We start from the raw sequence: 57296 nt of genomic DNA, 5'->3' as shown, positions 1-57296 counted from the left end.
GCATCACCGAGGTCCAGCTCGGCCCCGTGCTGTGGCGGCGGCGGTGTTCCTTCCCTTTCGCGGGCCGCCGCTGGGACCAGGACGAGTGGTACTACCTGGCCCGCACCAGCCAGACCGCGACCGAGGCCGTGGGGCTGACCGAGCTGGAGCGGCGCAGTGTCGCCGGAGCGCGCTGGTGGACGTGTCAGGAACTGACCCGGGCACATGAGACGGTGTATCCGACCAGACTCGCCGAGCTGCTGCGCAGGCTGCTCGACGAAGGTCCCCCGTCCGGTCCGGTGACCCTTGACACGGAAATCGTCTAGAGGTTCGCAGGACTGGAGCACAATGGGGGGATCGCACGGCTGAAGGGGAACATGCCATGAGCGCCGAGGACCTCGAGAAGTACGAGACCGAGATGGAGCTCAAGCTCTACCGGGAGTACCGCGATGTCGTCGGTCTGTTCAAATTCGTGATCGAGACTGAGCGGCGCTTCTATCTCACCAACGACTACGAGATGCAGGTGCACTCGGTCCAGGGCGAGGTGTTCTTCGAGGTCTCCATGGCCGACGCCTGGGTGTGGGACATGTACCGCCCGGCGCGTTTCGTGAAGCAGGTACGCGTGTTGACGTTCAAGGACGTGAACATCGAAGAGCTCAACAAGAGTGACCTGGAGCTCCCGGGCGGGTGACGGGCCGCCGGCGGTCGGTCGTGGTCCGCTGGTGGGTCGGGCGATCACCCAGATGGGTGACGAGGTTGTCCACAGCCGGGTGACTGTCCACCAAGATCCAACAGTGCGGTGAGCCGTCTTCATCGTTGGCGCCGGAGGTGGTGCCGACATGAACGCACGCAGTGCGATGGGCAGGTACGGCGAGACGCTCGCCGCCCGCAGGCTGGCCGAGGCGGGGATGGCGGTCCTGGAGCGCAACTGGCGCTGCGGCAGGACCGGCGAGATCGACATCGTGGCCCGTGACGGGGACGTCCTGGTCCTCTGCGAGGTGAAGACCCGCAGGGACGGCCGCTTCGAGCATCCGATGGCCGCGGTGACTCCCGAGAAGGCACGGCGGCTGCGCGATCTCGCCGAGCGCTGGATCCAGACCCACGGGGGAGCTCCGCCCGGAGGCGTCCGCATCGACCTGATCGGCGTGCTCCTGCCGCAGCGGGGCGCGCCCGTGGTGGAGCACGCCCGGGGGGTGGCGTGATGGGGTTCGCGCGTACGTGCTCGGTGGCGCTGGTCGGCGTCGAGGGCGTGGTCGTCGAGGTCCAGGCCGACCTGGAACCGGGCGTGGCGGCATTCACGCTGGTGGGACTGCCCGACAAGAGCCTGACGGAGAGCCGGGACCGGGTGCGGGCCGCGGTGGTGAACTCGGGTGCGGAGTGGCCGCAGAAGAAGCTCACGGTCGGGCTCAGTCCTGCGTCGGTGCCCAAGAGCGGCAGCGGATTCGACCTCGCCGTCGCCGCCGCCGTGCTCGGCGCCTCCGAGCGGATCGACCCCCGGGTGCTCGCCGACATCGTGATGATCGGGGAGCTGGGCCTGGACGGGCGGGTGAGGCCGGTGCGGGGCATCCTGCCGGCGGTGCTCGCCGCGGCGGACGCCGGCTATGAACAGGTGGTCGTGCCGGAGTGCGCCGCCGCCGAGGCGTCCCTGGTACCCGGCGTCTCGGTGCTGGGCGTGCGCAGCCTGCGCCAGCTGATCGCCGTCCTCGCCGACGAGCCCGTGCCGGAGGAGGAATCCGACGAGCAGGGCCGCCCCGACCCGCTGCTGGCGGGCCTGCGCGTGCCCGGCACGGGTGCCGCCACCGGGATGCACAGCATGGGGGCGGCGCAGCACGACCAGGGCCACGACCTCGCCGACGTCGTGGGCCAGACCTCGGCGCGCACGGCTGTGGAGGTGGCCGCGGCCGGCGGTCACCATCTGTTCCTGGAGGGGCCGCCGGGCGCGGGAAAGACGATGCTCGCCGAACGGCTGCCCGCCATTCTGCCCCGGCTCGGCCGCGCGGAGTCGCTCGAGGTCACCGCCGTGCACTCGGTGGCGGGTCTGCTCCCACCGGGCAAACCGCTGATCGACGTCGCCCCCTACTGCGCCCCGCACCACTCCGCCACGATGCAGGCCCTCGTCGGCGGCGGTCCCGGCATCGCGCGGCCCGGGGCCGTCTCGCTCGCGCACCGCGGTGTCCTCTTCCTGGACGAGACCCCCGAGTTCAGCAGTCACGCCCTGGACGCCCTGCGCCAGCCGCTGGAGGCCGGGCACGTCGTCATCGCGCGCAGCGCGGGTGTCGTGCGGTTCCCGGCCAAGTTCCTGATGGTGCTCGCCGCCAACCCCTGTCCGTGCGGACGCTTCTCGCAGCGGGACGACCTGTGCGAGTGCCCGCCCTCGGCGATCCGCCGCTACCAGGCCAGGTTGTCCGGCCCGCTGCTCGACCGGGTCGACCTCCGGGTCGAGGTGGACCGCGTCACACGCAGCGAGCTGGCCGCGGGGGCCGTCCGGGGGGAGACCACGGCGACGGTCGCCGACCGGGTGCGAGCGGCACGGGAGCGTGCCGCGACCCGCCTCGCCGGCACACCCTGGCGCTCCAACAGCGAGGTGCCGGGGCGCGAGCTGCGCAGCCGCTGGTACGCGGCGCCCGGCGCGCTGGACGAGGCGGAACGCAGCCTCGAACGGGGCGTCCTCACGGCCCGTGGCCTCGACCGTGTCCTGCGCGTCGCCTGGACCGTCGCGGACCTCGTGGGTCACGACCGTCCGGACGCGACGGACGTCGCCCTGGCGCTCCAACTGCGCACCGGGGTGCCTCGGGGCGTCCCCATGGCCATCGGGGCGGCGTCATGACCGGGGGCGAGGACGCGTCCCGGGACGGTGGCGTGACCAGGGACGTGGATGCCCTTGGAGACGGTGAGCCGGTGGGAGGCGGCGGCGCGGTCGGGGGCGGTGAGGCGTTCGGGTTCGGGGATGCGGTCAGGGGCGGTGAGGCTTTCGAGTTCGGAGGCGCTGTCGGAGGTGGTGAGGCGTTCAGATCCGGCGACGCGGTCAGGGATGGTGAGGCGTTCAGCTCTGGCGGTGCCGCCAGGGATGGTGAGGCGTTCAGGTCTGGCGGTGCCGCCAGGGATGGTGAGGCCTTCAGGTCCGGCGGTGCCGCCAGGGATGGTGAGGCGTTCCGGTCTGGCGGTGCCGGCGGGGACGGTCAGGCGTTCAGGTCCGGCGGTGCCGCCGGTGAGGACCTCAGGTCCGGCGATGCGGCCAGGGCCGGTGATGCATTCGGGTTCTGGGATGCCGCGGGAAACGGTGGGGTGTCCGGCTCTGGTGCGCTCAAGGCCGGTGATGTGTCCCGGGGCGGTGACGCGAGCAGGGGCGGCGGCGCGTCCTGGGACGTGGACGACGAACTGCTCGGCCGGGTCTTCCTCACCCGGGTCATCGAGCCCGGCGACGAGGTCGGCGGGCGGTGGGTGCGCGAGCGCGGGGTCCGGGACGTGGTGCGGCGGCTGCGGGAGGGTGGGCGCGCCCTGCCGGGCGTGAGCGAGCAGCGGTGGGCCGGGCTGCGGGCCCGTGCCGGCCGGGCCGAGCCGCACAGGGACCTCGCCGTCGCACGGGCGGCAGGCGTGCGCTTCGTGGCCCCGGGCGGGAGCGAGTGGCCGGGACAGCTCGACGACCTGGGGGACGCCCGGCCGCTGGGACTGTGGGTGCGCGGCCGGCCCAGCCTGCGGATGTGGGCGCTGAGGTCCGTGGCCTTGGTGGGCGCCCGCGCCTGCACCGAGTACGGCGCCCACATGGCGGCCACACTCGCCGCCGGCCTCGCCGAGAGCGGCTGGGTGGTGGTGTCCGGCGGAGCTTACGGCGTCGACGGCGCCGCGCACCGGGGCGCCCTGGGCGCGGGCGGTGCCACGGCCGCCGTCCTCGCCTGCGGCGTCGACCGGCCCTATCCGCGCGGACACACCGAGCTGATCAACAGGATCGCGGCCCAGGGGCTGGTCGTCGGGGAACTGCCGCCCGGCGACCATCCGACGCCGAGCAGATTCATCCTGCGCAACCGGGTGATCGCCGCGCTCACCCGGGGCACGGTGGTCGTCGAGGCCGCCCATCGCAGCGGCTCGCTGGCCACGGCGCGGGCGGCGCAGCGCCTGGGCCGGCACGCGATGGGCGTGCCCGGTCCGGCCACCAGCGCACTGTCGGCGGGCGTGCACGAACTGCTGCGCGACGACGCCGTGCTCGTCACCGACGCCACCGAGATCGTCGAGCTGGTGGGCGACATGGGAGAGCTGGCCCCGGACCGGCGCGGCCCGGTGCTGCCCACCGACCTGCTGGAACCCCGCACCCGGCACGTCCTGGCCGCGCTCCCGGCACGAGGAGCCGCGACGGCGGCCGAGGTCGCACGCCACGCCCAGACCACACCGGACGACGCGATCGCGAGGCTGTACGAGCTTCGCGCACTTGGTTACGTCGAACGACACGGCGACGGCTGGAAGTTGACACGCCAGGCGCTGATCTCGATCCGCGGCGGCCCGAGCCCGTGCTGACGGTGCGTGTTCGGCCGTCCGGGGGAACCCCGACGCCCTTGGGAATTCCCGCAGTTGGAGTATTCGAGTGATCACTCAGAGCGATCGCGATCCCCCTTGCGGAGCATCCAGCGGAACGTATCTGCGTACGACGCCCCCTCCGCTCTTCGCGCACCGCGACAGCCCAGTCACGCTACGCTCACGAGGACCCCCACGCAGACAGGCACGAACAAGACAGCAGACCGGCGGCCTCACCCAGGCATCCCACAACACGGCAGAACGGCACTAGGCGACGAATGCCCCAGCACACCTCCGGGTCCGACCGGGCGGCGATCCCCCCAGCCGCCCGCGACGGTGGCAGCGTGCGACCGCCCGCCCCCTCGACGCTCGACGAGCTGTGGCGGTCGTACAAGGCGACGGGGGACGAGCGGCTGCGGGAACAGTTGATCCTGCACTACTCGCCCCTCGTGAAGTACGTGGCGGGCCGGGTGAGCGTGGGGCTGCCGCCCAACGTCGAGCAGGCCGACTTCGTCTCCTCGGGGGTGTTCGGGCTGATCGACGCGATCGAGAAGTTCGACGTCGACCGGGAGATCAAGTTCGAGACGTACGCGATCACCCGGATCCGGGGGGCGATGATCGACGAGCTGCGCGCCCTTGACTGGATCCCGCGGTCGGTGCGGCAGAAGGCGCGGAACGTGGAGCGGGCCTACGCCACGCTGGAGGCGCGGCTGCGGCGCACTCCCTCGGAGAGCGAGGTGGCCGCGGAGATGGGCATCGCGGTGGAGGATCTCCACGCGGTCTTCAGCCAGTTGTCGCTGGCCAATGTGGTGGCACTGGAGGAGCTGCTGCACGTCGGGGGTGAGGGCGGGGACCGGCTGAGCCTCATGGACACGCTGGAGGACACGGCGGCCGACAACCCGGTGGAGGTCGCCGAGGACCGGGAACTGCGCCGGTTCCTGGCCCGGGCGATCAACACGCTGCCCGACCGGGAGAAGACCGTCGTCACGCTGTACTACTACGAGGGACTCACGCTCGCCGAGATCGGGAACGTGCTGGGCGTGACCGAGAGCCGGGTCAGCCAGATCCACACCAAGTCCGTGCTGCAGCTGCGGGCCAAGCTGGCCGGTTTCGGCCGCTGACCCCGCGGTGTCGTGGGGTGAGTGACTCCCGTCCGCGGTGGCGCGTCCGTAAAGTGGTGGCGTGCCAAGGATTCGAGCGGCCTCTGTGGCCGAGCACCGGTCGATGCAGCGTGCCGCCCTGCTGGACGCGGCACGCTCCCTGCTGTCCGAAGGCGGGACGGAGGCGCTGACCTTCCCCGCCCTCGCCGAGCGGACGGGGCTCGCCCGGTCGTCCGTCTACGAGTACTTCCGGTCGCGGGCGGCGGTCGTCGAGGAGCTGTGCGCGGTCGACTTCCCGGTCTGGGCGGCCGAGGTCGAGGCGGCGATGGCCGCGGTCGACGGGCCGGAGGCCAAGATCGAGGCGTACGTGCGCAAGCAGCTGGAGCTGGTCGGGGACCGGCGCCACCGTGCCGTCGTGGCCATTTCCGCCAGTGAGCTGGACGCCGGGGCCCGGGAGAAGATCCGGGCGGCGCACGGCGGGCTGGTCGCGATGATCGTGGAGGCGCTGGGGGAGCTGGGGCACGGACAGCCGCGGCTCGCGGCGATGCTGCTGCAGGGCGTGGTGGACGCGGCCGTGCGGCGGATCGAGCTGGGGGCGGCGGAGGAGCCGGACGCCGTCACGGAGGCGGCGGTGTCCATGGCGCTGCGGGGTGTGCGGGGCTGATACGCGGGGTCCTGGAGAAATCCTCGACGCTCGTGGTGCGCGGGCCGGCGTCGTCCCGGGGCCCTGGCTGCGGGAGGGGCACTCCCCGTACCGGCAGCAGTCTCGACGGACCCCCGTCGAGCAGCCACGGCGGGAGCAGCGACAGCGGGTTCAGGTAGACGTCCCCTCTCAGCAGGCCCCAGTGCAGGCATGCCGTGCAGTGGGAGCCCCGCGGTTCCACCGTGCCGAGCACCTCGCCCGCCGTGACCTGCTGCCCCTTCCGTACCGACGCCTCGACCGGCTCGTACGTCGTCCGCAGGGGCGGATCGCCCGTCCCCGTCAGTTCCACCGAGACGACCCCCTTGCCGGCCACCCGGCCGGCGAACCTCACCCTCCCGGCGGCCACCGTCCGCACCGGTGTGCCGGGCGGTGCCGCGAGGTCCACGCCGCGGTGGCCCGGGCCGTACGGCGTCGCCGGCGGCTCCCAGCCCCGCAGGACCGCGGGCCGGGTGCCGACCGGCCAGCCGCGGGCCACGGCCGTCTCCGCCGGTCCCGGAGCCGGACGGCCCTCGCCGGCCGCCGCGGTCGTCGCGGCAACCGCGGCCGGTCCGGACGCGCGGCCCGGCACCGCCGGGAACAGGGCCGGCAGCAACGCCACCCACACGCACCAACGCACGCATCGCCTCACTCGCATGCGAGAACCGTTGCGCACACGGGCCCACCGGGGCCGGGACCTGTGGACCGCTGCCCGGTTGTGGACAGTGGCGTCACCCGGTGCTCCGCGGGTCCCGTACACTTCTGATGGCGATCCGGGTCACCGGGTCGACTTCGCACGCCCCGACATCGGAGCCGGCAGCAGTCGGTCTCCCGGTGTCAGCGCCCCTCGGTCCCTCGTGGCACGGCGCAACGCGGGCGTCAGGCGCGGGAGCCGTCCGGCTTCCGCGGCACAACCGAGAAACTCAAGGAGATACGGCCATGGCCGTCGTCACGATGCGGGAGCTGCTGGAGAGCGGCGTCCACTTCGGTCACCAGACCCGTCGCTGGAACCCGAAGATGAAGCGCTTCATCTTCACCGAGCGCAACGGCATCTACATCATCGACCTGCTCCAGTCGCTGTCGTACATCGACCGCGCCTACGAGTTCGTCAAGGAGACCGTCGCCCACGGCGGCACGGTCATGTTCGTCGGCACCAAGAAGCAGGCGCAGGAGGCCATCGCCGAGCAGGCCACCCGCGTCGGCATGCCCTACGTCAACCAGCGCTGGCTGGGCGGCATGCTCACCAACTTCTCGACCGTCTACAAGCGTCTGCAGCGCCTCAAGGAGCTCGAGCAGATCGACTTTGAGGACGTGGCCGCCTCCGGCCTCACCAAGAAGGAGCTGCTGGTCCTCTCCCGCGAGAAGGCGAAGCTGGAGAAGACCCTCGGCGGTATCCGCGAGATGCAGAAGGTGCCCAGCGCCGTCTGGATCGTGGACACCAAGAAGGAGCACATCGCGGTCGGCGAGGCCCGGAAGCTCAACATCCCGGTCGTCGCCATCCTCGACACCAACTGCGACCCCGACGAGGTCGACTACAAGATCCCGGGCAACGACGACGCGATCCGCTCCGTCACCCTGCTCACCCGCGTGATCGCCGACGCCGTCGCCGAGGGCCTCATCGCCCGCTCCGGTGTCGCCACCGAGGGCAAGGGCGAGAAGGCCGCGGGCGAGCCGCTGGCCGAGTGGGAGCGCGACCTGCTCGAGGGCGAGAAGAAGGCGGACGCCGAGGGTGCCGCCGAGAAGCCGGCCGAGGCCGCTGCCGAGGCCCCCGCTGCCGAGGCCCCCGCCGCCGAGGCCCCGGCCGCCGAGGCCGAGCAGGCCTGACCTTTCCCGTCGGCGTCGACGGCGGGAGCGGTACGGCTTCCACCAGCGCCTTCAGGCGCGGTGAAGTCCGCTCCCGCCGTTCACCCGTTGGTCAGCGACGGGCCACGGACCTACAGCTTCATATAGGCCGCGGACCCCGCAGATCTCCGATCTTCCAGACTTCGAGAAAGACTCACAGACTCATGGCGAACTACACCGCCGCCGACGTCAAGAAGCTCCGCGAGCTCACCGGCGCCGGCATGATGGACTGCAAGAAGGCGCTGGACGAGGCCGAGGGCAACGTCGAGAAGGCCGTCGAGGCGCTCCGCATCAAGGGCCAGAAGGGCGTCGCCAAGCGCGAGGGCCGCTCGGCCGAGAACGGTGCCGTCGTCTCGATCATCGCCGACGACAACTCCTCCGGTGTCCTCGTCGAGCTGAAGTGCGAGACGGACTTCGTCGCCAAGGGCGACAAGTTCCAGGCCGTGGCCAAGACCATCGCCGAGCACGTCGCCAAGGCCTCCCCGGCCGACCTCGAGGCGCTGCTCGCCTCCGAGATCGAGCCCGGCAAGACCGTCCAGGCGTACGTCGACGAGGCCAACGCCAACCTCGGCGAGAAGATCGTCCTGGACCGCTTCGCGCAGTTCTCCGACGGCTACGTGACGGCGTACATGCACCGCACGATGCCCGACCTGCCCCCGCAGATCGGTGTCCTCGTCGAGCTCGACAAGCCGAACGCCGAGGTCGCCAAGGGCGTCGCGCAGCACATCGCCGCCTTCGCGCCGAAGTACCTCTCCAAGGACGACGTCCCGGCCGACATCGTCGAGGCCGAGCGCCGCATCGCCGAGGAGACCACCCGCGCCGAGGGCAAGCCCGAGGCCGCCCTGCCGAAGATCGTCGAGGGCCGCCTCAACGGCTTCTTCAAGGACGCCACGCTGCTCGGCCAGCCCTACGCGCTCGACAACAAGAAGTCCGTCCAGAAGGTTCTGGACGAGGCGGGTGTCACCCTGAAGCGCTTCACGCGCATCAAGGTCGGCATCTGAGTCCGTACCGCGACGGACGTACGACCCCGGTAGGGTCGACAGCAGTCGTCTGCGCCGTTCGCGTACGCCGATCCGCACGCGCGCGTGGCGGAGGACGACAGCAGATCTGACGAGGAGGCCATTGCCGCGTATGGGATGCGAAACACGCCCCCACCGGCAATGGCCTTCTTCGTGTGTGTGACCCACGTAAAAGAGGCGAGATCTCCATGACCACCAAGGCCGAGAAGAGCGACGACGGCAAAGTACGCGGCCGGTTTCTGCTGAAGCTGTCCGGAGAGGCCTTCTCCGGCGGCGGGGGCCTGGGCGTCGACCCCGACGTGGTGCACGCCATCGCGCGCGAGATCGCGGCCGTCGTCCGGGACGGCGCGCAGATCGCCATCGTCATCGGTGGCGGCAACTTCTTCCGCGGCGCGGAACTCCAGGTGCGCGGCATGGACCGCGCCCGCTCGGACTACATGGGCATGCTCGGCACCGTGATGAACTGCCTCGCCCTCCAGGACTTCCTGGAGAAGGAGGGCGTCGACTGCCGCGTGCAGACCGCCATCACCATGGGGCAGGTCGCCGAGCCCTACATCCCGCTGCGTGCCGTGCGCCACCTGGAGAAGGGCCGTGTGGTCATCTTCGGCGCCGGTATGGGCATGCCGTACTTCTCCACCGACACCACCGCCGCACAGCGCGCCCTGGAGATCGACGCCGAGGCGCTGCTCATGGGCAAGAACGGCGTGGACGGGGTCTACGACTCCGACCCGAAGACCAACCCGGACGCCGTGAAGTTCGACGCGCTCGGATACGGGGAGGTCATCACCCGGGACCTGAAGGTCGCCGACGCCACGGCCGTCACGCTCTGCCGCGACAACAGCCTTCCGATCGTGGTCTTCGAGCTCCTCAAGGAGGGCAATATCGCCCGTGCCGTCAAGGGTGAGAAGATCGGCACGCTTGTGGGTGACCAAGGCAGCCGGGACTGACCGGAGCACCAACCCGTCCGGCGACGCGGCACGCCACCTGTCCGCGGCACCTGTAAGGGGGACGGACGGGACGGGGCCGGACCGGGGGATGGACAATGTCCTGCCGGTCGGGAACCGTGCAGGAAGAAGACGCGACGCAGCCGGCCGCCGCCCCGACAGGGAACCGCAGCCGGGCCTACTCAAGACACGCAGGAGCAAGTGGTGATCGAAGAGACCCTCCTCGAGGCCGAGGAGAAGATGGAGAAGGCCGTCGTGGTCGCCAAGGAGGACTTCGCCGCGATCCGCACCGGCCGTGCGCACCCGGCGATGTTCAACAAGATCGTGGCCGACTACTACGGCGCAGCGACGCCGATCAACCAGCTGGCCTCGTTCTCGGTACCCGAGCCGCGCATGGCCGTGGTGACGCCGTTCGACAAGAGCGCCCTGCGCAACATCGAGCAGGCGATCCGCGACTCCGACCTGGGCGTGAACCCCAGCAACGACGGCAACATCATCCGGGTGGTGTTCCCCGAGCTGACCGAGGAGCGCCGCCGCGAGTACATCAAGGTCGCCAAGGGCAAGGGTGAGGACGCCAAGGTCTCCATCCGCTCCGTGCGCCGCAAGGCCAAGGACGCCATCGACAAGCTGATCAAGGACGGCGAGGTCGGCGAGGACGAGGGCCGCCGTGCGGAGAAGGAGCTCGACGACACCACCGCGAAGTACGTCGCCCAGGTGGACGAGCTCCTGAAGCACAAGGAAGCGGAGCTGCTCGAGGTCTGATGAACGACTCTTCCTGGGGAGCGCCGCCACAAGCCGGGTACTGGGGGCCGTCCGACCAGGGACCTGCCCGGGGCGCCGCCCCGGCGGGTCCCGCGTACGATGCGCACAGCGCGCAGCACACTCGCCCCATGCCCATCGTGCCCGACGTACCCGAACACGGCGGAGACCAGGATGACGACCGTGGGGCCGCTCGGCTGAGCGGCCCCTTGTTCCGCGACGAGAACCCGTCGGCGCAGTCGTATGCGGCGGCGCCGCAGAATCCGGAGCCCATGTCCCACGCCCCCCAGCCGGCGCCCCGGCCGCAGAAGAAGAGCGCGGGGCGTGACCTGGGTGCCGCGATAGGCGTCGGTCTCGGGCTCGGCGTGGTCATCGTCGCGTCGCTGTTCGTCGTCAAGGCCGTGTTCGTCGGCGTGATCGCGGTCGCCGTCGTGGTGGGCCTGTGGGAACTGACCAAGCGGCTGGAGGAGCGCAAGGGCATCAAGGCGCCCCTCGTCCCGCTCGCGCTGGGCGGCGCGGCGATGGTGGTGGCCGGCTACGTCCGGGGAGCCGAGGGCGCCTGGGTCGCCATGGCCCTCACGGCGTTGGCGGTTCTCGTATGGCGGATGACGGAACCGCCGGAGGGTTATCTCAAGGACGTCACCGCGGGCGTGTTCGCGGCGTTCTACGTGCCGTTCCTGGCCACGTTCGTCGCGATGATGCTGACGGCTCAGGACGGCCCGTGGCGTGTCCTGACGTTCCTGTTGCTGACCGTCGTCAGCGACACGGGCGCGTACGCGGTCGGCTGGCGCTTCGGCCGGAAGAAGCTCGCCCCGCGCATCAGCCCCGGCAAGACCCGTGAGGGTCTGCTCGGAGCGGTGACGTTCGCGATGGCCGCGGGCGCGCTGTGCATGCAGTTCCTGATCGACGACGGCTCCTGGTGGCAGGGCCTGCTGCTGGGCCTCGCGGTCGCGGCCAGCGCCACGCTGGGCGACCTCGGTGAATCCATGATCAAGCGGGACCTGGGCATCAAGGACATGGGCACGCTGCTCCCGGGGCACGGGGGCATCATGGACCGGCTGGACTCGCTGCTGCCGACGGCTCCGGTGGTGTGGCTGCTCCTGGTGATCTTCGTCGGATCGGGTTGACAGGCGTCAGGTACTCTGGAAGGGCCCGTGGCGATGGCTGCGGGCCCTTTCGTGTATCCCCGCCGGTGCGGGGGTGATCCAGTGAGGTCTCCTGGCTTCGGCATGGTCCCGCCGATCTCCCCGCCGAGGCGGGGCGCCATAGGCCCGTCGTTCTGAGGAGTTGCCCGACCGTGGCCCGTCCAGTTCCCGGTGAGCTCACCTTCGTCGCGCCCCGCGGAGCGAAGAAGCCGCCGAGGCACCTCGCCGACCTCACGCCCGCCGAGCGCAAGGAGGCCGTCGCCGCGATCGGCGAGAAGCCGTTCCGCGCCAAGCAGCTCTCGCAGCACTACTTCGCGCGGTACGCGCACGACCCCGAGCAGTGGACCGACATCCCGGCCGGCTCCCGTCAGGCGCTGCAGGAGGCACTGCTCCCCGAGCTGATGACGGTCGTCCGGCATCTGTCGACCGACCAGGGCACCACCCGCAAGACCCTGTGGAAGCTGTTCGACGGCACGCTCGTCGAGTCGGTGCTGATGCGCTACCGGGACCGGGTCACGATGTGCATCAGCTCGCAGGCGGGCTGCGGCATGAACTGCCCATTCTGTGCCACCGGGCAGGCCGGTCTGGACCGGAACCTGTCCACCGCGGAGATCGTGCACCAGATCGTCGACGGCATGCGCGCGCTGCGCGACGGCGAGGTCCCCGGTGGCCCCGCACGGCTCAGCAACATCGTCTTCATGGGCATGGGCGAGCCGCTCGCCAACTACAACCGCGTCGTCGGCGCCATCCGCCGGCTCACCGATCCCGAGCCCGACGGGCTGGGGCTGTCCCAGCGCGGCATCACGGTCTCCACGGTCGGCCTGGTCCCGGCCATCCACCGGTTCGCCGACGAGGGCTTCAAGTGCCGCCTCGCCATCTCGCTGCACGCGCCGGACGACGAGCTGCGCGACACCCTCGTCCCCGTCAACACGCGGTGGAAGGTGCGCGAGGTGCTGGACGCCGGCTTCGAGTACGCGGCCAAGTCGGGCCGGCGGCTGTCCATCGAGTACGCGCTGATCCGGGACATCAACGACCAGGCCTGGCGGGGCGACCGGCTCGGACGGCTCCTCAAGGGCAGGCCGGTGCACGTCAACCTGATCCCGCTCAACCCGACGCCCGGCTCGAAGTGGACCGCCTCGCGCCCCGAGGACGAGAAGGCGTTCGTCGAGGCGATCGCGGCCCACGGTGTGCCGGTGACGATCCGGGACACCCGTGGCCAGGAGATCGACGGGGCGTGTGGTCAGCTCGCCGCGAGCGAGAGGTAACCTGACCGGCGTACATCTTCATATTCCGACAGGGGAGCGCCACAGCGCTGAGAGTGCGGCACCGGCCGCAGACCCTCCGAACCTGGCCCAGGTCATTCTGGGTAGGGAGATCGGTCATCACTCGAGCTGTTGCGCCCTGCCCGGGACCCTCGCCAGGGGTTTCGGGCAGGGCCGCGTCTTCTCCTGGTCACCCAGGAGGAATTCAGTGAGCATCACCAAGAAGGCCACCGTCCTGGCCGTCGGGCTCGGCCTGGTCACGTTGTCCGCGTGCGGATCGTCGTCCGACGACGGCCGGGGTTCCGGCGACTCCAAGACCGTCACCCTCGTCAGCCACGACTCGTGGGCCGCGTCGAAGGACGTCATCGCCGCCTTCGAGAAGAGCTCCGGCTACAAGGTCAAGGTCCTGGAGGACGGCGACGCCGGCCAGGCCGTCAACAAGGCCGTCCTCACCAAGGACAACCCGCAGGGCGACGTCTTCTTCGGCGTCGACAACACGCTGCTGTCCCGGGCGCTCGACAACGGGCTGTTCCAGCCGTACGAGGCCAAGGGGCTGGACCGGATCGACGCGCGGTACCGGGTCGACGGGGACGAACACCGGGTCACGCCCGTCGACTACGGCGACATCTGCGTCAACTACGACAAGGCGTACTTCAGCGAGCACAAGCTGACGCCGCCGGACTCCTTCGACGACCTCACCGAGCCCGAGTACAAGAACCTCCTCGTCACCGAGAACGCCGCCACCTCCTCGCCCGGCCTCGGCTTCCTGCTCGGGACCGCCGCGAAGTACGGCGACGAAGGCTGGCAGGACTACTGGAAGAAGCTCAAGGACAACGGCGTGAAGGTCGTCGACGGCTGGGAGCAGGCGTACAACGAGGAGTTCTCCGGCTCCGCGGGCGGCAAGAAGGCCAAGGGCGACCGCCCGCTCGTCGTCTCCTACGCCTCCTCCCCGCCCGTCGAGGTGATCTACGCCGACCCGAAGCCGGACACCGCGCCCACCGGTGTGGCGACCGGGACCTGCTTCCGCCAGATCGAGTTCGCCGGGCTGCTCAGCAACGCGGCGAACCCCGAGGGCGGCAAGGCACTGATCGACTTCCTCATCGGCCGGCAGTTCCAGGAGGACATGCCGCTGAACATGTTCGTCCACCCGGTGGCCGGCGACGCGAAGCTGCCCGCCGAGTTCACCGCGTACGCGCCCGAGGTGAAGGACCCCCGGACGCTGGACCCGGCGAAGATCGCCGACAACCGTGACCAGTGGGTCAAGTCGTGGACCTCGCTCGTACTGAAGTGACCGGGAGCGGACGCCGTTCGGGGAACGCGGCGCGGCTCGGCCTGATGGCCGTGCCCGTCGTGTTCTTCGCGGTGTTCTTCGCCTACCCCGTCGCCGCGATCGTCGCGCGCGGACTGGAGGTCGACGGGGACTGGCAGTTCGGGCGGATCGGGGACGTGCTGGCACAGCCCGACGTCCGGCACGTGCTGTGGTTCACCACCTGGCAGGCGCTGGCCTCCACCGCGCTCACGCTGCTGGCCGCGCTGCCCGGCGCGTACGTCTTCGCCCGCCTCGACTTCCCCGGCAAGCAGGTCCTGCGGGCGGTGGTGACCGTGCCCTTCGTGCTGCCGACGGTCGTGGTGGGAACGGCGTTCCTGGCGCTGGTCGGGCGCGGCGGGCTGCTGGACGAGCTGTGGGGCGTACGCCTGGACACCACCGTGTGGGCGATCCTGCTCGCGCACGTCTTCTTCAACTACGCCGTCGTCGTGCGCACGGTCGGCGGCCTCTGGTCGCAGCTCGACCCGCGTCAGGAGGAGGCCGCGCGGATGCTAGGCGCCTCCCGCCTCACCGCCTGGCGGCAGGTCACGCTGCCCGCGCTCGCGCCCGCGGTGGCGGCCGCCGCGCTCATGGTCTTCCTGTTCACCTTCACCTCCTTCGGCGTCGTCCAGATCCTCGGCGGGCCCACCTTCTCCACCCTCGAAGTGGAGATCTACCGGCAGACCTCCCAGGTCTTCGACCTGTCCACGGCCGCCGTGCTGACGCTGATCCAGTTCGCCGCGGTGGCCGCCGTCCTGGCCGTGCACGCCTGGACGGTACGGCGGCGGGAGACGGCCCTGCGCCTGGTGGACGCGTCGGTCACCGCGCGCCGGCCGCGCGGGGCCGGACAGTGGGCGCTGCTGGCCGGGGTCCTGGTCACCGTCGCCGTGCTGCTGGTGCTGCCGCTCGCCGTGCTGGTCCAGCGGTCGCTGGACGCACCGGGCTTCGGCTACTACCGGGCGCTGACCCGTGAGGACGGCGGGACGTTCCTCGTCCCGCCGATCGACGCGATCGGCAACTCCCTCCAGTACGCCGTCGCCGCCACCGCCGTCGCCGTGGTGATCGGGGGCCTGGCCGCCACCGCGCTCACCCGCCGGGACGCGGGCCGCTTCGTGCGCGGCTTCGACGCGCTGCTGATGCTGCCGCTCGGGGTGTCCGCCGTGACGGTGGGCTTCGGGTTCCTGATCGCCCTGGACGAACCCCCGCTGGACCTGAGGTCCTCCTGGATCCTGGTGCCGCTCGCCCAGGCGCTGGTCGGCGTCCCCTTCGTCGTACGGACCATGCTGCCGGTGCTGCGTGCGGTGGACGCACGGCTGCGGGAGGCGGCGGCGGTGCTCGGGGCGTCGCCGTGGCGGGTGTGGCGGGAGGTGGACCTGCCGATGGTGCGGCGGGCGCTGCTCATCGCGGCCGGGTTCGCCTTCGCGGTGTCGCTCGGGGAGTTCGGGGCGACCGTGTTCATCGCGCGGCCCGACAGTCCGACGCTGCCGGTCGCCGTGGCACGGCTGCTGGGACGGCCGGGAGAGATGAACTACGGCCAGGCGATGGCCCTGTCGACGATTCTGATGGTGGTGTGCGCCGTGGCCCTGGTGGTGCTGGAGCGGCTGCGGACCGATCGGACCGGGGAGTTCTAGGGATGCTGCTGAGCCTTGCGGGCGCGACCGTACGCTTCGGCGGGCGGGCCGTGCTCGACGCCGTGGACCTCGATGTCGCCGAGCACGAGGTCGTGTGCGTGCTCGGGCCCAGCGGCAGCGGCAAGTCGACGCTGCTGCGGGCGGTCGCCGGGCTCCAGCCCCTGGACGCCGGGCGGGTGACGCTCGACGGGCGGGACCAGGCCGGGGTGCCCGCGCACCGGCGCGAGGTCGGGCTGATGTTCCAGGACCACCAGCTGTTCCCACAGCGGGACGTGGCCGGGAACGTCGCCTTCGGGCCGCGGATGCGCGGCGCGTCCCGGGACGAACAGCGCGAGCGGGTGCGGGAGTTGCTGGAACTGGTCGGGCTGCCCGGCGCCGCTCGCCGGTCCGTGGCCGCGCTCTCCGGCGGTGAGCAGCAGCGGGTGGCGCTGGCCCGTGCCCTCGCGGCCCGGCCCCGGCTGCTGATGCTGGACGAGCCGCTCGGCCAGCTCGACCGTTCGCTGCGGGAACGGCTGGTGGTGGAACTGCGGGAGCTGTTCGGCCGGTTGGGCACCACCGTGCTCGCCGTGACGCACGACCAGGGCGAGGCGTTCGCGCTGGCCGACCGGGTCGTGGTGATGCGGGACGGGCGGATCGCCCAGTCGGGCACGCCCCTCGAGGTGTGGCAGCGACCCGCCGACGCGTTCGTGGCCCGCTTCCTCGGTTTCGACAACGTGGCCGAGGCGACCGTCGCCGGGCAGGCCGCGGACACCCCCTGGGGCAAGGTGCCGGTGCCCGAGGACGCCCCGCAGGGCGCCCGCACCCTGCTCGTCCGGCCCGCCGGGGTCCGCCTGGTGCCCGCCGACGCGGGCCTGCGCTGCACGGTCGCCGCCCGGACCTTCCGGGGCACCCACGTCGCCGTGCACCTGCAGCCCGAGGACGCGCCGCGCCTGGAGGCGGCGTGCGCGCTCAGGGCGGCGCCGGAGGTCGGGGACACCGTCGGGGTGGAGTTCGACGCGGCGGAAATCGTCGTACTCGGATGATCGGCCCGCTCGTAGGATGCGGCGTATGACCTCACTCGCACACGACCGCTACTGCGACGAGATCGCCCAACAGATACGGGAGTTCAGGGCCGTCGTCACGTCCGGCGCCGACCTGTCCGCCACGGTGCCGACCTGCCCGGAATGGTCCCTGGAGGACCTGGTGCGGCACACGGGGCGTGCCCTGCGCTGGGTGGAACTGCTGGTGCGCACCCGGGCCCAGGAGAACGTCCCCGGCGAGCAGGCACCGGGGTACGCCGGACCCGGGGCCCGGGGCGACGCCGCCGCGCTGGACGCGTGGCTGGAGGAGTCGGGCGCGGCGCTCGTGGACGCGCTGCGGGAGGCGGGGCCGGACGCGAAGGTGTGGTCGTGGGCCGGGAGGCACGACGCGGCGTTCTGGGCCCGCCGGATGACGCACGAGATCACCGTGCACCGCGCCGACGCCGCGCTCGCCGCCGGGCTGCCCTACCGGGTCGCGGCGGACGTGGCCGCCGACGCGATCGAGGAGTGGCTGGAGATCGTACGGTTCGTGCAGCGGGCGCTTCCGGACGGGCCGGCCAGGGAACTGCGCCGCCCCGGTCACAGCATCCATCTGCACGCCACCGACGCCGCCCCCGGCCTCGACGCCGAGTGGCTGATCGAGCTCCCCGAAGAGGGCGTGGTCTGGCGCCGCGGCCACGAGAAGGCGACGGTCGCGCTGCGGGGCCCGCTCACCTCCGTCCTGCTGGCCTTCTACCGCCGGTTGCCGCTGGACGCCCCTGAGCTGGAGGTGCTCGGCGAGCGGGAACTGCTGGACTTCTGGCTGGAGCGGGCGACGTTCGGGTGAGAACCCGGTGACGTGGCGGTGGCCCGCCCCCGGCCGGGGACGGGCCACCGCTGTCACGGCTGTGCGAGGCGTCAGCGGCTTCCGCTCGCCCCACGACGGCGCAGGCCGAAGAAGACGGCGCCGCCACCGACGACGACCAGGGCGGCCGCGAGGCCGACGATCAGGCCGGTGTTGGAGTTCGCACCGGTCTCGGCGAGGTTGGACTCGCCGGCCGCGGGCGACGGGGCGTTGCTCGACACACCCGCCGGGGCGGTGCTCTCGCTCGCCGAGGCCGCCGGGGTCGACGGGGACGGGGCCGGCGTCCCGGTCTCCTCGGCCGGGGCCGAGGAGGTCTGCGACGGCGTCGCGGTGGGCGTCGGGGTCGGCGTGTCCTCCGTCTTGCAGGAGGTCGCCGGGGTGACGAGGTTCGGCTTGATGTCCTCGTCGACGTAGTCCGCGGCCTTGACGTGGATGCGGTACTCGGCGCCCGGCTTCCAGTTCTCGGCGAAGGTGATGGTCGTGCCCTCGCGCGAGCCCTTGACCACCTGCTCGCCGACCTTCTTCGCGTCGGCGCCGTTGTTCTGCAGGTAGACGGTGACGGTCGCGGGGATGCCGGCGGGGTCCACGTCGGTGACGGTGATGACGCCCTTGTCGCCCTCGCACTTGGCGGCGGCGGAGAACTCGCTGATGTCACAGGCGAGGGCGTTGCCGGCGGCGCCGAGCGCCAGGGCGACCGAGGCGGAGGCGACACCGAGGGCACGTACGCCGCGGCGTGATGCCGTGCGGCTGAATATGGACAGGACTGCCACGTTGGTCCTTTACAGGAAGCGCATATGCGGGGGGTGGACGGGGTGCCGGTACCGGTGCGGCATCAGCACGCCCAGGAGTCTCACTGGTCTATAAGCGGTGCGTAAGAAGTGTCAACGCATATGCCTGCCGACGGAGTTGGCTTTGCCCTCTTATTAACCGCCGAGACGTTTCAACGCCTCCGGAGCCTCCTCGATCCGGTCGACCAGCGTGACCCTGCGCTCCATCGGCCGCCCGGCGGCCAACGACGTCAGCAGCGGCCACGCCGGCAGCCGCTCCGTCCAGTGCGCCCGGTCCACGAGCACCATGGGCGTGGGCTCGCCCCGGGACTCGTAGTAGTTCGGCGTCGCGTTGTCGAAGATCTCCTGTACGGTGCCGGCGGCGCCCGGCAGGAACACCACGCCCGCGTTCGAGCGGGCCAACAGGCCGTCCTCGCGGGTGGCGTTGGCGAAGTACTTGGCGATGTGCGCCGCGAAGGCGTTGGGCGGTTCGTGCCCGTAGAACCAGGTCGGGATGCCGACCGAGGCACCGCCCTGCGGCCAGCGCTCGCGCACCTCGAACGCGGCCCGCGCCCAGTCGGTGATCGACGGCGTGAACGACGGGGCCTTGGCGAGGACGCGCAGCGCCTCATCCAGCATCCGGTCGCCGTACGGGGCGGCGTACGCGCCCAGGTTGGCCGCCTCCATGGCGCCCGGACCGCCGCCGGTGGCCACCGTGAACCCGGCGCGGGTCAGTTCGCGGCCGAGACGGGCGGCGCCCGCGTAGGCATCGGTGCCGCGGGCCATGGCGTGGCCGCCCATGACGCCCACCACCCGGGCGCCGGCGAGGAGTTCGTCCACGGCGTCCGAGACGGCGTCGTCGTGGATGGCGCGCAGCATGGAGGCGAACACGTCCCCGTCCGCCTTGGTCTGCTGGAACCAGGCGTACGCGAGGGCGTCGGGCGTCGCCTCGTAGCCCTCGTCGAGGGAGGTGTACAGGTCGTCGGGGGAGTAGACGAGTGCCCGGTACGGGTCGAAGGGCAGGCCGGGTATCGGCGGGAACACCAGGGCACCCGCGGCACGCACCCGGGCCGCCGCCTCGGGGTCCATGGGGCAGCCGAGGAAGACGGAGCCCGTGGTGTCCACGGACATCAGGGCGTCCGTACGGGCCGTCAGATCGACGGCCTGGACGCGGTAGTGGGCGAGTGTGCCGCGGGCGGAGACGACCTCGTCGAACTCGGCGAGGCTCTCGATCTCGCGGTCGTGGGAGGCGTGGTGGGACTGGGGCTGGGCGGGTGTCGGATCCACCCGCCCATGCTAGGCGTGCGTGCCTCTCAGCCCTCGATCGCCGCCGGGTCCATCCACGCGACCTCCCAGGTGTGGCCGTCGAGGTCGTCGAAGGCGCGACCGTACATGAAGCCGTGGTCCTGGGTCTCGCCGCTGGCCGAACCGCCCGCCGCGATCGCCTTGTCGACCAGCTCGTCGACCTTCTCGCGGCTCTCGGCGCTCAGCGCGATCAGCACCTCGCTGGACTTCGTCGAGTCCACGATCTCCTTCTTCGTGAACTCGGCGTACTTCTGCCGGGTGAGCAGCATCGCGACGATCGTGTCGCTGATGACGACCGAGGCGGCGGTCTCGTCGCTGAACTGGGGGTTGATCTCGTAGCCGAGCTCCGTGAAGAACTTCTTCGAGGCGTCGAGGTCGTTGGTGGCCAGGTTCACGAAGATCATCTGCTGGTACATCGGGCCCTCTCCCGTTGGTGTCGTTGCGTTCGGAGGGTTAGACGGGAGGGCGGTGCGGAACTCATCGCCGGTCCGGGGATTTCTTCGAGAAATTTCTGCGGGGCCGGTGGACCGGCGGTCAGCGCGTCAGCGGGAGCGCCGCCAGTTCGGCGACGATCAGGGTCAGCGGGCCGAAGACGGCCAGCAGTGCGCAGGCCCGCAGGGCGGCGGCGCTGCGCAGCATCACCGGTGGCGCCCCCAGCCGCAGCAGCGTGGCCGTCGTGTCGGCTCGGGCGTGTTTGGCCTCGACGGCCGCGGTGAGCAGGGTGGCCACCGCGCAGCCCGCCACGAGGAGTGCGCCGAGGGTGCGCAGCGGGCCGAACGACCCTCCGCCGGCGTCGTACAGGGCGGCCGCGGCGTAGGCCGCCGAGGCCACGGCGCAGACCACGCCCAGGGGGCGGCCGATGCGGCTCGCCTCCTCCATGAGGACCCGGCCGGCCAGCAGACGCAGAGCGCCGGGGCGGACCGCCTGCAGGAGCCGGCCGCACAGGTGGGTGAGGCCGGGGCCGGCCAGGGCGAGGCCGACGGTGGCCAGGGACCAGCCGACGAGGACGCCTGCCGCCGGGGCGTCGGAGGTGGGGGCGGTGGCGCGGCCCGCGTAGGTCTCCACGGCGAGGCCCGCGGCCAGTACGGCGATGCCCCAGGGAAGGGTGCCGGAGCCGCCCTGGGCCCCGGGGTGGTCGTCGGGGGCGTCCGGCGTCTGCGGGGGGCCGTCCGCCGAGGCCGCGGGGTGCGGTGCGCCGCCCGGCGCGGCGCGGCTGCTCGCGGACTGTGCGTCGTCGTCGGTGAGGGCGGGGGCGTCGGTGGCGGGGGCCGTCGGGGACGGTGCCCGGTTCAGACGGGCGCCGAAGCGGCCGTAGGCGCCGAAGGTCTCGCGGGCCGTGCCCGGGCCGTACGCCCCGAAGCGGCCGTACCCGCGCGCGGCGCGGTCCCGGGCCGGCCGGGGTTCCCTCGGCCGGAGGGCCAGGGCCGACGCCGCCGACGCCGTCACCGGCACCAGCGCCAGCAGGGTCAGGGCCGCCGGGAGGGGGAGGGACCGGCCGGGGGCGAGGGCGTCGGCGGCGGCGCCGTCGAAGGGAGTGCCCGCGGGGTCGCCGCGCAGATGGAGGAAGAGCAGCAGGGCCAGCAGCGAGCCGAGCGCGCCGGACAGGGCCGTGGTGGCCGCCGAGACGGCCATCAGCCGGCCGGGGCCGAGGCCGATCGCCGACAGTCCGGGGCGTGGACGGGTGGCCGGGTCGGTACGGGCCACGGCGACGGCCAGGTACGCGGTGGCGGCGACGGGGACCGCGCACCAGACCAGGCGCAGGGCCGAGGTGCCGGGCTCGTCGGGATGGTTCATCGCGTGGCCGAGGGAGCACAGCAGCAGGAAGCCCGTGCCCGCCGACGCCGCCGCGACCAGCAGACGGCGCAGGTGGACGGCGAGGTGGGCGCCGCGGGTCAGACGGAGAGCGAGCACGCCGCCCGGCCTTCCGTCGTGGCGGTCTCGGAGACCGGGGGGAGGTGCACGGTCTTCACCCGCCGCCCGTCGAGCAGGGCCACCGTGCGGTCGGCGAGGGCCGCGGTCTCCGCGTCGTGGGTGGCGAGGAGGACCGTGATGCCGTGCGAACGGGCCGCCGTGGTGAGCGTCCGCAGGACGTGGGCGCGGTCGCTGCGGTGCAGGGGGGCCGTCGGCTCGTCGGCGAACAGGACCGAGGGGGCGACGGCGAGCGCGCGGGCGATGCAGACCCGCTGCCGCTCGGCCTGCTGGAGCTGGTGCGGGCGCCGCCGGGCCCGGTCGCCGACGTCGAGGCGTTCGAGCCACTCCAGGGCGGTGGTCCTGGCCTGGCGCCGGCCGAGGCCGCGCAGCATCAGCGGGAGGGCGGCGTTCTCCCAGACGTTCAGCTCGGGGACGAGCACCGGAGCCGGGTCGATCCAGCCGAAGCGGTCTCGCCGCAGCCGCTCACGGCCGAACGAACCCATGGTGTGCACCGGCACGCTGTTGAACCAGACCTCGCCGCTCTGCACCGGAACCAGGCCGGACAGGCACTTGAGCAGGGTCGTCTTGCCGCTGCCGCGCGGGCCGCTCACGGCGAGGACCTCGCCCGCGCGGACTTCGAGCGAGACGCCGCTCAGCGCGGGGGTTCCGTCGCGGTGCTGGAAGTGCAGGGCACGTGCCCAGAGCACGTCGTTGTCCGGCGGGGTGACCATGGCGTACACCTCGGTTCAGATCAGAATGCCGTGCGTGGTTCGTGAAATCCCCCGCGTGGGGGAACGAAGGCAGGGCCGATCGGTCACTCGGCACGCTAGGCAGTCCGCCGCGGGAGGCCGGACAGCACGCGGCCCCGGGCCGCCGTTTCTCACTGGAACGGACGACACCGGGGCCGGTGGCGATCATCTCTGAGGATGATCGGCAAAGCTGATCGGGACCGGGATCAGAGCTTGGTCCACGCCTCCGTCAGCGTCGCGCGAAGGATCTGCTCGATCTCGTCGAAGGTCTCCTGGTTGGAGATCAGCGGCGGGGCGAGCTGGATGACCGGGTCGCCACGGTCGTCGGCCCGGCAGTACAGGCCGTTCTCGAAGAGCTTCTTGGAGAGGAAGCCGTACAGGACGCGCTCGGTCTCCTCGTCGGTGAAGGACTCCTTGGTGTTCTTGTCCTTGACCAGCTCGATACCGTAGAAGAAGCCGTTGCCGCGGACGTCGCCGACGATCGGCAGGTCGAGCAGCTTCTCCAGGGTGGCGCGGAAGTTGCCCTCGTTGTCGAGCACGTGCTGGTTGAGGCCCTCGCGCTCGAACAGGTCGAGGTTGGCGATGCCGACCGCGGCGGAGACCGGGTGGCCGCCGAAGGTGTAGCCGTGCAGGAAGGTGTTGTCGCCCTTGTAGAACGGCTCGGCCAGGCGGTCGGAGACGATGCAGGCGCCGATCGGGGAGTAGCCCGAGGTCATGCCCTTGGCGCAGGTGATCATGTCCGGGACGTAGCCGAACTTGTCGCAGGCGAACGTCGTGCCCAGGCGGCCGAAGGCGCAGATGACCTCGTCCGAGACGAGCAGGACGTCGTACTGGTCGCAGATCTCGCGCACGCGCTGGAAGTAGCCGGGCGGGGGCGGGAAGCAGCCGCCGGCGTTCTGCACGGGCTCCAGGAAGACAGCCGCGACCGTCTCCGGGCCCTCGAACAGGATCTGCTGCTCGATCTGGTCGGCGGCCCAGCGGCCGAAGGCCTCGGGGTCGTCGCCGTAGATCGGGGCGCGGTAGATGTTGGTGTTCGGGACCTTGTGCGCGCCCGGGACCAGCGGCTCGAACGGGGCCTTCAGGCCCGGCAGACCGGTGATGGACAGGGCGCCCTGCGGGGTGCCGTGGTAGGCGACCGCGCGGGAGATGACCTTGTACTTGGTCGGCTTGCCGGTCAGCTTGAAGTACTGCTTGGCCAGCTTCCAGGCGGTCTCGACCGCCTCGCCGCCGCCAGTGGTGAAGAAGACCTTGTTGAGGTCGCCGGGGGCCTCGTTGGCGAGGCGCTCGGCCAGCTCGACGGCCTTCGGGTGGGCGTAGGACCACACCGGGAAGAAGGCGAGCTCCTGCGCCTGCTTCAGGGCGGTCTCGGCCAGCTCCGTGCGGCCGTGTCCGGCCTGGACCACGAACAGGCCCGCGAGGCCGTCGAGGTAGCGCTTGCCCTTGTCGTCGTAGATGTGGGTGCCCTCACCGCGGACGATGGTGGGGACGGGGGCGTTCTCGTACGACGACATGCGGGTGAAGTGCATCCACAAGTGGTCGTACGCGGTCCTGCTGAGGTCCTTGGGGCTGTCGGTGCTCACGATTATCGGGTTCCCCACATATAGGTCTGCTTCTTGAGCTTGAGGTAGACGAAGCTCTCGGTGGAGCGCACTCCGGGGACGGCCCGGATGCGTTTGTTGATGACGTCCAGGAGGTGGTCGTCGTCCTCGCAGACGACCTCCACCATCAGGTCGAAGGAGCCTGCGGTCATCACCACGTACTCGCATTCGGACATGGCCGTCAGCGCGTCGGCGACGGACTCCACGTCGCCCTCGACGTTGACACCGACCATCGCCTGGCGGCGGAAGCCCACGGTGAGCGGGTCCGTCACGGCGACGATCTGCATCACGCCCTGGTCGAGCAGCTTCTGGACGCGCTGGCGCACGGCCGCCTCCGACAGGCCCACGGCCTTGCCGATGGCGGCGTACGGCCGGCGGCCGTCCTCCTGGAGCTGTTCGATGATGGCGAGGGAGACGGCGTCCAACTGGGGACCGCCGTTCCTGGACTCGCGGGAGTCCCTCTGGTCTGCGCTTCGACTGGCCACGGCTTCACTGTGCACGACGTATCGACAGTTTTGCAAGGCCGGATCGATGAAATTCGTTGTCTAGATCGCCTGAGCCTGCGGATTTCGCAATCCAGAGGCGACCGGGGGTGTTGAAAACGTCGGCTCTCCGTCTAGGGTGGGTGTCTCAGTGATTGGACACCCGAACTTGGAGGGCCGGCAGTGAGCACCGAGCTGCGTCGTCTGCGCAACTACATCGACGGTGAGTTCCGGGACGCCGCCGACGGACGGACCACCGAAGTGGTCAACCCCGCCACGGGCGAGGCGTACGCGACGGCTCCCCTGTCCGGGCAGGCGGACGTGGACGCCGCCATGGCGGCCGCCGCGGCCGCCTTCCCGGCCTGGCGCGACACCACCCCCGCCGAGCGGCAGAAGGCCCTCCTGAAGATCGCGGACGCGTTCGAGGAGCGTGCCGAGGAGCTGATCGCCGCCGAGGTGGAGAACACGGGCAAGCCGATCGGGCTGACCCGCTCCGAGGAGATCCCGCCGATGGTCGACCAGATCCGCTTCTTCGCGGGCGCGGCCCGGATGCTGGAGGGGCGGAGCGCCGGCGAGTACATGGAGGGCCTGACCTCCATGATCCGCCGCGAGCCGATCGGCGTCTGCGCGCAGGTCGCGCCGTGGAACTACCCGATGATGATGGCCGTGTGGAAGTTCGCCCCCGCGCTCGCGGCGGGCAACACGGTCGTCCTGAAGCCCTCGGACACCACCCCCGCCTCCACGGTCCTGATCGCGGAGATCATCGGCTCGGTCCTGCCCAAGGGCGTCTTCAACGTCATCTGCGGCGACCGGGAGACCGGCCGCCTGATGGTCGAGCACCCGACCCCGGCGATGGCCTCCATCACCGGCTCCGTGCGGGCCGGCATGTCGGTCGCCGAGTCGGCGTCGAAGGACCTCAAGCGCGTCCACCTGGAGCTGGGCGGCAAGGCCCCGGTCGTGGTCTTCGAGGACACCGACATCGCCAAGGCCGTCGAGGACATCTCGACGGCGGGCTTCTTCAACGCCGGCCAGGACTGCACGGCGGCCACCCGCGTGCTCGTCCACGAGTCGATCCACGACGAGTTCGTCTCCGCGCTCGCCAAGGCCGCGTCCGAGACCAAGACCGGCCAGCCGGACGACGAGGACGTGCTCTACGGTCCGCTGAACAACCCCAACCAGCTCAAGCAGGTCTCCGGCTTCATCGAGCGCCTGCCCGCGCACGCCAAGGTCGAGGCCGGCGGTCACCAGGTCGGCGACAAGGGCTACTTCTACGCCCCGACCGTCGTCTCGGGCCTGAAGCAGGACGACGAGATCGTCCAGAACGAGGTCTTCGGCCCGGTCATCACCGTCCAGTCCTTCCGCGACGAGGAGCAGGCGGTGGAGTGGGCCAACGGCGTCGACTACGCGCTGGCCTCCTCGGTGTGGACGAAGGACCACGGCCGCGCCATGCGGATGTCCAAGAAGCTCGACTTCGGCTGCGTGTGGATCAACACCCACATCCCGCTGGTCGCCGAGATGCCGCACGGCGGCTTCAAGAAGTCCGGCTACGGCAAGGACCTGTCGGCCTACGGCTTCGACGACTACACGCGGATCAAGCACGTGATGACGTCCCTGGACGCGTAGGCCTCCGGCGGTTCGGCCAGGTGATCGTCCGGCCCCGGGCGGGATGCTTCCCGTCCGGGGCCGCGCTGTCGTCCGGGGCGGCACGGCGTACTGCGAACTCGCCCTGGTCGACAGGCTGTCGGGCCTGGGCGGAGGCGCTCGACGCAGCGTCGATTGTTCCCCGGACGACGGGCGCGGCATCCTGCGGCCATGCCCCTGTCTTCGAAGACGCCCTCGATCTCCCGTCGGACCCTGCTGCGGACGCTGGGCGGTTCCGCCGCGTTCGGCGCGCTGGCCGGCTGCGGTGTGCCGGCCGCGTACGTCGCACCGGGCGACCGCGCCGCGACCGACCTGTCCGCCACCGAACGACGTCTGACCTGGGCGAACTGGCCGCTGTACATCGACACCGACGACGAGAACCCCGGTCGGCGGCCCACGCTGGAGGCGTTCGAGGAGCGGACCGGCGTCTCCGTCGCCTACGTCGAGGAGATCAACGACAACGACGAGTTCTTCGGCAAGATCAGCCCGGCCCTGATGAACCACCAGCCCACGGACCGCGATCTGATCGTCATCAGCGACTGGATGTGCGGGCGGTTCGTCCGGCTCGGCTGGGTGCAGGAGATGGACCGCTCCCGTCAGCCGAACGTCACCAAGTACCTCGACCCGCTGCTGCGTTCCCCCGCCTTCGACCCGGGACGGAAGTTCACCGTGCCGTGGCAGTCGGGCATCACCGGCATCGCGTACAACCGGCGTCGGCTGGGCCGGGAGATCCGGCACGTCTCGGACCTGTGGGCGAGCGACCTCAAGGGCCGGGTGACCCTGCTCTCCGGGCTGGACGAGGCGTTCGCGCTGCTGATGCTGGGCGACGGCGTGGACATCACCGCCTGGACGGCGGACGACTTCCACCGGGTGTGCGACCGGGTGCAGAAGCAGGTGGACAAGGGGCAGATCCGCCGCTTCACCGGCAACGACTACATCAAGGACCTCTCCAGCGGGGACGTCCTGGCGTGTCAGGCGTACTCCGGTGACGTCATCCAGCTCCAGGCCGACGACCCGGACATCGAGTTCGTCGTCCCGGAGGAGGGCGCCGAGCTGTGGGCGGAGTCGCTGATGATCCCGAACCTGGCCCGCCACAAGGGCAACGCCGAAGAGCTGATCGACCACTACTACGAGCCCGAGGTGGCCGCGGAGCTGGCCGCCTGGGTGAACTACGTCTGCCCCGTCCCGGCCGCGCAGGACGTGCTCGCCTCCGCCAAGGACGAGGAGACGGCCGCCCTGGCCGAGGACCCGCTGATCTTCCCGGACGCGGCGATGCGGGCGCGGCTCGCCATCGCGCGGGACATCGGGTCGGAGGAGCGGGCAGAGTTCGCGAAGCGGTGGAACGCCATCGTGGGGCTGTAGCAGACTGACCGGCATGATCAATTCATCGGGTGATGAAGCGGTCGGAGGGGCGGTCACTCTCGGACTGCTCGCGGCCTGGGCCCTGCACGACGCGGAGGAACTGGTGGCCCTGCCGGGCTGGCTGCGGCGCAACGTGCCGGTCCTGAGGGAGAGGTTCCCTCTCGTGCCGGAGGCCGTGTGGCGGCGGGCCGAGGCCGTCGACGCGCGGGAGTTCACGGTCGCCGTGGGGGTGATGGCCGCCGTCGTGGCGTCCGCGGCCGCCGCGGGACGGCTGACCGGCGGCCGGTCCTCCGCGTACCAGACCGCCCTCGACGCCTTCGGCCTGCACGGCCTGGTGCACCTCGCCCAGGCGGGGCTCCTCCGCGGCTACACGCCCGGTGCCGCGACCTCGCCGCTGGTGGTCGTCCCGTTCACCCTGTGGGCCCGCCACCGGCTGCGCCGCGCCGGCGTGCTCCGCCCGGCCCGCCCGCGCGACGTCGCCCTCGCGCTGGGCCTGGCGGGCGCCGCCACGACCGTTTCGCACGCGGTGGCGAGGCGGGTCGTCGGAGCCGGCCGCAACGCCGGGGCCCGGCGCTGAACGAGGCCGCACGAGTGCCGGCGGGGGCGTGAACGTCTCCTCCGGCAGGGGAGCGCAGGGGCGGAAACGCAAGTCCGCCCCTGCGGGCGTCAGCGGCCCTGCGGGTCGTGCTCCCGCGTCTTCGCCGCCTCGTCGCCGCGCCCCAAGGCCCCGGCGGTCCCACGCCGGGACGCCCCGCGCAGCGCGCACAGCGTCTCGATGCGGTTCGTCGTGATCGAGTCGACGCCCAGGGCGAGGAGGCGGCGCATCGTGCGGCGGGTGTCAGGGGTCCAGACGGACAGCAGGTGGCCGTCACGGTGGACGCGCTCGGCCAGCGCCCGGTCCACCAGCCCGAACCGGTAGTTGAGCCAGCGCGGGCGGACCGCAGCCAGCAGCGCGGGCCTGGGCGGTGCCAGCGTCGTCCAGGTCAGCGCGATCTCGGCGGCCGGGTCGGCCGCGCGCACCGCGAGCATGGCGGGGGCGCCCGCGCAGTAGTACACGCGGTCCTGCGCCCCGCACTCGCGTACGACGTCCACGACCCGGCGGGCCGCCCGCACGTCCGGCATGCCGGGCAGGTCGAGCATCACCCGGCTCCCGTCGGTCGCCGCGAGCGCCTGGGCCAGCGTCGGCACCCTGCCCGCCGTCAGCCCGCGCACCTCCTCGGCCGACAGCGAGAGCAGCGGCCGGTCCTGCTCCCACAGCCGCTTCAGCGTCGCGTCGTGGAGCAGCACGGGCACCCCGTCCCGGGTCAGCCGTACGTCGACCTCGACCGCGTCCGCGCCGCGGCGGAGCGCGGAGCGCAGCGAGTCGAGCGTGTTCTCGCGGAAGAGGTAGGGGTCGCCGCGGTGGGCGACGGCGGTCACCTGACGTGGGGCGCTCATGAGGCGGCGAGCCAGGACGAGGTGTACGTGTCGATCTCGTCCCTGATCCTGGCCTTGCCCGGCTCGTCCAGGAAGGCCGCCTCGACCGCGTTCTTCGCCAGGTCGGCGAGCCCCCGCTCGTCGAGGCCGAGGAGCCGGGCGGCGACCGCGTACTCGTTGTTGAGGTCGGTGCCGAACATCGGCGGGTCGTCGGAGTTGATGGTCACCAGGACCCCGGCGCGCGTGAACTCCTTGATCGGGTGCTCGTCCAGCGTGCGCACCGCCCGCGTGGCGATGTTCGAGGTCGGGCACACCTCCAGCGGGATCCGCCGCTCCGCGAGGTGTGCGAGCAGCTTCGGGTCCTGCGCGGAGCTGGTGCCGTGCCCGATGCGCTCGGCGCGCAGGTGGGTGAGCGCGTCCCACACGGTCTGCGGACCCGTGGTCTCGCCGGCGTGCGGCACCGAGTGCAGGCCCGCGGCGATCGCCCGGTCGAAGTACGGCTTGAACTGCGGCCGCGCCACGCCGATCTCGGGCCCGCCGAGCCCGAAGGAGACCAGCCCCTCCGGCCGCAGCCGGTCGTCGGTGGCGAGCCGCGCCGTCTCCTCCGCGGACTCCAGACCGGCCTCGCCGGGAATGTCGAAGCACCAGCGCAGGACGGTCCCGAAGTCGGCCTCGGCGGTCTTGCGCGCGTCCTCGATGGCGTCCATGAAGGCCCGCTCGTCGATGCCGCGGCGCGTGGAGGAGTACGGGGTGATGGTCAGTTCGGCGTACCGCACCTGCTGCCGGGCCATGTCCCGGGCCACCTCGTACGTCAGCAGCCGAACGTCCTCCGGGGTGCGGATGAGGTCCACGACGGACAGGTACACCTGGATGAAGTGCGCGAAGTCCGTGAACGTGAAGTAGTCGACCAGGGCCTCGGGGTCGGTGGGGACCATGGAGTCGGGGTGGCGGGCGGCCAGTTCCGAGACGATGCGCGGGGAGGCGGAGCCGACGTGGTGGACGTGCAGTTCGGCCTTGGGCAGCCCGGCGATGAAGGCGTGCAGGTCGCGCGGGACGTCGGGGTCGACGAGGTGCTCGGTCAAGGGTTCCTCCCCGGAACGGCGTCCCGGGGCGCGAGAGGCCGGGCGGGACGCGGGTGATCGGCTGATCGGTGACTCGGGATCATCGTAGGCCGGGCCGCTGCCGGACGGGGACGGGCCGTAGCATGACCGGACGTTCGACAGAGGGGATCCCGCGCATGTCCGACGACGCGCAGCCGTCGCACTCCGATGCGCAGCCGCCGGACTCGCCGGGAACCGACGCGGCCTCCCGTCCGGCTCCCGCCGGCGGCGCCGTCGGCGACGCGTGGGCCGCGCCGTCCGGCGGGGCGCGCGGGGACGTCGAGGACGCGGTTCCCCGGGTGGTGTTCGACGAGCGGGGCGCGACGGACGGGCCCGCCGATCCGCCGAGTGACGACCAGGACCCGGAGCGGGATGCTCCCGGCGACCTCGGAAGAGCCGCCGGACTCCGCCCCGGCTCCGACCCGTGGGCGCCGCCGGCGGACGGTGCGGCGCCGGCGCCCGGCGGCCCGGGGACCACGACGGCCTCGGGCGGGCCGGCCCCGTGGTCCGCGCCGTCCCTCCACGACCAGCAGACAGTGACGTCCCTGCCCGGCATGGCCGGCACCCAGCCTCCGGCACCGGCCCCCGCACCGGCGCCCACATCACCGTCCCGCCCGTGGACGAACCCGTCCACCCCACCCCCCGCCACGGCACCGACCGACGGCCCGGCCGATCCGTTCGCTTCGCCGGGTGGTGGGGTGCCGGGGGCTGGTCCGGGTGTTCCGTTCGCTTCGCCGGGTGGTGGGGTGTCGGGGGCCGGTCCGGGTGTTCCGTTCGCTCCGCCGAGTGGTGCGGCGTCGGTGGGCCGTCACGCCGATCCCTTCGCCCCGCCGGGCACCTCGACACCCGCCGTGGGCGGCATGGCCGGGCCGTTCGCGGCGCCCGGCGCGCCGGGCGGGTACGCCCAGGAGCAGCCCGTCCCGCCGCCCCCCATCGCCCCCGACGGCCCCGGTCAGGTCCCCTACGGCTACCCGGGCGGCTACGGCCACCCGGGCCCGCCCGGGCACGTGGGTCCGCAGGGCTACTACGGCTGGCCCGGCATGGCGCCGATGCCGAGCAACGGGCTCGGCACGGCCGGACTCGTGCTCGGCATCGTCGCGGCCGTCGGCTTCTGTCTGTGGCCGCTCGCGATCATCGCCGGCATCCTGGGCGTCGTCTTCGGCGCGATCGGCCGCGGCAAGGCCCGTCGCGGCGAGGCCACCAACCCGGGTCAGGCCCTGGCCGGCATCATCTGTGGAGCCGCCGGCATCGCACTCGGCATCGGCTTCGGCGTGCTGGTGATCGCCACCTCGTAGGCCGCGCGGGCGGACGGGACCTTCAGTGTGCGGTGCGCAGTCGTCTGCGCGCCTCCATCAGCGCGAACCCCAGCAGGTTCAGCCCCCGCCACCGCTCCGGATCCGCCGCAGCCTCGTCGTCGGCGGCCAGCCCGATCCCCCACACGCGGTCCACCGGGCTCGCCTCCACCAGCACTCTCCCCCAGCCTTCGGCCGAGGGGACCCCCGTCTCGCTTCGCTCGCCGGTTCCCAGCAAGAACTCGCGCAGCGCCGGGTCCGCCGCGAACTTGTGGACGCTGCCCTCGACGACGATCCGGAACCGCTCCCGCTCCCACACCGCCTCGTCGAAGCCGCGCACCAGCCGCCCCGCCTTCTTGGCCTCGGCGGGGTGCCCCGCGGCCAGCACCCGCCGCTCGGCCTCCGCGTCCTCGAACAGCCGGGCCTTGGCCGCCATCATCCAGTGCTCGGCGGTCGCGTACTCCACCCCGTCCACGGTGAAGGGCGACGGCCACCACTGGCTGAGACAACTCGGGCCGATCCGGCCGTCCGGTCGCGGCCTGTGTCCCCAGAAGAACAGGTACTTGATCCTCGGCCCGGCCCCCGACCGGACCTGCCTGACCAGGGCCTCCCTGCTGTCGATGATCCCCACCGCCGCCCCCGTGGTCTTCTCCATGCACGCGAGTCTGGCACGCGCCACTGACACTCCGTCCGTCCTTTTCCGTGGCGACTCGACACCTGGTCGACAGATTCCGTCGCGTAACCAAAAGGCAACAACGGAATCACTTGTTGGGGGTTCACAGCTCTGTCAGGATCGGCACTCACATCGAGCCTGAGCCACGCCGGCCCCGTCACGGGAACCCCCGTCGCGGGACTCCCGTCACGGGGGCCGCCCGTCGACGGGGACATCGAGGAGAGCCGACATGCACAACCCGGGCAACGCCACCCCGGACCGTTTTCCGGCCGAGGACCGCTTCGCGGAGGGGGCCCAGTACATCGCGGGCCGCCTGACGAAGGGCACCTCCGGACGTACGCACACCGTCGTCGACCCGGCGACCGGCGAAGCGGTCCTGACCTACCAACTGGCCGGCACCGAGGACGTGGACGCGGCCGTCGCCGCCGCGCGGGAGGCGTTCCCCGGCTGGGCCGGCGCCACCCCGGGCGAGCGGTCGGACGCCCTGCACCGGTTCGCGGCCGTGCTCGCCGACCGCGCCGAGGACTTCGCCCGCGCCGAGTCGCTGCAGTGCGGCAAGCCGCTGAAGTTGACCCGCGAGTTCGACGTCCCGGGCACGGTCGACAACGCCGCCTTCTTCGCCGGCGCGGCCCGGCACCTGCAGGGGCAGTCGGCCGGCGAGTACTCCGGCGACCACACGTCGTACGTCCGCCGCGAGCCGATCGGCGTCGTCGGCTCGATCGCGCCCTGGAACTACCCCCTCCAGATGGCCGCGTGGAAGATCCTCCCGGCGATCGCCGCGGGCAACACCATCGTCCTCAAGCCCGCCGAGATCACCCCGCTGACCTCCCTGATGTTCGCCCAGGCCGCGACAGACGCCGGGATCCCGGACGGTGTGATCAACATCGTCACCGGCACCGGCCGGGAGGCCGGCGAGCACCTCGTCGGGCACCCCGACGTGGCGATGACCTCCTTCACCGGCTCCACCGCCGTCGGCAAGCGCGTCGCGGAGGTCGCCACCGCCACCGTCAAGCGCCTCCACCTGGAGCTCGGAGGCAAGGCGCCCTTCGTCGTCTTCGACGACGCCGACCTGGACGCCGCCGTCAACGGCGCGGTCGCCGGCGCGCTGATCAACACCGGCCAGGACTGCACGGCCGCCACGCGCGCGTACGTGCAGCGGCCCCTGTACGAGGCGTTCGTCGAGAAGACCGCCGCCCTCATGGACACCGTCCGGGTCGGGGACCCCTTCGCTCCGGACACCGACCTCGGCCCGTTGGTCAGTCATGTCCAGCGGGACCGCGTCGCCGGGTTCGTCGACCGGGCGCGCTCCTACGCGCGCGTCGTCACCGGCGGTGAGGCCCCGCAGGGCGACCTGAAGAACGGCGCCTACTACCGGCCCACGCTCATCGCGGACGCCGCCCAGGACAGCGAGGCCGTCCAGTCCGAGATCTTCGGGCCGGTCCTGGTCGTGCTGCCCTTCGACAGCGACGACGAGGGCATCCGGCTGGCCAACGACACGCCCTACGGGCTCGCCGCCTCCGCCTGGAGCCGGGACGTGTACCGGGCGAACCGCGCCACCCGCGAGATCAAGGCGGGCTGCGTGTGGGTCAACGACCACATTCCGATCATCAGCGAGATGCCGCACGGCGGGTACAAGGCGTCCGGCTTCGGCAAGGACATGTCCGCGTACTCGTTCGAGGAGTACACGCAAGTCAAGCACGTCATGTTCGACAACACCGCGGTGGTGCGCAAGGACTGGCACCGCACGATCTTCGGGGACCGGTAGTCATCTAGCCATCACCACAGGCCGCCGACCACGGCCGACCCACCCGAAAGGGCAACCACGCGCATGGAGCAGTACGAGCCCGACCGCCTGTCCCCGGCCCAAGTGGCCGCCATGCGGCGCAGTTTCACCAACGGCAGGGCCGCCCTCACCCGACGCTCACTGCTGCGCGCCTCCGCGGGCGGAGCGCTCGCGGCCGGCGGACTCGGCGCACTGAGCGGCTGCGGCATCCCCGCGGCGGGCAAGACCGAAGGCGGCACGTCCGGTGAGGACCACTCGGCCGAGGAGAAGGAGGTCAACTTCTCCAACTGGACCGAGTACATGGACGTCGACGAGAGCGGCAAGCGGCGCCCGACGCTGGAGGCGTTCGCCAAGCGGACCGGCATCAAGGTCAAGTACACCGAGGACATCAACGACAACAGCGAGTTCTTCGGCAAGATCCAGCCGCAGCTCGCCGCCGGCCAGGACACCGGCCGCGACATCATCGTGCTCACCGACTGGCTGGCCGCCCGCCTGATCCGCCTCGGCTGGGTCCAGAAGCTGGACCCGGCCAACCTGCCGCACGCCTTCGCCAACCTGTCACAGCAGTTCCGCAGCCCCGACTGGGACCCGGGCCGCGCCTACTCGTACCCGTGGCAGGGCATCTCGACCGTCATCGCCTACAACAAGAAGGCGCTGGACGGCATCGAGGTGAAGTCGGTCTCCGACCTGCTCGACAATCCGAAGCTCAAGGGGCGCGTCGGCTTCCTCACCGAGATGCGCGACACCATCGGCATGACGCTGCTCGACATGGGCAAAGACCCGGGCCGGTTCTCCGACGACGACTACGACGCGGCGATCGCCCGGCTGCAGAAGGGCGTCGACCGCGGCCAGATACGCCGCTTCACCGGCAACGACTACACCTCCGACATCACCAAGGGCGACTTCGCGGCCTGTCTGGCCTGGGCCGGAGACGTCGTCCAGCTCAAGGCGGACAACCCGGACGTCGACTTCGTCATCCCGGACAGCGGATACATCACGTCGAGCGACAACATGCTGGTCCCCAACAAGGCCCGGCACAAGAAGAACGCCGAACGGCTCATCGACTACTACTACGAGCCGCGCCCGGCCGCGGAGCTCGCCGCCTACATCAACTTCGTCTGTCCCGTCGACGGCGTGAAGGACGAGCTTGCGAAGATCGACGAGGAGGCGGCGGACAATCCGCTGATCATTCCCGACAAGGCCATGCAGGCCCAGTCCCATGCCTTCCGCTCCCTGAGCTCGAAGGAAGAGACGGCCTACGAAGAGAAGTTCGCGAAGCTCACTGGGGCGTGACGACGATGAAGACGACAGACGCGACGGACCGCGGCGGCGACGTCCGCCTCTCCGGCATCAGCAAGACCTACGGCTCCTTCACCGCCGTGCACCCGCTCGACCTGACCGTGCCCCAGGGCTCCTTCTTCGCCCTGCTCGGCGCCTCCGGCTGCGGCAAGACCACGACCCTGCGCATGATCGCCGGACTGGAGGAGCCCAGCACGGGCACGGTCCACCTCGGCGAGCAGGACGTCACGGCGCTCCCGCCGTACAAACGGCCGGTGAACACGGTCTTCCAGTCCTACGCCCTCTTCCCGCACCTGGACATCTTCGAGAACGTCGCCTTCGGCCTGCGCCGGCGCGGCATCAAGAGCGTGAAGAAGCAGGTCGAGGAGATGCTCGACCTGGTCCAGCTCGGTGAGCAGGCCCGTAAGAAACCGCACCAGCTCTCCGGCGGCCAGCAGCAGCGCGTCGCCGTCGCCCGCGCGCTGATCAACCACCCCAAGGTGCTGCTCCTGGACGAGCCGCTCGGCGCGCTGGACCTGAAGCTGCGCCGCCAGATGCAGCTGGAGCTCAAGCGCATCCAGACCGAGGTCGGCATCACCTTCGTGCACGTCACGCACGACCAGGAGGAGGCCATGACGATGGCCGACACGGTCGCCGTGATGAACGGGGGCCGCGTCGAACAGCTGGGCGCGCCCGCCGACCTGTACGAGAACCCGCAGACCACCTTCGTCGCCAACTTCCTGGGCACCTCCAACCTCATCGAGGCCGAGGTCGACGCCCGCAGCGGCGACGACATCGTGGTCAAGGCGGCCGGCGACAAGCTGATCCTGCCGGGCGGACGGAGTTCGGCCCCGGCGACGACCGGCGGCAAGGTGCTGGTCGGCGTACGCCCGGAGAAGATCGGCCTCGCGCACGCGGACGAGGCCGGCTCCATTCCCGAGGGCCGCAACCGCATCGCCGGCAAGATCGTCAACACGAGCTTCATCGGCGTCTCCACCCAGTACGTCGTCGACTGCGCCGCCTGCCCGGAGTTCGAGGTCTACGTCCAGAACATCGACCGCGACCCCCGGCTGGTGCCCGGCGCCGACGTCGTCCTGCACTGGAACCCGGCGCACACCTTCGGCCTGGACGCGGCCCAGGACATCGACGCGGGCGTGGCAGAGGAGGAGGCGGCCTGATGTCGACGCTCACCGAGGCGCCACCGCCTCTCGCGCCGGCCGCACCGGAGAAGAAGCCCCCGCGCAAGCGGGGCCGCTTCACGCCGTACTGGCTCCTGCTGCCCGGCATCCTGTGGCTGGTCGTCTTCTTCGCCCTGCCGATGATCTACCAGGCCTCCACGTCCGTGCAGACGGGCTCCCTGGAGGAGGGGTACAAGGTCACCTGGCACTTCGCCACCTACTGGGACGCGCTGTCCGAGTACTGGCCGCAGTTCCTCCGCTCGGTCGCCTACGCCGCCTCCGCGACCGTGCTGTGCCTGCTGCTCGGCTACCCGCTCGCCTACCTGATCGCGTTCCGGGCCGGCCGCTGGCGCAACCTGATCATGATCCTGGTGATCGCGCCGTTCTTCACCAGCTTCCTCATCCGCACCCTCGCCTGGAAGACGATCCTCGCGGACGGCGGCCCGGTCGTCGGCGCCCTCAACACGCTGCACGTCCTGGACGTCACCAGCTGGCTCGGCTGGACCGCCGGGGACCGCGTGCTGGCCACACCGCTCGCCGTGGTCTGCGGTCTGACCTACAACTTCCTCCCCTTCATGATCCTGCCGCTGTACACCTCCCTGGAGCGCATCGACGGACGGCTCCACGAGGCGGCGGGGGACCTGTACGCCAAGCCCGTCACCACCTTCCGGAAGGTGACCTTCCCGCTGTCCATGCCGGGCGTGGTCTCCGGCACGCTGCTGACCTTCATCCCGGCCACCGGCGACTACGTCAACGCCTCCCTGCTGGGCTCGGCCGACACCGGCATGATCGGCAACGTGATCCAGTCCCAGTTCCTCAGGGTGCTGGACTATCCGACGGCCGCGGCGCTCTCCTTCATCCTCATGGCCGCGATTCTCGCCATGGTCACGGTCTACATCCGCAAGTCCGGCACGGAGGATCTGGTTTAAATGACCTTCGTCAACTGGCTCAAGCGCAATCTGGTCGTGATCGCCGGACTGCTGACGCTCGCTTATCTGCTGCTGCCGAACGTCATCGTCACGGTGTTCTCGTTCAACAAACCCAATGGGCGTTTCAACTACGAATGGCAGCAGTTCTCGACGGACGCCTGGAAGGACCCCTGCGGTGTCGCCGACATGTGCGGCTCGCTGGCGCTCAGCCTCCAGATCGCCTTCTGGGCGACACTGGGCGCCACGGCCCTCGGCACGGCGATCGCCTTCGCGCTGGTGCGCTACCGCTTCCGCGCCCGGGGCGCGGTGAACTCGCTGATCTTCCTGCCGATGGCGATGCCCGAGGTCGTGATGGCCGCCTCGCTGCTCACGCTGTTCCTCAACATGGGCGCCCAGCTGGGCTTCTGGACGATCCTCATCGCCCACATCATGTTCTGCCTCAGCTTCGTCGTGACCGCCGTCAAGGCGCGCGTGATGTCGATGGACCCGCGGCTGGAACAGGCGGCACAGGACCTGTACGCCGGCCCCTTCCAGACGTTCGTCCGCGTCACGCTCCCCATCGCGGCCCCCGGAATCGCGGCCGGCGCCCTGCTCGCCTTCGCGCTCTCCTTCGACGATTTCATCATCACCAATTTCAACGCGGGCTCGACCGTGACCTTCCCCATGTTCGTCTGGGGTTCGGCACAGCGCGGAACGCCCGTCCAGATCAACGTGATCGGTACGGCCATGTTCGTCGTCGCCGTACTGTTCGTCCTGGCCTCCATGGTCATCGGCAACCGCCGGAATCGCCGCAAGGCGTAATGCACTGCGTACTGCATTCGTAGGGAGTTGAAATCATGGCCCCGAGCGCCATGAGCCGCAGCAACGACTGGACGAAATCCCTCTCCGAGGCCCAGCCGGTCCCGTACTGGCTGGACGACCCCGGCCGCCCCCGCCCCGAGCCCGCCCTCACCGGCGCGGAGACCTGCGACCTGCTGGTCGTCGGCGGCGGCTACAGCGGGCTGTGGACCGCGCTGATCGCCAAGGAGCGCGACCCGCAGCGGGACGTGGTGCTCGTGGAGGGCCGTGAGGTGGGCTGGGCCGCCTCCGGCCGCAACGGCGGCTTCTGCGCCGCCTCCCTCACGCACGGTCTGTCCAACGGGCTCACCCGCTGGCCGGACGAGATCCACAAGCTGGAGGAGCTGGGCGCCCGCAACCTCGACGCGATCGAGGCGGCGGTCGCCCGCTACTCCCTCGACTGCGACTTCGAACGCACGGGGGAGATCGACGTCGCCACGGAGCCCTACCAGGCACGGGAACTCAAGGAGTGGTACGAGGAGATCGGCCGCCGGGGCCTCGCCGACGGCATCGAGTACCTGGACGCCGAGGCGGTGCGCGAGCAGGTCGACTCCCCGACGTTCCGGGCGGGCCTGTACGACCGCAGGGGCGTGGCCGTCGTGAACCCGGCCAAGCTCGCCTGGGGCCTGAAGCGTGCCTGCCTCGACCTGGGCGTCCGCGTCTACGAGCACACCCCCGCGCTGACCCTGAAGCCGTACGGCGCCGGCATGACCGTCCGCACCCCCTACGGCGGGGTCCGCGCCCGCACGGTCGCGCTCGGCACCAACATCTTCCCGAACCTCGTCAGGCGCGTGCGGGCCTACACCGTCCCGGTGTACGACTACGCGCTGATGACCGAGCCGCTCACCGACGGGCAACTGGCCTCGATCGGCTGGAAGAACCGCCAGGGCCTCGGGGACTCGGCCAACCAGTTCCACTACTTCCGGCTCTCCGCCGACAACCGGATCCTGTGGGGCGGCTACGACGCGATCTACCCCTACGGCGGCCGGGTGCGGGCCGAGTACGACGACCGCCCGGAGACCTACGCCAAGCTGGCGGGGCACTTCTTCACCTGCTTCCCGCAGCTGGAGGGTGTCCGCTTCACGCACGCGTGGGGCGGCGCGATCGACACCTGCTCGCGCTTCTCGGCGTTCTTCGGCACCGCGCACCAGGGCCGCGTCGCCTACGCCGCCGGGTACACGGGCCTGGGCGTGGGCGCGACCCGATTCGGCGCCGAGGTGATGCTGGACCTGCTGGCGGGGGAGCGCACCGAGCGCACCGCACTGGAGATGGTCCGCAAGAAGCCGCTGCCCTTCCCGCCCGAACCCTTCGCCTGGACCGGCATCGCCCTCACCAAGTGGTCGCTGGCCCGCGCGGACGAGCACGGCGGCCGGCGCAACCTGTGGCTGCGGACGATGGACAAGCTGGGTCTCGGCTTCGACAGCTGAGCCCCGCGACGGTGCGGGTGACCCGGTTCACCCCAACGGGGCACCGCAACCCGCGTAATGACCGACGGGAGACCTCCCTCTCCCTCGTGACGCTGCCCGCGTCCACGAGTGAAAGGGAGGTCTCCTCATGCCTGGTGGGAAGACGGCGGTGGAGTGGCTGGCATCCGTCGCCCCGGATCCCGGGTCCTGTCTGCGGGAGTGGGCGCGCAACCCGCTGGGGGTCGCCCTGCTGCCCGCCGGCAAGGCGTGGGACGTGCTCATCGTGCCGAGCAGGCTCGGCTGTCCGACGCTCGACGTCCTGACCCGCGTCCTGGACCGTCCCGGGCCGGTGCTCGCCGACTTCGGCGACGCGCGCACGGGCTTCTTCGTGCCGCCGGGCACCGCCGCCCGCTGGCTGGGCACGGGGGTCCGGACGGCCGGGCCCGGCACCTGGATAGTGGTGCCCTACCCGGGGCGGCTGTCGTCCGGCGGAATCCGCTGGCTGGTCCCGCCGGACGGCTCCGGCACCCTCAGCGATCCGGCGCTCCTCGAACTGGCGATGCACGAGGCGGCGGCGGGTCTCGCGGCGGACGGGACGGACGAGGCCGGGCGGTGAGCCGGGCGGGGGGCTCGGCGACCGGCGCGGCCCGGGCCGCGCCGGGCACGCTCCACGCTCACCACCCCCCGCCGCCTTCCGCACGGCCTCGACTTCGACGCCTGCTCCGTCCGACTACCAGCCAGAGGCCGACCAGCAGCACCGCGCCCAGGCACCAGCCGGCCACCACGTCCAGCGGCCAGTGGTAGCCCCGGCGCACCAGACCGAAGGAGACGCCGAGCACGAGGACGGCGCAGAGCAGGACGAGCACGCGGCGGAGCGCCGTCGAGCGCAGCAGGGGAAGGAGCAGGAGCGCCGCCGCGCCGTACGCCACGACCGCGGTGGTGGTGTGGCCGGAGGGGTAGTAGCCGACCGCCGGGGGCACGGCCGGGGTGCCGGGGCGGTCGGTCCACTCCTTCAGGGGTGCGACCAGCGCCGGCACCAGGAGCATCGCCACCGCTCCGGCGGCGGGCGGCAGCCACCAGCGGTCCATACCTGAGCCGCGGCCGTGCCACGCGACCCAGGCCAGCGCGACCGCGAGGACGGGTACGGCGACCTGCACGTTGCCGAGGTCGGCGAGCAGTTCGGAGAGCCGGTCGGGACGGACGAGTGCCCTGCTCAGCCGCTCGTCCGCGTCGACCAGCGGGCCGTCGGCCACGACCTGCCAGGTGATCAGTGCGAAGAGGAGGGCGGGAAGCCCGAGCAGCAGCATGCCGCACAGCTTGGCAGGAACACCGAAGGGCCAGCGCAAGGGGGGGAGTGCGCTGGCCCTTCGGTGAACCGCCGACCCGGATGCCGAGCCGGCCGTCCTGACCGGAACGTCGCGCGCCCCGGGGGGTTTGGGGCGAGCGACCGTCCGATCGGTGAGGAGATCCGGAACCCGCGGGCTCCGGTTGTGTGCGCGAGGCACGACCAGGTCGAAGCTGGGGAGGCCCCGGCCTGAAGGCCGCTCACAGTCCCCTGTGAGCGGGTGTATCTCTCATCTGCGTAGAACCTACGGCAGGGGGTGGGCGGACGACAGGGCCATCGGTGTCCTGTCATCCACCCCGCACACCTTCTTCACATGCTCTGCCGCTCTCCGCGCCAGGCGTGCGCGGGCCTCGCTCAGATGCGCGAGAAACCCTGCTCGATGATGTCGAGGCCCTCGTTCAGCAGGTCCTCGCCGATGACGAGCGGCGGCAGGAAGCGCAGCACGTTGCCGTAGGTGCCACAGGTCAGGACCAGCAGGCCCTCGGCGTGGCAGGCCTTGGCCAGGGCGGCGGTCGCCTCGGGGTTCGGCTCCTTGGTGGCGCGGTCCTTGACCAGCTCGATGGCGATCATGGCGCCGCGGCCCCGGACGTCGCCGATGATGTCGAACTTCTCGGCCATGGCGGTCAGGCGGTCCTTCATGACCTCCTCGATGCGCTTGGCCTTGGCGTTGAGGTCGAGCTCCTTCATGGTCTCGATGGCGCCGAGCGCACCCGCGCAGGCGACCGGGTTGCCGCCGTAGGTGCCGCCCAGGCCGCCGGCGTGCGCGGCGTCCATGATCTCGGCGCGGCCGGTGACGGCGGCCAGCGGCAGACCGCCGGCGATGCCCTTGGCGGTGGTGATCAGGTCCGGGACGATGCCCTCGTCCTCGCAGGCGAACCACTGGCCGGTGCGGCAGAAGCCGGACTGGATCTCGTCGGCGACGAACACGATGCCGTTGTCGGCGGCGAACTTGCGGATCGCCGGCAGGAAGCCCTTGGCCGGCTCGATGAAGCCGCCCTCGCCGAGCACCGGCTCGATGATGATCGCGGCCACGTTGTCGGCGCCGACCTGCTTGGTGATCTGGTCGATGGCCTGGGCGGCGGCCTCGGGACCGGCGTTCTCCGCACCGGTCGGCCAGCGGTAGCCGTACGCCACCGGCACGCGGTAGACCTCGGGCGCGAACGGACCGAAGCCGTGCTTGTACGGCATGTTCTTCGCGGTCAGCGCCATGGTGAGGTTGGTGCGGCCGTGGTAGCCGTGGTCGAAGACGACGACGGCCTGGCGCTTGGTGTACGCACGGGCGATCTTGACGGCGTTCTCGACGGCCTCGGCGCCGCTGTTGAACAGGGCCGACTTCTTGGCGTGGTCGCCCGGGGTCAGCTCGGCCAGCGCCTCGGCGACGGCGACGTAGCCCTCGTACGGGGTCACCATGAAACAGGTGTGGGTGAAGTCGGCGAGCTGAGCGGAGGCCTTGCGTACGACGGCCTCGGCGGAGGCGCCGACGGAGGTCACCGCGATGCCGGAGCCGAAGTCGATGATCTGGTTGCCGTCGACGTCCTCGATGATGCCGCCGCCGGCACGCGTGACGAAGACCGGCAGCGTCGAGCCCACGCCCTGCGCGACCGCGGCGGTCCGGCGGGCCTGCAGCTCCTGCGACTTCGGGCCGGGGATGGCGGTGACGACGCGGCGCTCCTGCGGAAGTGCGGTCATGGGGGACTCCTGGGGTCTTTCGGACGCTTTCCTTCTTTTCTCGCAGGCTAGGACCGGGAGAGGGGGGTGGGCATGCTCCATGTGGGCGTTGTCAGGAGCGCCGGTTGTCCGGGATGGACATAGCGACCAGTGGACATGTCCGCGCCGGCCCGGCCGCGTAAGCGGTGAACTCCCCTTGGGAGGGCGTTAGATTGACTCGCTGATGGTGGACGGAGCGGCTGGTCAGGGGGCAAGGGCGATGGACAGCGACGGGAACCGGGACGCGCGGGGTACGCATGCGAATCCTGTGCCGCGTCCGGCGGTGCCTCCGGACGTGCCCGCGGCACCGCCGGAGGCGCCCGCGGTGCCGCCGCGCCCGGCGCGGGCCCCCGGCATGCCGGGCGTGCCCCCGCTGCCGGACGGGTCGGTGTTCCTGTCCTGGCTGCGCACGCCCCGGCCGGAGGCGCCGCCCGGCGTGTGGCGGTTCGGACACCGGCCGCGGCCGGAGGAGGAGCCGGAGCGGGTCCCGGCCCGGCAGCTGCTCGGCGGGGCGGTGATCGCGTTCCTGGTCGGCTGGCTGATCTGGTCGCTGCTGTGGAACGGCTACCTCGGCGGCTGGTGGCTGCTGCCGCTGTACGCGATGATCCCGGAGTCCTGGGCCGAGCCGCACAGCTTCGGCGCCGTCGTGGTCGTCTACGCCTACTACGTCCTGATCGCGGCGCTCATCATGGTCGGCGTCGGCCGGCTGGGCCGGTGGAGCGAGATCTGGCGCCGCTACGGCCCGCCCGCCTGGCGCCGCACGGCACCGCGCACCGAGCGCCCGCCCGCCCCCGAGGAGGACCCCGCCGCATGGCCCGCGCTGCGGGCCGCCGGCGCGGCGGACGCCGCCGAGCGGCTCGCCGCCGACGCGCGCTCCGGGCTCATGCGGGACGTCGACCACGCCCGCATCACCCGCGCCTGGCAGGGCGTGAGCAACGGCCGGCACAGCCTCGCCACCTTCACACGCGCGGTGCTCAGCCAGGGCGCCGCCGCCTGCCCGCACCCCTCCGGCGCCCGCGACCTGCCCGCCCGGCAGGCCCGGCACGACCTCGTCACCGGGCAGGTGCGGATCGGCACCGCCGCCGACGACGCCCGCAACCCCTACGCCTACCGCGGCACCGGCCTCGCCCTCGGCCCCGACCTGCTCGGCACCTCCCTGCTCGCGGTCGGCCCGGCCGGGTCCGGCAAGACCGGCAGCCTGGTCCGGCCGCTGGCCGAGTCGCTGTGCCTGCAGGCGCTCGCCGGGCGGGCCGCGGTCGTCGTGGTCGGCGCGGCGGGCGCCGGTCACGGCCCCGCCGACGCCTACGACGTGGTCGTACGGATCGGGAACCCCGACTCCGTGTACGACCTCGACCTGTACGGCGGCACGACCGACCCGGACGAGGCCGCGGCCGTCCTCGCCGAGGCGCTGGTCGGCGACCTCGCCGACCCGCACCCGGGCGGCGACAGCCGCCGCTCCACCACCGTCCTCGCCCAGTTGCTCGGCCCGTTCCGGGCGGTGCACGGACGCTTCCCCGGCGTACCGGAGCTGCGGCAGCTGCTCGACGGGGCGCCCGGGCCGCTGGCCGCGCTGCGCCAGGGGCTCCAGGACACCGGACAGGAGTCGCTGCTGCGGGAGCTGGACGCGCGCGAGCGGCAGATGGGGCACCCCGGGGACGTGGGCGGGGTGCTGGCCGACCGGGTGGCGCTGCTGGACCGGCCCGCCTTCGCCGGTTTCTTCGACACCTCGGGGCAGTCCCGGCCGTTCTCGCTCAAGGCCCTCGACCATCCGGTGCGCGTCCGCATCGACCTGCCCGAGCGCGGGCACGCGGACGCCTCGCGGATGCTGGCGCGACTGGTGCTCGCCCAGTTCACGGCGAGCGTTGCGGTGCGCGAGGACCGGTCGCTGTTCGCCTGCCTGGTGCTGGACGACGCGAGCGGGGTGGTGACGCCGGAGGCCGTCCGGGGCATCCAGCGGCTGCGGTCGGCGGGCGCCGGGGTGGTGCTGACCCTGCGCACCCTGGACGACGTGCCGCGTCCGCTGCGCGGTCCGCTGCTCGGGGCGACCGGGTGCCGGATGGCGCTGTCCGGGCTCACGCCCTGGGACGGGCAGGACTTCGCCGAGGTGTGGGGCAAGGAGTGGACCGAGGCCAGGGACGTCACGGACCGGCAGATCATCGCCGAGACCCCGGCGGGCAAGGCCGTGCACGTGCTGCGCCGGGTGATCACCGGGAAGGCGCCCACCGCGCGGGCGGTCACCGTGCGGCAGGTCGAGCGGGAGCGGTGGTCGGCGTCCGAGCTGGCGCACGCGGTGCCGCCGGGCCACGCGGTCCTGTCCCTGACGACGGTGAAGGGGGAGCACGCGCCACCGCTGCTGGTGGATCTGCGGGGATGAGCCGCCGAGCGCGGCATACGGGCGCCGCGCGACCATACGGTGAGGCAGAATCGACACAGGTCGTTCATACGTGACGGCCAAAAGATCGTCGAACGATCGCCAGAAGACCACATAGGCCCCAAGGATCACGACGATCGCACCGGTCACATGGTCGGACCGATCACGTGGTCCCACGGATCCGGTCGGCCGCCCGCTCGCAACCCTGACGCAGACCTGAAGGCACCCATGCCCCCCACGCTCGCCTCGCTCGTCCACCACTCCGCGCTCAAACTGACCGTGCGCGCGGGCGAGGACCGCCTCGACGTCCCAGTCCGCTGGGCGCACGTCAGCGAGCTCGCCGATCCCGTGCCCTACATGGAGGGCGGGGAACTGCTCCTGATCACCGCGCTCAAACTGGACGCGGAGAACCCCGAGGCGATGCGCCGGTACGTCAAACGGCTGGTCGGCGCCGGAGTGGTCGGGCTCGGCTTCGCCGTCGGCGTCAACTACGAGGACATCCCCGAGGCGCTCGTCGACGCGGCGCGCGAGGAGGGCCTGCCGCTGCTGGAGGTGCCGCGCCGCACGCCCTTCCTCGCCATCAGCAAGGCCGTGTCCGCCGCGATCGCCGCCGACCAGTACCGGGCGGTCACCGCCGGGTTCGCGGCCCAGCGCGAACTGACCAGACAGGCTCTGACGGACGGTCCGGAGGGGCTGCTGTCAGCGCTGGCCTCCCAGGTCGACGGGTGGGCGGCGCTGTACGACGCCTCGGGCGCCGTCGTCGCCACGGCACCGGAGTGGGCGGGCCGCAGGGCCGCCCGGCTCACCGCCGATGTGCAGCGGCTGCGCGAGCGGCCCGCGCCGGCCTCCTCGGTGGTGGGCGGACCGGACAACGAGGACCGGGTGGAGCTGCACTCCCTCGGCACCTCCCGCAGGGCCCGCTCGGCGCTCGCCGTCGGCACGGCGGCGGCCCTCGGCACCGCGGAACGGTACGCCGTCCACTCGGCCATCGCCCTGCTGACCCTCACCACGGAACGCTCCCGGTCCCTGCACGAGGCCGAGCAGCGCATCGGCACGGCCGTGCTGCGCATGCTGCTGGCCGGGGAGCCCGACCACGCCCGCGCGGTCGCCGGGGACCTGTACGGCGCCCTGCTGGACGCGCCCTTCCGGCTGATCGTCGCCGAGGCGGCGTCGGCCTCGGCCGCGCGCGTGCACGCCGGGGCGCAGGCGCGCGTGCCCGCCACCAAGCCGTCGGCCGCCGCGCTGGCGGCCTCCGAGGCGGGCGGCGACCCGCTCGGGGCGCTCGCCGAGGTCGTGGAGTCGGCGGCCGCCCGGGCGGGCGAGGCGGTGCTGGTCGTCCCCGACGGGGAGCGGCTGGTGGTGCTGGCCACGGACGGGGGCGCGGCCGTCGCCGCGTGCACCGAGTACGCGGCGGCGCTGGAGACGGCCGGCTCGCCGGCCGCGCCGGAGCCCGGGCCGGGCGGCGACGAGGACGGGCTGGTCGTCGGCCTGTCGGCGCCGTCCGGGCCCATCGCCGCGTCGGCCGCCTACAAGCAGGCCGAGCAGGCGCTGTCGGTGGCACGGCGGCGCGGACGCGTCTGCGTGGAGCACGAGCAGCTGGCCGCCGGGTCGGTGCTGCCGCTGCTCGCCGACGACGCGGTGCGGGCCTTCGCCGACGGACTGCTGCGGGCCCTGCGCGAGCACGACGCGACCGGGCGGGGCGACCTGGTGGCCTCCCTGCGCGCCTGGCTGTCCCGGCACGGCCAGTGGGACGCGGCGGCGGCCGACCTCGGAGTGCACCGGCACACCCTGCGGTACCGGATGCGCCGGGTGGAGGAGATCCTCGGCCGCTCCCTGGACGACCCGGACGTCCGGATGGAGCTGTGGCTGGCTCTGAAGGCGACGTCTCCGGAGTAGCCGTTCAGCCGGTCCGGCGCTCGAGGACGAGGCCGTCCGGGCCGAAGGGGGTCCGGGGCGCTGCCCGGGGGAAGGGACGGCAAGGGGCGGCGGGGTCGACCACCCCTCGGCACCCGATGCCGCCCGCACCCCGCCATTCCGTCGAACCCCCGACCCCCACCACTACGACCCGGACAAACGCCACCCGCCCGCACCCGCCCTACCGTGGACTCCGCAAGCCACATACACACCCCCAACGCGGAAGGGCCGGGACTCGACTATGACTTCCACCCACGCCTTCTGGCTCGCCGGCCGCCAGGTCACCGGCGAGGACACCTTCGACGTCACCTCTCCGTGGGACGGCCGTCTCGTCGGCGCGGTGAGCGTCCCGACCGACGCGCAGGTCGAGGAGGCCGTGGCCGCCGCGTACGCCGTGCGGGACGAGTTCGCCGCCACCCCGGCCCACGTGCGCGCCGCCGCCCTGGACCACGTCAGCCGGCGCCTGGTCGAGCGCACCGAGGAGATCGCCCGGCTCATCTCCGCCGAGAACGGCAAGCCGATCAAGTGGGCCCGCGGCGAGGTCGGGCGCGCGGTGTCCGTCTTCCGCTTCGCGGCCGAGGAGGCCCGTCGCTTCAACGGCGGCGAGGCCCAGCGCCTGGACACCGACGCCGGCGGCCAGGGGCGGCTCGCCCTCACCCGGCGCTTCCCCAAGGGCGTCGTCCTCGGCATCGCGCCGTTCAACTTCCCGCTGAACCTGTGCGCCCACAAGATCGCCCCCGCGATCGCGGCCGGCGCGCCGATCATCCTCAAGCCCGCGCCCGCCACCCCGCTGTCCGGGCTGATCCTCGGTGAGCTGCTCGCCGAGACCGAACTGCCCGCCGGCTCCTGGAGCATCCTCCCGGTGCCGAACGACAGCATGCCCGCCCTCGTCCAGGACGAGCGGCTGCCGGTCATCTCCTTCACCGGTTCCGAGAAGGTCGGCTACGCGATCATGGACTCGGTGCCGCGCAAGCACTGCACCCTGGAGCTGGGCGGCAACGGCGCGGCCGTCGTCCTCGGCGACTGGGCGAGCGACGAGGACCTGGACTGGGCCGCGAACCGCATCGCGACCTTCTCCAACTACCAGGGCGGCCAGTCCTGCATCTCCGTGCAGCGCGTGATCGCGGACGCCGCCGTGTACGACCGGCTGCTGCCGCGCATCGTCGCCGCCGTCGAGGCCCAGGTCACCGGCGACCCGAACGACGACAAGACCGACGTCGGCCCGCTGGTCAGCGAGGACGCCGCCAAGCGCGTGGAGGCGTGGGTGCAGGAGGCCGTCGAGGCCGGCGCCACGCTGCACACCGGCGGCAAGCGGGACGGCGCCTCGTACGCGCCGACCGTCCTGACCGACCTGCCGGCCGGCACCACGCTGGCCTGCGAGGAGGTCTTCGGACCCGTCCTCAGCGTGCAGAAGGTGGACGGTGAGGCCGAGGCGTTCGCCGCGGTCAACGACTCCAAGTACGGCCTCCAGGCGGGCATCTTCACCCACGACCTGCAGACCGCCTTCCGCGCCCACCGTGCCCTGGAGGTCGGCGGCGTGGTCATCGGCGACGTGCCCTCCTACCGCGCCGACCAGATGCCGTACGGCGGCGCCAAGCAGTCCGGCGTCGGCCGTGAGGGCGTCAAGTTCGCGATGGACGACTACACCTACGAGCGGGTGCTGGTCCTGACGGGCCTCGCCCTCTGACCCACCCCTGAACGGCCGGCGGCCCGAACCCACTGTGCGGGGGTTCGGGCCGTCGGCCTTCTTCGGTCATGACCGACCACGTGCAGGTCTCGACCGCCCGGTACCCGGAGCCGGAACGGCGCCTGGACGTGGCATGTGCGGGATCGGCCGCGACGGACGGAGCAGCCTCCCCCAGGAGGCGAAGGCCCGTCGGCGGCCGTTCGCGGGCGAACAGCGCCTGGCCGGCCTCGTCCCCCGGGCGACGGTCCGGCGTGGCCGCCGTGCCGATCGTGAGCCGGAGAAGCCCACGTGCGCGAGCCGCAGGGCCCCGCGCAGCCTCAGGTGGACGTCCCGTACGCCCTTGGCGGTGAAGCCGGTGGCCAGGGTCGTGTACGCGTACGGCCCCGGGGCGGGCGTCGTCGACAGCACCGCCGTCGCACTGCCGTCGACGCAGACCTCCACGCTGCCCTCGCCCGCCACCTCCGCCCTCACCCCGGTGACGCCGGGGCCGAAGTCGCAGCTCCGGTAGAGCAGTTCGCCGGTCATGCCCGGCACCGGCGTCACCGCGTCGCCCGCGGACTTCGTGCGGTCGACGATCTCGGTGCCGCTCTGATCGTCGAAGCCGGCCGCGTCCAGGCCGAGTTCGCCCGCCGGACGCGGGCGGGGGGCTCCCCGTCGAGCGTGATCGTCGTGCGCAGCCGTACGTCCTCGCCGGACGCCCCGGCCAGCAGCGCGTACGGTCCCGGCTCCAGCCGCCACCGGCCGTGCGCCACGTCCCGGAACGCGAAGTCCGCCGGCGGCAGTTCGAAGGCGACCTCCGCGCTCTCGCGCGGTGCGAGCGTCAGCCGGCGGTGGGCCACCAGCTCGCGGCGCGGACGCGGCACGGACGGGTCCTCGGCGCGGGTGCAGAGCTGCGCGACCTCGTCGGCGATTACGTCACCGGTGTTGGTGACGGTGAACGAGACGTGCACCGTCTCCGCCCGGACGCGGGCGACGAGTTCCGCGTACCGGAAGGACGCGTACGACAGACCGTGCCCGAACGGGAACAGGGGCGTGCCCTCGAAGTACAGATAGGTCTGGCGGCCGCCGATCACGTCGTAGTCGAACAGGCCGGGCGGGTCCGCGTCGTCGGCGTACCAGGTCTGCGGCAGCCGGCCGGCGGGTGAGACGTCACCGGCGAGGACCCGCGCCAGCGCGGTGCCGGCCGCCGGCCGCCGTACGCGGTCCACAGCACCGCCGGGAGCGGCTGGACGTCCACCGCGTACGGAAAGGCGGAGACCAGCGCCGGCACCGTGTTCGGGTTGGCGGCGCGGGCGGCGCGCAGCAGCCGCTCCTGGTGGGCGGGCAGCCGCAGGTCAACGGTCCTCCGTCTCCCGGCGGTTGATGTGCGGGTCGTTGCCCGCCACCACCACGACCACGTCGACCCCGGCAGGACCGGGCCGCCGAGCCCGGCCCGTACCCGGACCGCGTCCGGCCCCCAGGGCTCGATGCGGGCGGTCTCCTGACGGCCGCTCCACTCCAGCGCACCGTCCCGCTCGCGGAAGGTGCCGACGGTGGGGGAGGACTGGGCGAGGCTGACCTGGGCGGTGCTTCGGCAGGCGTGTTCACGAGGCGTGCGCCTGGAGGGAGTGCAGACATGGAGGTGCCCGGGCGCCGACCGGGCGGTTCCGGGGCGAAGGGGTGAACGTGCGAGGACGAAGGAGTCGAGCGGGTGGCGGGGGAAGGTGACGGGGGCGGGTGCGGGTGAGGGCCGGAGGTCTACGGCTGGACGGGCGCCGGCCCGGAGCTGGCGCGGACCGTCAGCTCGGGCGCGAGCAGCACGACCTCGTCGCTCCCGCGGCCGTCGAGCTTGGCGACCAGCTGATCGACGGCGTGCCGGCCCATCTCCTGCGCGGGGACGGCGACGGACGTCAGCCGTACGGACGCCTGGACGGCGACCTGCTCGGGGCAGACCGCGACCACCGACACGTCCTCGGGCACCGCCCGTCCCTGCTGGCGCAACAGCGCGAGCAGCGGTTCGACCGCCGCCTCGTTCTGGACGACGAACCCCGTGGTGTCCGGACGCTCGTCGAGGATGCGGGCGAGGGTCGCGGCCATGGCGTCGTACCCGCCCTCGCAGGGCCGGTGCAGCAGTCGCAGCCCCAGCTCCCGCGCCCGGGTGCGCAGCCCGTCGAGGGTCCGCTCGGCGAAGCCGGTGTGCCGCTCGTAGACCGCCGGGGCCTCGCCGATGACCGCGATGTCCCGGTGCCCGAGCGTCGCCAGGTGCTCCACGCACAGCGCACCGGTGGCCTTGAAGTCGAGGTCGACGCAGGTCAGGCCGGTGGTGTCGGCGGGCAGCCCGATCAGCACGGACGGCTGGTCCGTCGCCCGGAGCAACGGCAGACGCTCGTCGTCGAGCTCGACGTCCATCAGGATCATCGCGTCGGCCAGCCCGCTGCCGGTGACGCGGCGCACCGCGTCGGGACCCTCCTCGCCGGTGAGCAGCAGGACGTCGTATCCGTGGGTGCGCGCGGTGGTGGCGACCGCGATGGCGATCTCCATCATCACCGGCACGTACATGTCCGTACGCAGCGGGACCATCAGGGCGATGATGTTGGACCTGCTGCTGGCCAGGGCGCGGGCGCCCGCGTTCGGGTGGTAGCCGAGCTTCCGGATGCTCTCCTCGACCCGCCGGCGGGTGGTGGTGGAGATGGACCGCTTGCCGCTGAGGACATAGCTCACCGTGCTCGCCGAGACTCCGGCGTGCTGGGCGACCTCGGCGAGGGTGACCATCCAGCTCTCCAAGCTTTTTGAAGCGCTTCGACTCTGCGCATGGTGGACAACGGCGAGTGAGGGTGGTTCGACAGTAGCTCCAGCGCGAGTTGGTGTCCATAGGCTGTCGAAGCGCTTCGACAGCCTATGGATCGCCGACCCGCTCTGCCGCCCGCTCGCCTGCCCGCCGATCGGCCGAACGGCCGCACGAAGGGTGGTGGGGTCGCCCCGGATCGGGTACATACGATCGGGTAGCACCGACTAGTAACGTACGCCCGCATGGTCGCGGATGTCGATCTTCCCGGGCGTTCCCCCGATCCCTTCTCGCGGCGAGGTGAGCCTCATGTCCGCACCATCCACCCCCTCCCGACCCACCGTCACCGAACGTGAGGCCCGCCAGGTGGCGGAGGCGGCCCGGGAACAGGACTGGCGCAAGCCCAGCTTCGCCAAGGAGCTGTTCCTCGGCCGCTTCCGCCTCGACCTCATCCACCCGCACCCGCTCCCGGCCGACGAGCACGTCCAGCGCGGCGAGGAGTTCCTGGCCAAGCTGCGCGACTTCTGCGAAACGAAGATCGACGGGGCCGTCATCGAACGCGACGCACGGATCCCCGACGCGGTGATCACGGGGCTGAAGGAGCTGGGAGCCTTCGGCATGAAGATCGACACCAAGTACGGCGGCCTCGGCCTCACCCAGGTCTACTACAACAAGGCCCTCGCCCTGGTCGGATCCGCCAGCCCCGCGATCGGCGCGCTGCTCTCCGCCCACCAGTCGATCGGCGTGCCCCAGCCGCTGAAGCTGTTCGGCACCCAGGAGCAGAAGGACACGTTCCTGCCGCGCTGCGCCCGCACGGACATCTCGGCGTTCCTGCTGACCGAGCCGGACGTCGGTTCCGACCCGGCCCGCCTGGCGACGACCGCCGTCCCCGACGGCGACGACTACGTGCTCGACGGCGTCAAGCTGTGGACCACCAACGGCGTCGTCGCCGACCTGCTCGTCGTGATGGCACGGGTGCCGAAGTCGGAGGGCCACAAGGGCGGCATCACCGCGTTCGTGGTGGAGGCCACCTCCGAGGGCATCACCGTCGAGAACCGCAACGCGTTCATGGGCCTGCGCGGACTGGAGAACGGCGTCACCCGCTTCCACCGGGTCCGCGTCCCCGCCGCCCACCGCATCGGCCCGGAGGGTGCCGGCCTGAAGATCGCCCTGACCACCCTCAACACCGGCCGGCTGTCCCTGCCCGCGATGTGCGTGGGCGCCGGCAAGTGGAGCCTGAAGATCGCCCGTGAGTGGTCGGCGGCGCGTGAGCAGTGGGGCAAGCCGGTGGGCCTGCACGAGGCGGTCGGCTCGAAGATCTCGTTCATCGCGGCGACGACCTTCGCCCTGGAGGCCGTGCTCGACCTGTCCTCGCAGATGGCCGACGAGGACCGCAACGACATCCGCATCGAGGCCGCCCTCGCCAAGCTCTACGGCTCCGAGATGGCCTGGCTGATGGCCGACCACCTGGTCCAGATCCGCGGCGGCCGCGGCTTCGAGACGGCGGCGTCGCTGGCGGCCCGCGGCGAGCGCGCCGTGCCGGCCGAACAGATCCTGCGCGACCTGCGCATCAACCGGATCTTCGAGGGCTCCACCGAGATCATGCACCTGCTGATCGCCCGGGAGGCCGTCGACGCACACCTCTCGGTCGCCGGCGACCTGATCGACCCCGACAAGTCCCTGTCCGACAAGGCGAGGGCGGGTGCGCAGGCGGGCGTCTTCTACGCCAAGTGGCTGCCGAAGCTCGTCGCGGGGCCGGGACAGCTCCCGCGCTCGTACGCCGAATTCCACCCGTCCGGCCATCCCGACCTGTCCGGACACCTGCGCTACGTCGAGCGCACCGCCCGCAAACTCGCCCGCTCCACCTTCTACGCCATGTCCCGCTGGCAGGGCCGGATGGAGAGCAAGCAGGGCTTCCTGGGCCGGATCGTCGACATCGGCGCGGAGCTGTTCGCGATGAGCGCCGCCTGTGTCCGCGCCGAGCACCTGCGCGCCAGGGGCGACCACGGCCGCGAGGCGTACCAGCTCGCCGACGCCTTCTGCCGTCAGGCCCGCATCCGCGTCGAGGAGCTCTTCGGGCGGCTGTGGACCAACACCGACGACCTGGACCGCAAGGTCGTCAAGGGCGTGCTGGCGGGCACGTACGAGTGGCTGGAGCAGGGCGTCGTCGACCCGTCGGGCAGCGGTCCCTGGATCGCCGACGCGGCCCCGGGCCCCGCGCAGCGGGAGAACGTCCACCGTCCGATCAGGTGATCCCGCCGGCTACAGGCTGCCCGGAGGCATCAGCCGCTGGGCAGCCTGACCGGTGACCGACGCGATGGTCTCGAAGCCGTTGTCGCAGTGCAGCACGGTGAGGCCCCGCAACCCGGCGGTCGCGGCGACCAGCAGATCGACCGCGCCCGCCGACCGGGGAAGGCCCTTCGCCGTGAGCTCCTGCAGCACGGACCACGCGCGTCAGCGCCCCGTCATCGAGCGGCGCCCGGCCGAACAGGGTCTCAAGGCGCTCGATCATCTGCTCGCGGTCCCCGGCGTTCCTGGCGCTGTACAGGAACTCGATCTCGGTGACCGGGCAGCGGGCGAGAACACCGTGAACGCGGCGCTGAAGGACGCCGTGGAACGCAAGAAGCGCGCCCGCGCCCTGGCCCGGCCGGCCGCACGCGCCGGCACCGGGGACCTCGACGTGCTCCTGGACAAGGCGAACTGTCCGAAGCCGGATCGAGTGTCTCGATGGGCGGGCTCGCCGACTCGCCGTCCATGAGAACGACGCCCCTGTCCTCCCGGCCACCCCGTACGGCCACAATGGGGGGATGAGCGACAGCCCTGCCCCCCTCGCCGACCCGCACCTCGTCTACGACCCCGTGGCGGGAGACGGCCCGAAGGACGTGGTGATCCTCGGCTCCACCGGGTCGATCGGCACCCAGGCCATCGACCTCGTGCTGCGCAACCCGGACCGCTTCCGGGTCACCGGCCTGTCCGCCAACGGCGGCCGGGTCGCCCTCCTCGCCGAGCAGGCGTACCGGCTGAAGGCGCGGACCGTCGCCGTGGCCCGCGAGGACGTCGTACCGGCGCTGCGCGAGGCACTCGCCGCGCAGTACGGCGCGGGCGAGCCCCTCCCCGAGATACTCGCCGGACCGGACGCGGCCACCCAGCTCGCCGCCTCGGACTGCCACACCGTCCTCAACGGCATCACCGGCTCCATCGGACTGGCCCCGACCCTGGCCGCCCTGGAGGCGGGCCGCACCCTCGCGCTCGCCAACAAGGAGTCGCTCATCGTCGGCGGCCCGCTGGTCAAGGCCCTCGCCAAGCCGGGGCAGATCATCCCGGTCGACTCCGAGCACGCCGCCCTCTTCCAGGCCCTCGCCGCGGGCACCCGCGCCGACGTGCGCAAACTGGTCGTCACCGCCTCCGGAGGCCCCTTCCGCGGCCGGACCAGGGAGCAGCTCGCGCGCGTCACCGTCGAGGACGCCCTCGCCCATCCCACCTGGGCCATGGGCCCGGTGATCACGATCAACTCCGCGACGCTCGTCAACAAGGGCCTGGAGGTCATCGAGGCCCACCTGCTCTACGACATTCCCTTCGACCGCATCGAGGTCGTCGTGCACCCGCAGTCGTATGTTCACTCGATGGTGGAGTTCACGGACGGATCGACCCTGGCCCAGGCGACGCCCCCCGACATGCGGGGACCGATCGCCATCGGCCTCGGCTGGCCCGAACGCGTCCCCGACGCGGCGCCCGCCTTCGACTGGAGCACGGCCTCGACCTGGGAGTTCTTCCCGCTCGACAACGAGGCGTTCCCCTCGGTGAACCTGGCCCGGCACGTGGGTGAGCTCGCGGGCACGGCCCCGGCGGTGTTCAATGCCGCCAACGAGGAGTGCGTCGAGGCGTTCCGCTCCGGCGCGCTGCCGTATCTGGGGATCATGGAGACCGTCACGCGGGTGGTCGAGGAGCACGGCACCCCCCGTCCGGGAACCTCGCTCACCGTCGCGGACGTCCTCGAAGCGGAGACCTGGGCACGCACCCGGGCCCGGCAACTGGCGGCACAGACGGCGGAGGCCCGTGCATGACGACCCTGATGTTCATCCTCGGCATAGTCGTCTTCGCGGTCGGCCTGCTGTTCTCCATCGCCTGGCACGAGCTGGGGCACCTGTCCACGGCCAAGCTCTTCGGCATCCGCGTGCCGCAGTACATGGTCGGCTTCGGCCCGACGATCTTCTCGCGCAAGAAGGGCGAGACCGAGTACGGCATCAAGGCCATCCCGTTCGGCGGCTACATCCGCATGATCGGCATGTTCCCGCCCGGCGCCGACGGCAAGCTGGAGGCCCGCTCCACCTCGCCCTGGCGCGGCATGATCGAGGACGCGCGCTCGGCGGCCTTCGAGGAACTGCAGCCCGGTGACGACAAGCGCCTGTTCTACACGCGCAAGCCCTGGAAACGGGTCATCGTCATGTTCGCCGGCCCGTTCATGAACCTCGTCCTGGCGGTGGTGCTGTTCCTCACCGTCCTGATGGGCTTCGGCATCTCGCAGCAGACGACCACGGTCAGCTCCGTCTCCCAGTGCGTCATCTCGCAGAGCGAGAACCGCGACGACTGCACCAAGTCCGACCCGGCCTCCCCGGCCGCGGCGGCCGGCCTGAAGGCGGGCGACAAGATCGTCTCCTTCGACGGCGTGCGGACCGACGACTGGGACCGCCTGTCCGACCTGATCCGCGCCAACCCCGGCGAGGAGGTGCCGATCGTCGTCGAGCGGAAGGGCCAGGAGGTCACGCTCCACGCCGAGATCGCCACCAACCAGGTCGCGAAGAAGGACGCGAACGGACAGATCGTCGAGGGGCAGTACGTCACCGCCGGCTTCCTCGGCTTCAGCGCGGCCACCGGGGTCGTGAAACAGGACTTCGGCCAGTCCGTGACCTGGATGGGCGACCGGATCGGCGACGCCGTCGACTCCCTCGCCGCCCTGCCCGGCAAGATCCCGGCCCTGTGGGACGCGGCCTTCGGCGACGGACCGCGCGAGGCGGACTCCCCGATGGGCGTGGTCGGCGCCGCCCGCGTCGGCGGCGAGATCGCCACCCTGGACATCCCGCCCACCCAGCAGCTGGCCATGTTCATCATGCTGGTCGCCGGCTTCAACCTCTCCCTCTTCCTGTTCAACATGCTCCCGCTGCTGCCGCTCGACGGCGGCCACATCGCGGGCGCGCTGTGGGAGTCGCTGCGCCGGAACGTGGCCAGGGTGCTGCGCCGCCCGGACCCGGGCCCGTTCGACGTGGCGAAGCTGATGCCGGTGGCCTACGTGGTGGCGGGCATCTTCGTCTGCTTCACCCTGCTCGTCCTGGTGGCGGACGTCGTCAATCCGGTACGGATCAGCTGACGGGCCACCCGCGAGCGCCGTCCGGCGTGAAGCCCGATCCGGGGAGCATGTCCCTCCGGGGCGGGCTTCACGCCCCTCGCCCGGAAGGTGGACGCCAAGGGATGCATCTGCCCCCGGCCGTGTCCCTGGCGTTCATGTCCGTGCCGTAATCTCGAAGGCCGGAGCCCGCCGCTGAACGGGGCCGGACCTGATCCACGACTTGGGGTTGCACAGCAGATGACTGCGATTTCTCTCGGCATGCCGTCCGTTCCGACCAAGCTCGCCGAGCGCCGCAAGAGCCGGCAGATCCAGGTCGGGTCCGTGGCGGTGGGCGGCGACGCCCCCGTGTCGGTGCAGTCGATGACCACGACCCGCACGTCCGACATCGGTGCCACGCTGCAGCAGATCGCCGAGCTGACGGC

51 protein-coding genes, 2 pseudogenes and 1 riboswitch (1 of these 54 running past the window's edge) are annotated in these 57296 nt (G+C 71.9%); of the genes and pseudogenes, 36 read left to right on the top strand and 17 right to left on the bottom strand.

Annotated features, from left to right (window positions below):
• The 7 genes from IE260_RS32020 to IE260_RS31990 form a co-directional block, all read left to right on the top strand.
• Positions 1-305 carry the 3' portion of an NUDIX hydrolase gene (locus IE260_RS32020; protein WP_189878262.1) on the top strand. Its footprint begins 220 nt before the window's first position, so 305 of the gene's 525 nt are visible here — the last part of the coding sequence; the start codon falls outside the window, past its left edge; it ends in the stop codon at positions 303-305.
• A 56-nt stretch (positions 306-361) separates the two neighbouring features.
• Entirely contained in the window at positions 362-670 is a 309-nt protein-coding gene (locus tag IE260_RS32015) for a DUF2469 domain-containing protein (protein WP_043444228.1), read from the top strand.
• A 148-nt stretch (positions 671-818) separates the two neighbouring features.
• Complete coding sequence (locus IE260_RS32010; RefSeq protein ID WP_189878260.1) at positions 819-1181, top strand: YraN family protein; 363 nt, start codon at positions 819-821, stop codon at positions 1179-1181.
• The gene (locus IE260_RS32005) at positions 1181-2806 is read left to right on the top strand and encodes a YifB family Mg chelatase-like AAA ATPase (protein WP_189878258.1); all 1626 of its coding nucleotides are present in this window, start codon (positions 1181-1183) and stop codon (positions 2804-2806) included. The genes IE260_RS32010 and IE260_RS32005 overlap by 1 nt, the downstream gene beginning before the upstream one ends.
• A 491-nt stretch (positions 2807-3297) precedes the next feature.
• On the top strand, positions 3298-4488 hold the full coding sequence (dprA, locus tag IE260_RS32000) for a DNA-processing protein DprA (protein WP_373303436.1): 1191 nt from the start codon (positions 3298-3300) through the stop codon (positions 4486-4488).
• A gap of 275 nt (positions 4489-4763) precedes the next feature.
• On the top strand, positions 4764-5606 hold the full coding sequence (gene whiG / locus IE260_RS31995; protein WP_189878254.1) for an RNA polymerase sigma factor WhiG: 843 nt from the start codon (positions 4764-4766) through the stop codon (positions 5604-5606).
• Between the two features lie 85 nt (positions 5607-5691).
• A complete protein-coding gene (locus IE260_RS31990; RefSeq protein WP_189878253.1) occupies positions 5692-6249 on the top strand; it encodes a TetR/AcrR family transcriptional regulator in 558 nt (185 codons plus the stop codon).
• Here IE260_RS31990 and IE260_RS31985 read toward each other — a convergent pair.
• Positions 6203-6922 (bottom strand): murein hydrolase activator EnvC family protein, encoded by a 720-nt coding sequence (locus IE260_RS31985; protein WP_189878251.1) that lies wholly within the window; start codon positions 6920-6922, stop codon positions 6203-6205. The genes IE260_RS31990 and IE260_RS31985 overlap by 47 nt on opposite strands.
• 281 nt (positions 6923-7203) lie before the next feature.
• Between IE260_RS31985 and rpsB the strand changes: the two genes are divergently transcribed.
• From rpsB to IE260_RS31935, 10 genes are all read left to right on the top strand, one after another.
• Entirely contained in the window at positions 7204-8088 is an 885-nt protein-coding gene (gene rpsB, locus IE260_RS31980; protein WP_189878249.1) for a 30S ribosomal protein S2, read from the top strand.
• 182 nt (positions 8089-8270) lie between these two features.
• Complete coding sequence (gene tsf, locus IE260_RS31975; protein WP_189878247.1) at positions 8271-9107, top strand: translation elongation factor Ts; 837 nt, start codon at positions 8271-8273, stop codon at positions 9105-9107.
• Positions 9108-9313: 206 nt separating this feature from the next.
• A complete protein-coding gene (gene pyrH / locus IE260_RS31970; RefSeq protein WP_188185077.1) occupies positions 9314-10072 on the top strand; it encodes a UMP kinase in 759 nt (252 codons plus the stop codon).
• A gap of 201 nt (positions 10073-10273) precedes the next feature.
• Complete coding sequence (gene frr, locus IE260_RS31965) at positions 10274-10831, top strand: ribosome recycling factor (RefSeq protein WP_030649014.1); 558 nt, start codon at positions 10274-10276, stop codon at positions 10829-10831.
• Complete coding sequence (locus tag IE260_RS31960) at positions 10831-11955, top strand: phosphatidate cytidylyltransferase (protein ID WP_189878245.1); 1125 nt, start codon at positions 10831-10833, stop codon at positions 11953-11955. Before frr ends, IE260_RS31960 begins: the two co-directional genes overlap by 1 nt.
• Before the next feature lie 170 nt (positions 11956-12125).
• Complete coding sequence (gene rlmN, locus IE260_RS31955; protein WP_189878243.1) at positions 12126-13238, top strand: dual-specificity RNA methyltransferase RlmN; 1113 nt, start codon at positions 12126-12128, stop codon at positions 13236-13238.
• Positions 13239-13258: 20 nt separating this feature from the next.
• A riboswitch (TPP riboswitch) is annotated at positions 13259-13364 on the top strand.
• 79 nt (positions 13365-13443) lie between these two features.
• Entirely contained in the window at positions 13444-14526 is a 1083-nt protein-coding gene (locus IE260_RS31950; RefSeq protein ID WP_189878241.1) for a thiamine ABC transporter substrate-binding protein, read from the top strand.
• A 44-nt stretch (positions 14527-14570) separates the two neighbouring features.
• Complete coding sequence (locus IE260_RS31945; RefSeq protein ID WP_189878388.1) at positions 14571-16172, top strand: ABC transporter permease; 1602 nt, start codon at positions 14571-14573, stop codon at positions 16170-16172.
• A 2-nt stretch (positions 16173-16174) separates the two neighbouring features.
• A complete protein-coding gene (locus tag IE260_RS31940) occupies positions 16175-17194 on the top strand; it encodes an ABC transporter ATP-binding protein (RefSeq protein ID WP_189878239.1) in 1020 nt (339 codons plus the stop codon).
• Between the two features lie 25 nt (positions 17195-17219).
• Positions 17220-18017, top strand: coding sequence for a maleylpyruvate isomerase family mycothiol-dependent enzyme (locus IE260_RS31935; protein WP_189878237.1), 798 nt, complete (start codon positions 17220-17222; stop codon positions 18015-18017).
• Positions 18018-18088: 71 nt separating this feature from the next.
• On the opposite strand, the gene IE260_RS31930 is transcribed toward IE260_RS31935, so the two are convergent.
• From IE260_RS31930 to IE260_RS31900, 7 genes are all read right to left on the bottom strand, one after another.
• Entirely contained in the window at positions 18089-18805 is a 717-nt protein-coding gene (locus IE260_RS31930; protein ID WP_189878235.1) for an LAETG motif-containing sortase-dependent surface protein, read from the bottom strand.
• A 153-nt stretch (positions 18806-18958) separates the two neighbouring features.
• Complete coding sequence (locus IE260_RS31925) at positions 18959-20089, bottom strand: LOG family protein (protein WP_189878233.1); 1131 nt, start codon at positions 20087-20089, stop codon at positions 18959-18961.
• Between the two features lie 26 nt (positions 20090-20115).
• Positions 20116-20523, bottom strand: coding sequence for a VOC family protein (locus IE260_RS31920; RefSeq protein WP_189878231.1), 408 nt, complete (start codon positions 20521-20523; stop codon positions 20116-20118).
• A 118-nt stretch (positions 20524-20641) separates the two neighbouring features.
• The gene (locus IE260_RS31915) at positions 20642-22018 is read right to left on the bottom strand and encodes a hypothetical protein (protein WP_189878229.1); all 1377 of its coding nucleotides are present in this window, start codon (positions 22016-22018) and stop codon (positions 20642-20644) included.
• On the bottom strand, positions 22000-22749 hold the full coding sequence (locus IE260_RS31910) for an ABC transporter ATP-binding protein (protein WP_189878227.1): 750 nt from the start codon (positions 22747-22749) through the stop codon (positions 22000-22002). Before IE260_RS31910 ends, IE260_RS31915 begins: the two co-directional genes overlap by 19 nt.
• 224 nt (positions 22750-22973) lie before the next feature.
• Positions 22974-24347, bottom strand: a complete 1374-nt coding sequence (locus IE260_RS31905) for an aspartate aminotransferase family protein (RefSeq protein ID WP_189878225.1) — start codon at positions 24345-24347, stop codon at positions 22974-22976.
• A gap of 2 nt (positions 24348-24349) precedes the next feature.
• Positions 24350-24865, bottom strand: a complete 516-nt coding sequence (locus IE260_RS31900) for an Lrp/AsnC family transcriptional regulator (protein ID WP_100044578.1) — start codon at positions 24863-24865, stop codon at positions 24350-24352.
• 165 nt (positions 24866-25030) lie between these two features.
• Here IE260_RS31900 and IE260_RS31895 point away from each other — a divergent pair, with 165 nt between their 5' ends.
• The 3 genes from IE260_RS31895 (at position 25031) to IE260_RS31885 (ending at position 28427) form a co-directional block, all read left to right on the top strand.
• The gene (locus IE260_RS31895; RefSeq protein ID WP_189878223.1) at positions 25031-26470 is read left to right on the top strand and encodes a gamma-aminobutyraldehyde dehydrogenase; all 1440 of its coding nucleotides are present in this window, start codon (positions 25031-25033) and stop codon (positions 26468-26470) included.
• Positions 26471-26659: 189 nt separating this feature from the next.
• Positions 26660-27850 (top strand): ABC transporter substrate-binding protein, encoded by a 1191-nt coding sequence (locus IE260_RS31890; RefSeq protein WP_189878221.1) that lies wholly within the window; start codon positions 26660-26662, stop codon positions 27848-27850.
• 13 nt (positions 27851-27863) lie between these two features.
• The gene (locus tag IE260_RS31885) at positions 27864-28427 is read left to right on the top strand and encodes an HXXEE domain-containing protein (protein WP_189878219.1); all 564 of its coding nucleotides are present in this window, start codon (positions 27864-27866) and stop codon (positions 28425-28427) included.
• Positions 28428-28516: 89 nt separating this feature from the next.
• On the opposite strand, the gene IE260_RS31880 is transcribed toward IE260_RS31885, so the two are convergent.
• Both IE260_RS31880 and IE260_RS31875 read right to left on the bottom strand, forming a co-directional pair.
• Complete coding sequence (locus IE260_RS31880) at positions 28517-29287, bottom strand: glycerophosphodiester phosphodiesterase (protein ID WP_189878217.1); 771 nt, start codon at positions 29285-29287, stop codon at positions 28517-28519.
• Positions 29284-30489, bottom strand: a complete 1206-nt coding sequence (locus IE260_RS31875) for an adenosine deaminase (RefSeq protein ID WP_189878386.1) — start codon at positions 30487-30489, stop codon at positions 29284-29286. The genes IE260_RS31880 and IE260_RS31875 overlap by 4 nt, the downstream gene beginning before the upstream one ends.
• 677 nt (positions 30490-31166) lie before the next feature.
• Here IE260_RS31875 and IE260_RS31870 point away from each other — a divergent pair.
• Positions 31167-31661: a DUF4190 domain-containing protein gene (locus tag IE260_RS31870; RefSeq protein WP_229881497.1), complete on the top strand. Its 495-nt coding sequence runs from the start codon at positions 31167-31169 to the stop codon at positions 31659-31661.
• Between the two features lie 22 nt (positions 31662-31683).
• Here the strand turns inward: IE260_RS31870 and ybiA are convergent, their stop codons facing one another.
• A complete protein-coding gene (ybiA, locus tag IE260_RS31865) occupies positions 31684-32313 on the bottom strand; it encodes a riboflavin biosynthesis intermediates N-glycosidase (RefSeq protein WP_189878215.1) in 630 nt (209 codons plus the stop codon).
• Positions 32314-32560: 247 nt separating this feature from the next.
• Here ybiA and IE260_RS31860 point away from each other — a divergent pair, with 247 nt between their 5' ends.
• From IE260_RS31860 to IE260_RS31830, 7 genes are all read left to right on the top strand, one after another.
• Positions 32561-34096: a gamma-aminobutyraldehyde dehydrogenase gene (locus tag IE260_RS31860; protein ID WP_189878213.1), complete on the top strand. Its 1536-nt coding sequence runs from the start codon at positions 32561-32563 to the stop codon at positions 34094-34096.
• Positions 34097-34159: 63 nt separating this feature from the next.
• Positions 34160-35407, top strand: coding sequence for a polyamine ABC transporter substrate-binding protein (locus IE260_RS31855; RefSeq protein ID WP_189878211.1), 1248 nt, complete (start codon positions 34160-34162; stop codon positions 35405-35407).
• Positions 35408-35412: 5 nt separating this feature from the next.
• A complete protein-coding gene (locus tag IE260_RS31850) occupies positions 35413-36570 on the top strand; it encodes an ABC transporter ATP-binding protein (protein WP_189878209.1) in 1158 nt (385 codons plus the stop codon).
• Positions 36570-37499, top strand: coding sequence for an ABC transporter permease (locus tag IE260_RS31845; RefSeq protein WP_189878207.1), 930 nt, complete (start codon positions 36570-36572; stop codon positions 37497-37499). The genes IE260_RS31850 and IE260_RS31845 overlap by 1 nt, the downstream gene beginning before the upstream one ends.
• A complete protein-coding gene (locus IE260_RS31840; protein ID WP_189878205.1) occupies positions 37500-38300 on the top strand; it encodes an ABC transporter permease in 801 nt (266 codons plus the stop codon). It begins immediately after the preceding gene.
• 35 nt (positions 38301-38335) lie between these two features.
• Positions 38336-39763 (top strand): NAD(P)/FAD-dependent oxidoreductase, encoded by a 1428-nt coding sequence (locus IE260_RS31835; protein WP_189878203.1) that lies wholly within the window; start codon positions 38336-38338, stop codon positions 39761-39763.
• A gap of 127 nt (positions 39764-39890) precedes the next feature.
• The gene (locus tag IE260_RS31830; protein ID WP_189878201.1) at positions 39891-40358 is read left to right on the top strand and encodes a hypothetical protein; all 468 of its coding nucleotides are present in this window, start codon (positions 39891-39893) and stop codon (positions 40356-40358) included.
• 58 nt (positions 40359-40416) lie between these two features.
• On the opposite strand, the gene IE260_RS31825 is transcribed toward IE260_RS31830, so the two are convergent.
• Both IE260_RS31825 and gabT read right to left on the bottom strand, forming a co-directional pair.
• Positions 40417-41049: a phosphatase PAP2 family protein gene (locus IE260_RS31825; protein ID WP_189878199.1), complete on the bottom strand. Its 633-nt coding sequence runs from the start codon at positions 41047-41049 to the stop codon at positions 40417-40419.
• Between the two features lie 392 nt (positions 41050-41441).
• Positions 41442-42776, bottom strand: coding sequence for a 4-aminobutyrate--2-oxoglutarate transaminase (gene gabT, locus IE260_RS31820; protein WP_189878197.1), 1335 nt, complete (start codon positions 42774-42776; stop codon positions 41442-41444).
• A gap of 238 nt (positions 42777-43014) precedes the next feature.
• Here gabT and IE260_RS31815 point away from each other — a divergent pair, with 238 nt between their 5' ends.
• From IE260_RS31815 to IE260_RS31805, 3 genes are all read left to right on the top strand, one after another.
• Complete coding sequence (locus tag IE260_RS31815) at positions 43015-45168, top strand: ATP-binding protein (RefSeq protein ID WP_189878195.1); 2154 nt, start codon at positions 43015-43017, stop codon at positions 45166-45168.
• 225 nt (positions 45169-45393) lie between these two features.
• On the top strand, positions 45394-47061 hold the full coding sequence (locus tag IE260_RS31810) for a PucR family transcriptional regulator (protein WP_189878193.1): 1668 nt from the start codon (positions 45394-45396) through the stop codon (positions 47059-47061).
• A gap of 259 nt (positions 47062-47320) precedes the next feature.
• Entirely contained in the window at positions 47321-48766 is a 1446-nt protein-coding gene (locus IE260_RS31805) for an aldehyde dehydrogenase family protein (protein WP_189878191.1), read from the top strand.
• 273 nt (positions 48767-49039) lie between these two features.
• Here IE260_RS31805 and IE260_RS31800 read toward each other — a convergent pair.
• From IE260_RS31800 to IE260_RS31795, 3 genes and pseudogenes are all read right to left on the bottom strand, one after another.
• Positions 49040-50175 (bottom strand): annotated as a pseudogene (locus IE260_RS31800) (glycoside hydrolase family 3 C-terminal domain-containing protein); the annotation flags it as partial.
• Positions 50169-50383: pseudogene (locus IE260_RS43190) on the bottom strand (hypothetical protein); the annotation flags it as partial. The pseudogenes IE260_RS43190 and IE260_RS31800, both read right to left, overlap by 7 nt.
• A gap of 120 nt (positions 50384-50503) precedes the next feature.
• On the bottom strand, positions 50504-51517 hold the full coding sequence (locus IE260_RS31795) for a LacI family DNA-binding transcriptional regulator (RefSeq protein WP_189878189.1): 1014 nt from the start codon (positions 51515-51517) through the stop codon (positions 50504-50506).
• Positions 51518-51839: 322 nt separating this feature from the next.
• Between IE260_RS31795 and IE260_RS31790 the strand changes: the two genes are divergently transcribed.
• Positions 51840-53783 carry an acyl-CoA dehydrogenase family protein gene (locus IE260_RS31790; RefSeq protein WP_189878186.1) on the top strand — a complete coding sequence of 648 codons (1944 nt, stop codon included), beginning with the start codon at positions 51840-51842 and terminating at the stop codon, positions 53781-53783.
• A gap of 9 nt (positions 53784-53792) precedes the next feature.
• Here IE260_RS31790 and IE260_RS43185 read toward each other — a convergent pair whose 3' ends face one another.
• Positions 53793-53972 carry a PIN domain-containing protein gene (locus IE260_RS43185; RefSeq protein ID WP_189878184.1) on the bottom strand — a complete coding sequence of 60 codons (180 nt, stop codon included), beginning with the start codon at positions 53970-53972 and terminating at the stop codon, positions 53793-53795.
• Here IE260_RS43185 and IE260_RS43180 point away from each other — a divergent pair.
• From IE260_RS43180 to IE260_RS31765, 4 genes are all read left to right on the top strand, one after another.
• Positions 53956-54288, top strand: coding sequence for a hypothetical protein (locus IE260_RS43180; protein ID WP_189878182.1), 333 nt, complete (start codon positions 53956-53958; stop codon positions 54286-54288). The genes IE260_RS43185 and IE260_RS43180 overlap by 17 nt on opposite strands.
• 49 nt (positions 54289-54337) lie before the next feature.
• Positions 54338-55594 (top strand): 1-deoxy-D-xylulose-5-phosphate reductoisomerase, encoded by a 1257-nt coding sequence (gene dxr / locus IE260_RS31775; protein ID WP_189878180.1) that lies wholly within the window; start codon positions 54338-54340, stop codon positions 55592-55594.
• The gene (locus IE260_RS31770) at positions 55591-56895 is read left to right on the top strand and encodes a M50 family metallopeptidase (protein ID WP_506005118.1); all 1305 of its coding nucleotides are present in this window, start codon (positions 55591-55593) and stop codon (positions 56893-56895) included. The genes dxr and IE260_RS31770 overlap by 4 nt, the downstream gene beginning before the upstream one ends.
• A gap of 216 nt (positions 56896-57111) precedes the next feature.
• The coding region (locus IE260_RS31765) for a flavodoxin-dependent (E)-4-hydroxy-3-methylbut-2-enyl-diphosphate synthase (protein WP_164396686.1) at positions 57112-57296 on the top strand (185 nt) is incomplete at its 3' end.

This window comes from Streptomyces viridiviolaceus (assembly GCF_014650995.1).
Taxonomy (GTDB): Bacteria; Actinomycetota; Actinomycetes; order Streptomycetales; family Streptomycetaceae; genus Streptomyces; species Streptomyces viridiviolaceus.
Note: the sequence above shows the minus strand (reverse complement) of the source record. Positions and strands in the feature narration are given on the sequence as shown.

Coding starts and splice junctions, on each gene's coding strand:
- IE260_RS32010 (WP_189878260.1), top strand. CDS start 819: ATGAACGCACGCAGTGCGATGGGCAGGTACGGCGAGACGCTCGCCGCC.
- IE260_RS31825 (WP_189878199.1), bottom strand. CDS start 41,049: ATGCTGCTGCTCGGGCTTCCCGCCCTCCTCTTCGCACTGATCACCTGG.
- whiG (WP_189878254.1), top strand. CDS start 4,764: ATGCCCCAGCACACCTCCGGGTCCGACCGGGCGGCGATCCCCCCAGCC.
- IE260_RS31805 (WP_189878191.1), top strand. CDS start 47,321: ATGACTTCCACCCACGCCTTCTGGCTCGCCGGCCGCCAGGTCACCGGC.
- IE260_RS32015 (WP_043444228.1), top strand. CDS start 362: ATGAGCGCCGAGGACCTCGAGAAGTACGAGACCGAGATGGAGCTCAAG.
- tsf (WP_189878247.1), top strand. CDS start 8,271: ATGGCGAACTACACCGCCGCCGACGTCAAGAAGCTCCGCGAGCTCACC.
- dxr (WP_189878180.1), top strand. CDS start 54,338: ATGAGCGACAGCCCTGCCCCCCTCGCCGACCCGCACCTCGTCTACGAC.
- IE260_RS31885 (WP_189878219.1), top strand. CDS start 27,864: ATGATCAATTCATCGGGTGATGAAGCGGTCGGAGGGGCGGTCACTCTC.
- IE260_RS31850 (WP_189878209.1), top strand. CDS start 35,413: ATGAAGACGACAGACGCGACGGACCGCGGCGGCGACGTCCGCCTCTCC.
- IE260_RS31815 (WP_189878195.1), top strand. CDS start 43,015: ATGGACAGCGACGGGAACCGGGACGCGCGGGGTACGCATGCGAATCCT.
- IE260_RS31910 (WP_189878227.1), bottom strand. CDS start 22,749: ATGGTCACCCCGCCGGACAACGACGTGCTCTGGGCACGTGCCCTGCAC.
- IE260_RS31985 (WP_189878251.1), bottom strand. CDS start 6,922: ATGCGAGTGAGGCGATGCGTGCGTTGGTGCGTGTGGGTGGCGTTGCTG.
- IE260_RS31795 (WP_189878189.1), bottom strand. CDS start 51,517: ATGGTCACCCTCGCCGAGGTCGCCCAGCACGCCGGAGTCTCGGCGAGC.
- IE260_RS31840 (WP_189878205.1), top strand. CDS start 37,500: ATGACCTTCGTCAACTGGCTCAAGCGCAATCTGGTCGTGATCGCCGGA.
- IE260_RS31880 (WP_189878217.1), bottom strand. CDS start 29,287: ATGAGCGCCCCACGTCAGGTGACCGCCGTCGCCCACCGCGGCGACCCC.
- IE260_RS31940 (WP_189878239.1), top strand. CDS start 16,175: ATGCTGCTGAGCCTTGCGGGCGCGACCGTACGCTTCGGCGGGCGGGCC.
- IE260_RS31860 (WP_189878213.1), top strand. CDS start 32,561: ATGCACAACCCGGGCAACGCCACCCCGGACCGTTTTCCGGCCGAGGAC.
- IE260_RS32005 (WP_189878258.1), top strand. CDS start 1,181: ATGGGGTTCGCGCGTACGTGCTCGGTGGCGCTGGTCGGCGTCGAGGGC.
- IE260_RS31845 (WP_189878207.1), top strand. CDS start 36,570: ATGTCGACGCTCACCGAGGCGCCACCGCCTCTCGCGCCGGCCGCACCG.
- IE260_RS31835 (WP_189878203.1), top strand. CDS start 38,336: ATGGCCCCGAGCGCCATGAGCCGCAGCAACGACTGGACGAAATCCCTC.
- pyrH (WP_188185077.1), top strand. CDS start 9,314: ATGACCACCAAGGCCGAGAAGAGCGACGACGGCAAAGTACGCGGCCGG.
- IE260_RS31810 (WP_189878193.1), top strand. CDS start 45,394: ATGCCCCCCACGCTCGCCTCGCTCGTCCACCACTCCGCGCTCAAACTG.
- IE260_RS31790 (WP_189878186.1), top strand. CDS start 51,840: ATGTCCGCACCATCCACCCCCTCCCGACCCACCGTCACCGAACGTGAG.
- IE260_RS31960 (WP_189878245.1), top strand. CDS start 10,831: ATGAACGACTCTTCCTGGGGAGCGCCGCCACAAGCCGGGTACTGGGGG.
- IE260_RS31890 (WP_189878221.1), top strand. CDS start 26,660: ATGCCCCTGTCTTCGAAGACGCCCTCGATCTCCCGTCGGACCCTGCTG.
- IE260_RS31770 (WP_506005118.1), top strand. CDS start 55,591: ATGACGACCCTGATGTTCATCCTCGGCATAGTCGTCTTCGCGGTCGGC.
- IE260_RS31935 (WP_189878237.1), top strand. CDS start 17,220: ATGACCTCACTCGCACACGACCGCTACTGCGACGAGATCGCCCAACAG.
- IE260_RS31855 (WP_189878211.1), top strand. CDS start 34,160: ATGGAGCAGTACGAGCCCGACCGCCTGTCCCCGGCCCAAGTGGCCGCC.
- ybiA (WP_189878215.1), bottom strand. CDS start 32,313: ATGGAGAAGACCACGGGGGCGGCGGTGGGGATCATCGACAGCAGGGAG.
- IE260_RS31945 (WP_189878388.1), top strand. CDS start 14,571: ATGGCCGTGCCCGTCGTGTTCTTCGCGGTGTTCTTCGCCTACCCCGTC.
- gabT (WP_189878197.1), bottom strand. CDS start 42,776: ATGACCGCACTTCCGCAGGAGCGCCGCGTCGTCACCGCCATCCCCGGC.
- rpsB (WP_189878249.1), top strand. CDS start 7,204: ATGGCCGTCGTCACGATGCGGGAGCTGCTGGAGAGCGGCGTCCACTTC.
- IE260_RS31830 (WP_189878201.1), top strand. CDS start 39,891: ATGCCTGGTGGGAAGACGGCGGTGGAGTGGCTGGCATCCGTCGCCCCG.
- IE260_RS31920 (WP_189878231.1), bottom strand. CDS start 20,523: ATGTACCAGCAGATGATCTTCGTGAACCTGGCCACCAACGACCTCGAC.